Consider the following 57,671-nt stretch of genomic DNA (forward strand, 5'->3'; position numbering starts at 1 on the left):
TGAGGAAAAGTTTAACCAAATAGCGAAAAAAAGTTACTTTTTTACTCTTGATTTTTAATAAGTTTATAATTTAGTTATTTAAAACAATATGTTATCTATTTAAAAAAAATCAAAAATAGATTATAGAGAATAAATAAACTACTGAAAGAAAGTTAAGTTTATCAGACAAAAATGAGATTAATGTCTGATAAACAATAAATAAGTGAAATTTTCACACCTTGAGAATATTAAACTTTGTTTAATATTTGTTCGATGTTACTTTTTTATACCCGTAATACGACACCACTCTTCTTTCTCTGCAACAGGATCTAAGTGAAATAATTCCTCATATGCAGCCGCTACACCTTCAGCTTGTGTTGCTAGAACACCAGAAAGACCTAAGTGACCGCCTTGTTGAGGAAGTGTACTAATCACCGGTGCAAGCTCGCGTAGTGGGCCTGCAAGGATGTTGGCGACGACGACATCAGCCGTTAAGTTTTCAGGCTGATCTTTTGCAAGATAAAGTGTGAGAGAGTCAGATACGCCATTACGCTGTGCATTATCACGACTTGCTTGAATTGCTTGTGGGTCAATATCAATGCCTATCGCTTTTGCAGCACCCAATTTTAAAGCTGCAATCGCTAAAATACCTGAACCACAGCCGAAATCGATAACTGTTTTTCCCGCTAAATCCAATCCATCTAACCATTGAAGGCAAAGAGAGGTTGTAGGATGCGTACCTGTACCAAAAGCAAGACCAGGATCAAGCATAACGTTAACAGCATTAGGATCAGGAACGTCACGCCAGCTAGGGCAAATCCATAAACGTTCACCAAAGCGCATAGGATGAAAATTATCCATCCATTCACGTTCCCAATCTTTGTCTTCAATTTGCTCAACTTTATGTAAGAAGTTTTTACTCAGCAATGGGCTATTTTCAAGCATTGCGACAATAATGTTCATATCGGTTTCTGCATCATATAACCCAATGACGTCAGTATCACCCCATAGACGAGTTTCACCTGGTAGTGGCTCAAAAATAGGTGTGTCATGGCTATCTTGAAATGTGACAGATACTGCACCACTTTCGATAAGCTCATCGCCAATGGCTTCTGCATTGGTCGCCGTTGCATTCAGTCTTAATTGTATCCAAGGCATAATTCTTAATCTCTTTTAAAAATAATTCATTGTAATGGCGCTGATTCTGGCAATGTGTGCTCACCAAATCGATTTGCAATAATAAATGCCAATAAGCTTAATAGTAGTGATGGGATAATCTGATGAAAACCGGCTATCTTGATATCAAAGCTTGCAAGTATAGCATAGAGCGTAGCTCCAGTTACCATGCCCGCAATCGCACCGTAACGATTTGCTTTACTCCAGTAAAGCCCAAGTACTAGTGGCCATAAGAAAACCGCCTGTAAGCCACCAAAGGCCAGTAAATTAAGCCAGATAATCATTGGCGGTGGGTTCCATGCTGCAAATAGAAGTAATACACCTAAAATTAAGGTAGAAAGGCTTGATAAACGTGAGATACGTTTTTCATTCGTTATCGCATGTGGCGCAATATTAAGATAAAGATCTTTAACTAGCGTAGCTGATGATTGTAGTAATTGCGCATTGATTGTAGACATAATGGCAGCCATAGGTGCAGCAAGAAAAATACCTGCTGCGAAAGGCGGTAATACATTAACCATAAGTGTAGGAATAACCTGATCAGGGACGGTGAGGTCAGGAATAATTGCTCGACCTAAAGCACCCGCAAAATGCATTCCAAACATTAATAAGGTCATAACAATAGTGCCTATGATAATGCCTTTGTGCATTGCTTTGCTGTCTTTGTACGAGATACAACGCACTGCTGTATGAGGTAAGCCAATAACACCAAAGCAGACAAGCACCCAAAATGATGCCATAAATGGACCGCTCAAAATGCCATCAGCACCTTGTGGTGAAGTTAAAGCAGGATCAATAGCATTGAGCTTTTGTATAGCAACATCTAAACCGCCAGCCTTATAGATAATGGCAAATAGCAAAATAAAGGTACCCAGTAGCATAACAAGCCCTTGCAAGGCATCATTTAATACACTAGCCCTAAATCCACCTATCGCCGTGTATAGCGCAATTGAGATGCCAAATATCAGCAAGCCAAATTCATAAGGGATACCCGCTGCCGTTTCTAATAGGCGAGCGCCACCAATAAATTGAACCGTCATTGCACCAACGAAAGCAACAAGTAAGCTAAAACTTGCAAACCAGACAAGAAAACGGCTTTGGTAACGCGCGTAGAGCATGTCATTTAACGTTACGGCATTATAACGTCGCGCTAAGATGGCAAATTTTTTACCTAATACACCCAATGAAAGCCAAATAGCAGGAACTTGTATTACTGAGAGTAATACCCAACCAATCCCATATTGATAAGCAGCACCAGGACCACCGATAAAAGAGCTTGCACTGACATAGGTAGCTGTAACCGTCATGGCAAGAACAAAGCCACCCATTGAGCGGTTACCGAGAAAATACTCGTTAAGGAATTCGCCTTTTTCGCGTTTGCGATAAGCATAGGCCGACAGTAAAAAGACTAAAAGTAGATAGCCAATGAGTGGCAAAATAACTTCAGTTTGCATCATCATGGTCATCCCCTAATGGCATATCTTTGAAAAAATAACGCACCATCAGATAGCACAATAAAAAAAATAGAATAGGTGAATATATGCATGAGAGTTCAAACCAAAGTGGTAAACCGGTAATGCTAAGTGTGTTATCAGGTAAATAGGCGGTAATTAACCACGCTAATAAATACATAAAGGTTAAAATGAGCGACCAAAGAGCTTCTTTGTGGGCTTGAACAAAACGTTTGTCCATTTGCTCTCCCAATCTAATAGGGTTAAAACGAATGTGAGAATTGTACGGGAAAGTGAGTATCGATTCAGTGAAAATTAATCACAAAGTAGCTAGTTGAATAAGGATATTTATTATCTGGCTGTTTTTAAAAGATTATATTTTATAGGGATATAAAAAAGGCATAGCTAAATCAATTAACTATGCCTCATGACATTGATGAAAAAGATTATTTTTCAGCCAAACCTAAACGTTTTTCAAGGTAGTGGATGTTAGTACCACCTTTTTGGAATTGCTCATCATTCATGATGAATTGGTGCAATTCAATGTTAGTTTTGATGCCGTCAATGATAAGCTCAGTCAAGGCATTTTTCATACGAGATATCGCAATTTCACGAGTTTCACCATAAGTTATCAATTTACCAATCATTGAATCATAGTGAGGTGGAACTGTATAACCTGCATAAATATGCGATTCCCAACGTACACCAAAACCACCTGGTGAGTGGAAACGTGTGATAGTACCTGGGCTTGGTAAGAAGGTTTTTGGATCTTCTGCATTGATACGACATTCAACAGCATGACCATGAACATTGATTTGATCTTGAGTTACCGATAATGGTAAACCAGAGGCAACACGCAATTGTTCTTTGATTAAGTCAATGCCGGTGATCATCTCAGTCACTGGGTGTTCAACCTGAATACGTGTATTCATTTCAATGAAGTAGAATTCGCCATTTTCATAGAGGAATTCAAACGTACCTGCACCACGATAACCAATTTCAATACATGCATTAGCACAGCGTTCACCGATATTTTTACGGATTTCAGGTGTAATACCTGGTGCTGGTGCTTCTTCAACGACTTTTTGGTGACGACGTTGCATTGAACAGTCACGTTCAGCAAGATAGATAGCATTACCTTGGCCGTCAGCCATCACTTGAATTTCAATGTGACGCGGGTTTTCAAGGTATTTTTCCATGTAAACCATATCGTTGCTAAATGCAGCTTTTGCTTCAGCACGCGTCATGGCAATGGATTGTTCTAAATCTTTTTCTGAACGAACTACACGCATTCCACGTCCACCACCACCACCAGATGCTTTGATGATGACGGGATAGCCGATACGTTTCGCAATTTCAATATTTTTAGCAGTATCGTTACCTAAAGGACCATCAGATCCTGGTACACAAGGAACACCTGCTTTTTTCATTGCCTCGATAGCAGAAACTTTGTCACCCATTAGGCGAATAGTCTCAGCTTTAGGGCCGATAAAAATAAAGCCAGAACGTTCGACTTGCTCTGCAAAATCAGCATTTTCAGATAGGAAGCCATATCCTGGGTGGATAGCTTGCGCGCCACTGATTTCTGCTGCCGCAATAATTGCAGGAATATTCAGGTAACTTTTTGCTGAAGCAGCGGGACCTATACAGATAGTCTCGTCTGCCAGCAGAACGTGTTTTAAATCACGGTCTGCAGTGGAGTGCACAGCAACAGCTTTTATCCCAAGTTCTTTACAGGCTCTTAGGATACGCAGTGCTATCTCACCACGGTTGGCAATGAGGATTTTTTCTAGCATGGACCTGCCTCGTTATTCGATGACAATGAGTGGATCGTCAAACTCAATAGTGTCGCCATCTTGGCAAAGAATAGATTTAACAACACCCGCTTTATCAGATTCAATCTGGTTCATCATTTTCATAGCTTCGACGATGCACAGAGTGTCGCCAACATTCACTTGCTGACCAACTTCAACAAAGACTTTGGCTTCAGGGCTAGGCGAACGATAGAATGTACCTACCATTGGTGAACGGACGATATGACCGCTGATCTCTGGCGCTGTAGCAGCAGGAGTTTCTGGCGCTACAGGTGCAACAGCAGCTGCTAATGCAGGTTGAGGTGCTGCTGGTGCCGCAAAATATTGCTGAGGAGCCATTTGGCCCTGATTACCAGAGTTACGACTAATGCGTACTGACTCTTCACCTTCAGAAATTTCCAGTTCAGAAATGCCAGACTCTTCGACCAGCTCGATCAGTTTCTTGATTTTACGAATATCCATGAGTTGATTCCGTACTCTTTTTGATGTTTTTTATTAAGACAAGCGGCTAACCGCTGCCTGTAAAGCAAATCGATAACCCTCTGCACCTAATCCACAGATGACGCCTGTTGCGATATCAGAAAGATAAGAATGGTGACGGAATGGTTCCCGACTGTAGACATTGGATAGGTGAATTTCAATAAATGGAATATTCACCCCTAAAAGTGCATCACGCAGTGCAACACTGGTATGCGTAAAAGCAGCGGGATTAATTAATATATAATCAACATTTTCCCGAGCTGCGTGAATTTTATTTATTAGCTCAAATTCAGCATTAGACTGAAAGTGGCTGAGTTTCACATTTAATGCCTTAGCATCCGCTGACAAACTTTGAACGATATCATCCAGAGTTAGGTGTCCATAAGTTTCTGGCTCTCGGGTACCAAGCAGATTTAAATTTGGACCATTGATTAGCAAAATATGAAAATTTTCCGACATTATGCTTCTATCTCCGTCAATTCGTCAACGAAATGACAAAATAACCTGTGATTTTGATTTTGTCATCTTTTATTCTGTCCAATGTGACGATTCATATCACAAAGCCGGACATTATAGACATTTCACAGAAGATAACAGCAAAATACTGGTCTAATCAGGAAGAAAAGGAAATATTTTGATAAAAAGTTAAAGGATTTTACAAGAATGTAACCATGAGAAAACAAAACTATCTGCCGTTTAAAAAATAATCATAACATCACGTTATTTATTGATGTGACAGGAAATATAATTTTCTAAGAGATGGATCGTTAATATATCTTTAAAATGTGATCTAGATCACACCTTTCGTTGTGTGTAATAAAATAAAACCGCGAATTTGGCATTAAATTAACGTATTTAATGCCGAAAATATACGGATAGATGATAATCGATTAAAGCTTAACGAGTGTTCTACCTGTTACTTGGTTGTCTATCATCATTTGAGCATAATGGGGCGACTCTTCTAAGGCAATCTCCGTCATGGCTTGTTGATAGAAGCTTTCTGGTAATGTTTCTAGCAAACGTTGCCAAACTTGAGGACGCTTATCAGCAGGAAAATAGACAGAATCGACACCTTGTAGACGAACATTTCGCAGAATAAAAGGCATCACTGTGGTTGGTAATGAAATTCCACTGGCTAATCCACACGCTGCAACTGTTCCGTTATAATGTGTTTGTGATAAAACATTTGCTAAAATTTGACCACCTACAGTATCAATTGCACCAGCCCAACGCTGTTTATCTAGCACTTTTCCTTGTTGCTCTAATTCTTCACGCGTTAAAATATCTTGTGCGCCTAATCGACGTAAATAGTCATGATTTGCTGAACGACCACTTAGCGCAGTCACTTGATAGCCTAATTGGGTTAGCAAGCTAATTGCAGTACTACCTACACCACCACTAGCCCCTGTGACTAGAATATTACCACTTTGAGGTGTAATACCGCCTTGCTCTAAGGCCATGACACAAAGCATAGCGGTAAAACCTGCGGTACCAATTATCATCGCATTCTTTAATGATAAACCATTAGGAATAGGTGTTAACCAATCACCTTTAACGCCCGCTTTTTGCGCTAATCCACCCCAATGACTTTCACCAACACCCCAACCGGTTAATAAAACATGTTGCCCAATATGGAAACGAGAGTCTTCGCTATGATGAACAACACCAGCAAAGTCGATACCAGGCACCATGGGTAATTGACGAAGTATTTTGCCTTTTCCTGTAATTGCGAGCCCATCTTTATAGTTTAAGGTGGAGTAATGAATATCGACGATAATATCGTGTATAGGCAATCTTGCTTCATCAATATTTTGCACATTAGCAAGAAGTTTATCGCCATGCTGTTCAACGAGTAGTGCTTTCATGATGTTCTCCTCTCTATTTCTAATTTTGTCATGATAGGTGATTTTCATCAATTCGTTGTGATTATGCACAATATCTCTTGGAATAATGAGACAAATTAATACTATTTAGTGTATAAACGAGGGGTTCTACGTTTATTACAGCAAAGATTATTCTGAGATTTGTCTCTTGATTATGAAATAACGCCTTTAATGTTTTACGATTGGATTTAAAAATAGCCTTTCATCTTGTTCCGAAAGTGTTGGCAATGTGTTGTCTTAAAATGATCCAAGGTAAATAATCGAATGATTAAATTTTATTTGAACTTGCGGTAATATTTTTGGGTCACAGTGTGTCAACACAGTAATATTTTTGTTGATATTTACGTTGTTTTTATTGTGATTAAATTAAATATGTACAGCATAGAGTCAACTTTATACGTTAATCGATTTAATTAGCCCATTTTTATGCAGTTTTTTTCTGCTCCAATTGGGAAAAGTAACGTAGAATATTGTGCCTTTAAGATTATTCACGTGTCCACTTTTAGCTAAGTAGTGAATCGCGCCTTGTCGCTACTTATTGTGGTTGGTAGAGTAGACGGATTTTTCCGTCCCGGCTTGCAGGATTATCCTTTCGTATGTTTAAAAAATTTCGTGGCATGTTTTCCAACGATTTGTCTATTGACTTGGGTACCGCCAATACCCTTATTTATGTCAAAGGGCAGGGCATTGTTCTCGATGAACCCTCTGTTGTTGCTATTCGTCAAGATCGCGCTGGAACATCAAAAAGTGTTGCAGCGGTAGGGCATGAAGCCAAACAAATGTTAGGGCGTACCCCTGGGAATATTGCAGCTATCCGTCCTATGAAAGATGGTGTAATTGCTGATTTTTATGTAACCGAAAAAATGCTCCAACACTTCATAAAACAGGTTCATAACAACAGCTTTATGCGTCCAAGTCCTCGTGTATTGGTTTGTGTGCCGGTAGGTGCAACGCAAGTTGAACGTAGAGCGATTCGCGAATCTGCATTAAGCGCTGGTGCTCGAGAAGTCTTCTTAATTGAAGAACCTATGTCAGCGGCGATTGGTGCTGGTTTACCGGTTTCTGAAGCGACAGGTTCAATGGTTGTTGATATTGGTGGTGGTACAACGGAAGTTGCTGTAATTTCGCTTAACGGTGTTGTTTACTCTTCTTCTGTTCGTATTGGTGGTGACCGTTTTGATGAAGCTATCATTAATTATGTTCGTCGTAATTATGGCTCATTAATCGGCGAAGCGACCGCAGAACGTATCAAACATGAAATTGGTTCTGCTTACCCTTCTGATGAAGTCAATGAAATTGAAGTTCGTGGTCGTAACTTAGCAGAAGGTGTGCCACGTAGCTTTACATTGAACTCTAATGAAATTCTGGAAGCATTACAGGAACCATTGACGGGGATTGTCAGTGCTGTAATGGTTGCTTTAGAGCAATGTCCTCCTGAACTTGCTTCTGATATTTCAGAGCGTGGCATGGTCTTAACTGGTGGTGGCGCATTATTGCGTAATCTGGATCGTTTATTAATGGAAGAAACCGGTATTCCTGTTATCGTTGCTGAAGATCCGCTGACTTGTGTTGCTCGTGGTGGTGGTAAAGCGCTAGAAATGATCGATATGCACGGTGGCGATCTCTTTAGCGAAGATTGAAATTAATTCTCACAAGGGAGAACGGATTCCCCCTTGATAAGAAGATTTATACCTATTTTTTTATTTTCCGTGTGAGTTATCTTAGATTTTATGAAGCCTATTTTTAGTCGGGGTCCTTCCCTGCAACTAAGATTAATCATCGCTGTTATTATTGCTATCGTATTATTGGTTGCAGATAATCGTATCGGTGCATTTTCTAAAGTCCGCCAGTATTTAGATACTGCTGTTAGCCCCTTCTATTTTCTTGCAAATGGGCCTCGTCGTTTTCTGGACCAAATTTCTGACACATTTGCGACACGCGAAAGATTACAATTTGAGAATCAAGCTTTGAGAAAAGAGTTGCTAGTGCGCAGTGGCGAAAGCCAATTGCTTGAGCAATTTAAGCAAGAAAATGCTCGCTTACGAGAATTACTTGGTTCACCTTTACGCCAAAATGAACAAATGACTGTGACACAAGTTCTTTCTGGCAATAGTACACCTTATCGAGATCAAGTCGTTATTGATAAGGGCGCTAATGATGGTGTTTATGAAGGACAGCCCGTTATTAGTGATAAAGGTGTTGTCGGACAAGTTATTGCCGTAAGTGAATTAACTAGCCGTGTACTTTTAATTTGTGATACATCTCATTCTTTACCAGTACAAGTATTGCGTAATGATATTCGTGTTATTGCATCAGGTGCGGGTTGTTCTGATGATTTAGTATTAGAAGCATTGCCTGCTAATATCGATATCCGTGTTGGTGATGTCTTGGTGACATCAGGACTAGGTGGACGCTTTCCTGAAGGTTATCCGGTCGGGGTTGTCTCTTCAGTTAATGTTGATAACCAACGCGCTTATTCTGTTATTAATGTAAGACCTTCTGCTGAGTTACAACGCTTACGCTATTTATTGTTATTATGGAACGCTACTGATAAGAAGGGCGAGCCACCATTACCTTCTGAAGTTTATCATGCCGCGAATGAGCGTTTAATGCAGTTGATGCCTCAAGTTTTACCTAACTATGAGCAAGCAGGGCCTCCATTGCCGCTTTCTTTATCGCAAGATCCTGTTGTCGAAGATACATCAAAACCAGAGTCACAAAAGCCAAATACGCAAAAGCCGAATAATAGAGCTACAGTGCCAGATAAAACGAATTCGTCTGTGCAACCTAATCCGCCTGTTGAAAATAGAGGTAGATAGTTAAGATGAACCCTTATCGAAGCCGTGGACGCTGGGTTATCTGGCTCTCTTTTCTCATTGCATTAGTCTTACAGATAATGCCATGGCCTGAGCAATTAGAGATATATCGTCCTATTTGGCCTATGTTATTTCTTATTTATTGGATAACAGCAATTCCTCATCGTGTGAGTGTAGGAACCGCTTTTGTACTTGGCTTAATTATAGATCTTGTTCAAGGAACAACACTAGGTGTTAATGCATTAGCCTATACTTTAGTAAGTTATATTATCGCTTTTAAATATCAGCTATTTTGTAATCTTGCATTATGGCAACAAGCTTTAGTAGTCATGTTAGCGATTGTTGTTGTTGATCTTGCTGTATTTTGGGCAGAATTTTTGTTATCACCCGTGACTTTTTACCCACAAGTGTTCTGGAATAGCCCAGTCAGTGGTATTCTTTGGCCATGGCTCTTTTTTTTGCTTCGCAAAGTCCGTCATCAATTTTCAGTCCACTAAGTTTACTGGATCATGGCGGTGCTTTAGACAACCGTCATGAGGATTCTATCAGTGGTTACACTTTACCTTGCTTCCAGCTCACCAAGACGACGAGAACTTCTCGCGCTATTAGATGTTGAATTTAGTATTGTCACTCCCGCAATTGATGAAATCTGGCAACAAGGTGAATCCCCTGAGCATTATGTTACACGTTTAGCAATAGAGAAATCACAAGAAGGTGTACGACAAACTTCCAGTGATTATCCTGTTTTAGGCTCAGATACCATTGTTGTTTATAAAGGCAATATCTTAGAAAAACCTCGTGATATGCAACATGCTAAGCAAATGCTACATCTACTTTCTGGCTCAACACATCAAGTGATGACCGCTGTCGCTATTTCTGATAAACATCAAACATTGAGCCAATTCGTTGTAACAGATGTTTCTTTTAGGAAAATGACAGATAACGAAATAGAGGCTTATATCGAAACAGGAGAGCCTATGGATAAAGCGGGAGCTTACGGCATTCAAGGAAAAGGAGGTCGCTTTGTACAACGGATTGAGGGAAGTTATCACGCAGTTGTCGGATTACCTCTTGTTGAGACCGAAGCGTTGATAACGCAATTTTTGTCTCTAATAAACGAGAGAGAAATGTCATGACAGCAGAATTATTAGTTAATGTGACGCCCTCTGAAACGCGTGTTGCCTATATTCGAGGTGGCATACTTCAAGAGATTCACATTGAAAGGGAGGCTAAACGCGGGATTGTCGGAAACATCTACAAAGGTCGGGTGAGCCGTGTATTACCCGGGATGCAAGCAGCATTTATTGACATCGGGCTTGATAAAGCCGCTTTTTTACATGCTTCTGATATTATGCCTCACACAGAATGTATTGCGGGTGAAGAACAGCAAAAATTCAATGTGCGCGATATTGCTCAGCTAGTTCATCAAGGGCAAGACCTAATCGTCCAAGTCGTTAAAGATCCGATAGGTACAAAAGGGGCTCGTTTAACGACTGATATTACATTGCCATCACGCTATCTGGTCTTTATGCCTGGTGCTTCTCATGTGGGAGTTTCTCAACGTATTGAGAGTGAAGAAGAACGAGAACGTTTAAAACATCTTGTTGAAGAATACTGTGACGAAAATGGTGGTTTTATTATTCGTACAGCTGCGGAAGGTATCGGCGAAAATGAAATTAAGCAAGATGCAGCCTTTCTTAAGCGTTTATGGAATAAAATCATTGAGCGCAAAAAAAGAAATAAAACGCGTATTCAAATTTATGGTGAATTAGCGCTCGCGCAACGAATTTTACGTGACTTTGCTGTTGCTGAATTAGATAGTATTCGTGTTGATTCAAATTTAACCTACAATCAATTACAAGAATTTATAGGTGAATATATTCCTGAATTAACGGCTAAACTTGAATTACACCAAGGTAATCAGCCTATTTTCGATCTTTATGGTGTCGAAAGTGAAATTCAACGAGCATTAGAGCGTAAAGTTGAATTAAAATCAGGAGGGTATTTAATAATCGATCAAACTGAAGCAATGACAACGATTGATATTAATACCGGTGCATTTGTTGGACATCGCAATTTAGAAGAGACTATTTTTAATACGAATATAGAAGCGAGCCAAGCCATTGCTCGACAACTTCGATTACGTAACTTAGGTGGCATTATCATTATCGATTTTATTGACATGAATAATGATGAGCATAAACGCAGAGTTCTTGCTTCACTTGAACAAGCTTTAAGCAAAGATAGAGTAAAAACAACGATTAATGGTTTTTCTCAATTAGGGCTTGTTGAAATGACACGTAAAAGAACGCGTGAGAGTCTTGAGCACGTATTGTGTGATGATTGCCCAACGTGCCAAGGTCGTGGCACAGTAAAATCGGTTGAAACAGTTTGCTATGAAATTTTACGAGAAATTGTGCGAGTTCATAAAACCATTGATGCTGATCGTTTTCTTGTTTATGCCTCAATAACAGTTTCAGAAGCGTTGCGTGGCGATGAATCTCATGCATTAGCAGAGGTAGAAATTTTTGTTGGTAAACAAGTAAAAGTACAAACTGAATTGCTTTATAGCCAAGAACAATTTGATGTGGTGATGATGTAATGGATAAATACTTATAATGACTATGGTGGTAGAAAGGAGACAAAAGTAATGAAGAAACTGCCAAAATACCTGTTTTTATTAGCAGTTTTTTTTCTAATCATTTTTGCCTTAATATTAAGTGGATTTCGCTACTTTCTGCCTCGCTTAGATCATTATCGGCCAGAAATTGAAGCTTATTTATCTAAAAAGCTCAATAGCCCAGTGACACTGACAAAAATAAAAGGCGAATGGCAAACTTTTGGTCCTGATATCCAAATTGAAGGATTTCATGTTGATCATCAAGATGTTGATGTGAGTGCATCACAAATTACATTATCGCTTGATGTGTGGCATTCTCTATTGGCTTTTCGTCTCTATTTTCCAGAAATAACCTTTGAAAAACTGTATGTTGATTATCGCAAGCCTCTTTTTACAGGAGAAAGTGGCGATATTGAATTAACAAAACCGGATGATATTTCCTCTCTCTTTCTTCAGCAGTTTGACCACTTTAAACTGGTAAATAGTCGGTTTACCTTTTTAACGCCTTCTGGTGATACCAGTACATTGCATGTGCCTGAATTAATGTGGTTGAACCAAAAAAACCGACATCGTGCGCAAGGTAATGTCACGCTTGATACTTCGCTAAACCATTATGGTGGTTTGACTCTTCGTCTTGATCTTTTTACCTCAAAAGAAGGGATTATCGATCATGGACAAATTTTTCTTAATGCTGATGATGTCGATATTTCCCCTTGGCTAAGTCAATGGGTAAAAAGTAACAGCGGGTTTAAAAAGGCTAAAGCAAGCTTATCGAATTGGGTTGAAATAGCAAAAGGGCGTGTTGTCGGTAGTCAACTACAAATTCATCAAGGTGAAATGAATTGGTTGAGTGGCAATACACCCCATGAGCTAAAAGTTGAAGATTTGATTTTACGCATGCGACGCCAAGAAAATGGCTGGCTTGCTGATGTTCCTTATACACGTAAAATCACAATGGATGGTGGTGAGTGGCCTGATGGATATTTGGCTGTGCTTTATCAACCACAAGATAACGGAAATAATGAAGCATGGCGAATTCGTGCTAAAAATATTGAGCTAGACCGACTATATGCATTATTACCGTTATTTTCATTTTTAACCCCTGATTTCGTTCAACAATGGCAATATCGACAATTTTCAGGCATGGTCAGCGATTTCGCACTTGATCTCACTCCGAATAATTTTTCGCATAGTGCTATTGATATTAAATGGAAAGATGTTGCGTGGAAACGTTGGCAAGAAATCCCTTCTGTTGAGCATTTTAATGGTCACCTAAAAGGGAGTATGCAAAATGGTCAATTGAATTTTGCATTAAAAGATAGCGAGGTTGATACAGGCGAATTATTTCAAGCACCTTTAAATATCAAAAGCGGGAGCGGCACACTTTATTGGCAACATCAAAAAGATGATATTTCACTGTGGAGCCAAGGGCTCGATATTCAAGCTACATCAGCATGGGTAAATGGTGATTTCCGCTATGAAAAACAAGGTGACAAACAACTTCTTTCTATTTTAACAGGCGTAAGAGTTTCTAATGCAGGTGATGCTTGGCGTTATTTACCTGAGCGCTATGTAGGTAAAAACTTAACTGAATATCTCTCTAATGCCATTATTGCTGGCGATATTGAGAATGGAACATTTCTCTTTCATGGCGCACCTGCTGATTTCCCTTTTGAAAATCAAAGTGGACGATTCCAAGTTTATGCGCCTGTGAAACATGCGACTTTTAAATATGATAGTGAATGGCCTGCCTTATTTGATCTTGATATTAATTTAGATTTTAAAAATGACGGTTTGTGGATGTTTGCACCTAGTGTCAATGTTGGTACTGCTAAAGCCACAGATGTGAGTGCGGTGATTGAAAGTTACCAAAAAGACAAAATCGTCATTGATGCTGATATTGAAGCGACAGGAACAGAGCTTAAAGATTACTTTTTACAGTCTCAAATGGTCAGTATTGGTCATACACTTGAAGAGTTACAAATCGCTGAAAAAGTGATTGGCACATTGCACCTTGATATTCCTTTCGATGGTGAAGATGTCGTTGCATCAGGAAAGGTTAATTTAAAAAATAATAGCGTTAACCTCGACTTTATGGGCACCACTTTAGACGATGTTACAGGTGAGTTTCGTTATTATAACGACAAACTTGAGAGCGATATCTTAACCGCTAATTGGCTAGGCCAACCCATTGATTTTTCATTTACGAGTCAAAATAATAACGAAAATTATCAAGTCGATATTGGATTAAAAGGGCGTTGGGATATTCAAAAGATTGCTGGAATACCCGCTGATATTAAACAAAAAGTATCAGGGGTTATACCTTGGCAAAGTGATGTGAACGTTAAAATCCCTGAAAAAGAAGATGTTAATTATCAAGTTAATTTAACGGGTGATATCAGCGCATTAAAAAGCCAGCTTACCGCGCCAGATAATCAAGATTTGGCTAATTCATCGTTAATTAAAGTATTGGCAACAGGTAATAGCGAGCGGTTAGATATTAGCGCAAATGCGCAAGATCAATGGGCTTTAAATAGCCAATGGGCTCTTGGTAAACCACTTCGTTTAGTGCAAGGTAATTTAGTTTCATCCTCAATAGAATTACCTAAGTTGGGTTCTCAAGAGCGGCTAACCATCGCACTAAAAGGAATAAATGGTGATAAATGGTTACCTACAATTATGGCATTTGGTGCATTACCATCATCTGAGAACGAAATCGCTATTCCTAATAATGTGCATATTAGCTTACCTGATTTAAATTTAGCTGGACAACAATGGAATAACCCACAAACAGAAATTATGCGTGTTAATAATGGCATGAAATTGTCATTTGCGGGCAGTGAATTACGTGGTGATTTATTTATTCCAAATAATGAAGCAATATGGCAAGCGAATATTCATTACCTCTATTTTAATGGGGCAACACCGCTAAAAGAAAAAACAACATTAAAAATGGCGAATACGAATAAACCTGTCATTTTAATGAAGAATATTCCCGATATTAATTTTCAATGCCAAGAGTGCTGGATAAATGGCTTATTGCTAGGAAAAATGAAAGGTGATTTATCTCATAAAGATGGTTCACTGCTATTAACAAACGGCATACTGGAAAATAGTAGCGGTAAATTAACGCTAACTGGGACTTGGTCTGAAAGTTCAACAGGTAAAAATAGCACCACATTAACAGGCAAGTTAAATGCAGAAGAAGTTGACGAGTTAGCTGCTTACTTTGGTTATATCATTCCAATTGTGCAATCGCCTTTAACCGCTAATTTTAATTTACAGTGGCAAGATACGCCTTGGAATTTCTCTCTTGGTACGCTTAATGGCAAGATTGATTCATATTTAGGCAAAGGACGTATTGAAAAAGTTGATGTCGGTGAAGCAGGTAAATTATTACGATTGGTGAGCTTTGATGCGTTATTGCGTAAGTTACAATTAGATTTCAGAGATACCTTCAGTGATAATTTCGAATATGACTCTATTAAGAGTGACATTACTATCAAACAAGGCATTATGAATGCAGATAAGGTTTTTGTTGATGGTGTGATTGCTGATATTAGTATCAATGGTACCGTAGATTTATTGAAACAAAAAATGGACCTACATGTTGTTGTAACGCCAGAAATTTCAGCTACGGTGGGTGTTGCGACTGCCTTTGCTATTAACCCTATTGCAGGCGCCGCGGTATTTGCTGCATCGAAAGTTCTGGGACCGCTTTGGGGTAAAATTTCAGTTATACGTTATCATGTCACCGGAACGATGGAACAACCCAAAATTGACGAAGTATTGCGTCAGCTTAAAGAGGATCAGGCATTATGAAAAAAGTTAATGTCGCACTTTTGCAACTTTGTAGTGGAAAAAATACAAAACATAATCTGGCACAAATAGAGCAACAGATTAAGCAATTACCCGATTCAGTTAAGCTAGTACTAACACCTGAAAATGCGTTACTTTTTTCCAGTTCCAAAGATTATCATAAATATGCTGAAATTCAGGGAAAAGGTCCTTTGCAGGAAGCTATTTCTAAAATGGCACAGCACTATAAAGTATGGATCTTAGTCGGTTCTATGCCACTTATTAGTCGCGATTCACCTGAATTAATAACCAGTAGTAGTTTGGTTTTTGATGATGAAGGGACAATCCGCGCTCGTTATGACAAAATTCATATGTTTGATGTGAATATTGATGACGAGCAAGGTGAATATAATGAATCTGCGATTTATCAGCGCGGTGAACGTATCACCGTAGTAGATACACCCGTGGGTAAATTAGGATTAACTATCTGTTATGATTTACGTTTCCCTGGACTTTTTCAAGCATTACGAGAAAAAGGCGCAGAAATAATTTCCGTGCCTGCTGCTTTTACGCGTTTAACCGGCAAAGCGCACTGGGAGCCATTATTACGTGCTCGTGCAATTGAAAATCAATGTATTATTTTAGCACCAGCACAAGTGGGGGCTCATGATACCCGCCGTACTTGGGGTCATACAATGGCTGTTGATGGCTGGGGTAAAGTGCTGAAAAAAAATCCTGATGCGGTTAGCGCGTTAGCACTTAATATTAGCGTAGATAGCCTAGAAGGTATGCGTGAGCAAATACGGGTTGTAAAACATAATCGTTTTCGCCCTAAACTCACCCACTTAATCAAAAAAGTTAAGGATAAAAAAGAATTATGAGTTTAGCTGTTGTCAGCGAAAGTCTGTTGGAAGCAAATAACCTTAGTTTAGATGATTTAGCATCAACACTAGAGCAGCTTGCACAGCGTCAAATTGATTATGGTGATCTTTATTTTCAATCAAGCTATCACGAAGCGTGGGTACTTGATGATCAAATTATTAAAGATGGCTCTTACAATATTGACCAAGGGGTAGGTGTTAGAGCGATTTACGGTGAAAAAACCGGCTTCGCTTACGCAGATCAGTTAACACTTAACGCACTCAATAAAAGCGCAGATGCAGCACGAAGTATTGTTCAAGCTAAAGGTAATGGACATATCCATGCATTAGGCGCTATCCAACATTCCCCACTGTACAGTTTAAACGATCCGCTACAAAGTTTATCTCGCGAAGAAAAAATCGCGCTATTGCATGAAGTAGATAAAGTCGCACGAGCAGAAGATAAACGCGTTAAACAAGTTAATGCCTCATTAACGGGTGTATATGAACATGTATTAGTTGCAGCGACTGATGGCACTTTAGCGGCAGATGTTCGTCCTCTTGTTCGTCTTTCTGTTAGTGTTTTAGTTGAAGAGGATGGCAAACGTGAACGTGGTGCCAGCGGTGGCGGTGGTCGTTTCGGTTATGAGTTCTTTTTAACTAATGCTGAGGGCGAAAGCCATGCGACTACTTATGCGCGTGAAGCTGTTCGTATGGCATTAGTCAATTTATCCGCTATTGCAGCGCCAGCAGGTACTATGCCTGTGGTATTGGGCGCAGGTTGGCCAGGTGTGTTATTACATGAAGCTGTGGGACACGGGCTAGAAGGTGATTTTAATCGCCGTGAAACATCTGTATTCTCTGGTCGCATTGGCGATAAAGTGACATCTGATTTATGTACTATCGTTGATGATGGCACAATAGAAGGTCGTCGAGGCTCAGTAGCAATTGATGATGAAGGTGTCCCTGGTCAATATAATGTGTTGATTGAAAACGGCATCTTAAAAGGCTATATGCAAGATAAGATGAATGCGCGTTTGATGGGCGTTGAGCCAACAGGTAATGGGCGTCGTGAATCATATGCTCACTTACCTATGCCACGAATGACGAATACTTATATGCTAGCAGGCAAATCATCACCAGAAGAAATTATTGCGAGTGTAGAACACGGTATCTATGCGCCAAACTTTGGTGGTGGGCAAGTAGATATCACTTCAGGTAAGTTTGTGTTTTCAACATCAGAAGCGTATTTGATTGAAAATGGCAAGATAACCAAACCGATTAAAGGTGCGACATTGATTGGCTCTGGTATTGAAGCTATGCAACAAGTGTCTATGGTGGGTAATGATCTTGCGTTAGATAAAGGTGTTGGCGTTTGTGGTAAAGAAGGTCAAAGTTTACCTGTAGGGGTAGGGCAACCCACATTGAAGCTAGATAAAATTACGGTAGGCGGTACTGCATAATCACTGCTATAGTTGTTGTAATATACTTTTTAGGCTCCATCGTAAGATGGAGTTTTCGTTTCAATATAAGGTGAAGGGAGTTAGCTCATGGGGAAACGTTTATTACCTGTTCTTATTATCGTTATTATTTTATTTGGTGTGCTTTATAAAGGATTGCTTTCTGATAAAGCGTCGCCAACACCACCAGTATCAGAGCCAACTTCAACGGCTTCAAATCATGACTCATTACCTCAAAAACCACTGCCTATTGATGAAAAAACGCAAATAGACAGTGTTGTAAACTATCTACAACGTCATGATAAGTTACCCGATTTTTATATAACCAAAAAAGAGGCCAGAGAAGCTGGTTGGAATGCGAAAGCAGGCAATTTATGTGACGTATTACCAGGGAGGGCTATAGGTGGCGATCGCTTTATGAATCGAGAAAAGCAGTTACCAGAACAACCTGGGCGTCAATGGTTTGAAGCCGATGTTAACTATCAATGTGGTCATAGAGGCAGTGATAGACTGTTATTTTCTAATGATAAATTGATCTATGTAACAACAGATCATTATCGTACGATGGAAAAAGTATCACCTTAATGAAACAAATAACGTTTGATTTTAAAACACTTACAGATAGAGACGCATTTTATCGTCAATTCGCGTTAAAATTTCATCTGTTTGATGATTTTGGCGCAAATTTAGATGCGTTATGGGATGTGTTAACTGGTGAGATTGAGTTACCTGTAACAATTATCTTCAAGCATTTTCCTCACCACTCTGATGCATTTCAACCCTTGATGGATATTATGCGCGAAGCACAGCGGCAACTTGGTGATGATATGCTGATTTTTTACTGTGATCATAAGTGCTAGATAATTATTGCTGAAAACCGCAGTGGTGAGTTTTTTACACTGCGTTTTCAGTATAAAGCATAAATATAAAATTTATGCTGATTCAGAAAGATCTTTTAGATATTGAAATAGTAAACGGAATGATTTTGGTGGCTTATTACCTTCTTTCTCTTTTTTCGCATTACGGATAAGCGTACGCAATTGCTGACGATCAGCCATTGGATATAGAGCAACCACTTCTTCAATCACTTCATTACCGCCTTCAACAAGACGAATACGTAAGTCTTCAAGTTTATGCAACACAAGAATTTGCTGATTATGACGATTTTTCAGTTTATCTAGTGCTTGACGAATAGGCTCTTCATCCACATTACGCAGTAATTTGCCAATATATTGAATTTGGCGACGACGGGCTTCTCGTTGTACTTTTTGGGCTAATTTAATGGATGCCAATAATTTTTCATCTAAAGGCACTCGCTCTAACTCTTGGGCACTTAATTCAACTAATTCAGTACCTAATTTTTTCAGTGCTTCGGCATCACGCTTGATTTCGCTTTTGCTAACCCAAATAATTTCATCGTCTTCTTCCTCTTCTAAAGGCGTGTTGTCGAATTCAGGGTTGAGGTAATGCCACTCTTCTGGCTGCTTTGCCATAATCATAATTCCTGTTGCAGAGTAAGCCGGGAGTGTGATTTGGTGAATGACCAAAAGCCCGACGGGTGTTAACATTCATATATCTTCTATTGTAACTGGGAAAATCGCTTGTTGACCACCTGTCAATTGATTTACTTTGCTAAAAATAAGTAAAAAGTGATGTTCTCCATAGGAAAATGGTTCTCAATGAATAATACAGATCAGGTAAAACAGCTCGAAGACGCAGTTTCTCTCGCATTAGAGCTTGCCGCAACGCAAAGTGATGGCGCTGAGGTAGCAATCAATAAATCAACAGGAATTAGTGTAAGCACACGTTATGGCGAAGTTGAAAATGTTGAATTTAACAGTGATGGCGCTTTAGGTATCACCGTTTATCAACAACAGCGTAAAGGCAGTGCCTCTTCTACTGATTTAAGCCCAGAAGCGATACAACGCGCTGTACAAGCCGCAGTTGATATTGCTCGCTATACCTCTGTCGATCCATATGCGGGACCCGCTGATAAAGAACTGCTAGCTTTTGATGCGCCTTTTCTTGATCTCTACCATCCAACTCATATTACGGCAGATAAAGCGATTGAGTTAGCATCACGGGCTGAAAAAGCAGCATTAGACAGTGACAGTCGTATCGTAAATACAGAAGGCGGAAGCTTCAATAGCCATAGTGGAACACGTGTTTTCGGTAATAGTCTTGGGTTATTAAAAAGTTATTCTTCATCACGCTATTCTATGTCTAGCTGTGTGATAGCTCGCCAAGATGATGATATGGAACGTGATTATGCGTATACCATTAGCCGTCGTTTTGATGAATTACAATCACCAGAATGGGTCGGTAAAGAGTGTGCTCGTCGCACATTATCTCGCCTTTCACCACGTAAGTTACCGACAATGAAAGCGCCGGTGATTTTTTCAGCAGACGTTGCCACAGGCATTTTTGGTCACTTAGTTGCCGCGATTAGTGGGAGTATGATTTATCGCGAGTCGTCTTGCTTACTTGATAGCCTAGGAAAACAAATTTTTCCACAATGGCTCAATATTCAAGAGCAGCCACACTTATTAGGTGGACTGGCATCAACACCTTTTGATAGCGAAGGTGTACGCACTGCCGATGCTGAGATTATCAAAGACGGTATATTACAAGAGTGGTTATTAACTACATACTCAGCAAGAAAATTAGGTTTAAAAAGTAATGGTCATGCTGGTGGTATTCACAATTGGCGTATTCCAGGGCAGGGGCTTTCATTTGATGCATTACTTAAAGAAATGGGTACAGGGCTTGTAGTTACCGAATTAATGGGACAAGGGGTTAGTACGGTTACGGGTGATTATTCACGTGGCGCGGGTGGTTTTTGGGTTGAAAATGGTGAAATCCAATATCCTGTTAGCGAAGTGACTATAGCCGGAAATCTGAAAGATATGTGGGCAAATATTGCCACTATTGGTGATGATATTGAAACTCGAAGTAATATTCAGTGCGGTTCTTTATTAATTCCTGAGATGAGTATTGCAGGAGAATAATATTCTCGCTGTTTTATCGATAAGCTACCGTCATCTCAGCCCGTTAGGGCTGAGATTTCGCGCTTATAAAATCAAATCAAACAAGACACGAACCTTCAGCTTAGCGATGCAATTCACCAGCAGCTTCTGGTTGGTAAAGAATTTCTAATACTTTAACCTTAGTTTCAAGGCCATTAGGAAGCTTCCAGCTGATTTCATCATTGATAGCCAGCCCTAATAATGCAGCACCCATTGGTGCCATAACAGAAAGCTCTGTAGCGCTATCTTTCAATGAAGCAGGGTAAACTAAAGTACGTGTACGCTCTTCATTATTTTTTAAATCCATAAAGCGGACTTTGCTATTCATTGTGACAATGTTTGCTGGAATTTCAGCAGGTGTAACAATGTCAGCACGATCTAACTCTTCATTCAATGCTTCTGCAATAGGACTATCTGCAAAAGCGGGTTGTTCTAGTAATGAATCTAAACGTTCTGCATCAAGTTCGTTGATGATAATTGTTGGCTTTGTCATACCATACTCCAATTTATTCCAATGCAAAACAACACCCCCACGGATTAGGTGGGGGTGTTGTTAAACTCATATATTGATAATAGGCGGTTCTGCATAAAAAAGAAAGGGGCCGTGATCACACTCTCTTTCAACTTCTTTAGTTAAGAATCGCTAATCTATTGTTTTCTAATATGATTAGTCTTCATCAAAGCCAGACTCAAAGAGCGAAATAATTGCATTAATGGCGTCTATTTCGTCAGAGCCAGTTGCTTCTATGTCAATATAACTGCCTTGCTCTGAATCTAGCATTAACATTGCTATCACACTATCTGCCTGCGCTTGAACACCTTCATGGTTACGTAAAATAACGGTTGATTGAAATGTTTTTACTAAATCAAACAATTTCATTGCCGGTCTCGCATGCATTCCAAGACGATTTTTAATCGCGACTTGTCGATATTGTGTCATTTGCGTTTTTCGAGAGTTCTATGCCGTGATTGTACGTTTTTTCCTCTAGAGCGGAAATAATCTGCGAGTTGCTCTGCTACATAAACAGAACGATGTTTCCCCCCTGTACAACCAATAGCGACAGTAAGGTAACTACGGTTATTCGTTTCTAACATCGGTAACCAGAGTTCGAGATAGCTTCTGGTTTGATAAATAAAATTGTGTACTTCTGTATGTCTATCTAAAAACGCAGCAACAGGGCGATCAAGGCCTGTCATTGGCCGTAATTTAGGATCCCAATGCGGGTTAGGCAAGAAGCGTACATCAAAGACATAATCTGCATCAATGGGGATACCATGCTTAAATCCAAAGGATTCAAAAACCATAGTAAGTTCACGCTCACGCTTTCCTAATAAGCGTGTACGTAACATCTCAGCAAGTTCATGTACTGACATTTCTGATGTGTCAATAATCAGATCGGCACGTGATCGCAATGGCTCTAAGAGATCGCTTTCCGTATCTATTGCCATCTCAAGTGAAAGATTTTTAGTTGAGAGAGGGTGTAGACGACGCGTATCGCTATAGCGACGGATCAGCGTATTTCTGTCAGCATCTAAAAATAAGAGTTGTGGAGAATATTCTGCGGGTAAGCTTTCTAGCGCTTTTTCAAAGATCTCCGGTGACTCTGGCATATTTCGTACATCAATGCTGACTGCGGCAGCAGAAGCATCACGCTCAGCCAGTGTTTTAGCAAGCTCAGGTAAAAGAATAACAGGTAAGTTATCAACACAATAAAAACCCATGTCTTCAAGTGCACGCAGCGCGACTGACTTACCTGAACCAGAGCGTCCACTGACTATCATCAGCACCATGAGGTAGCTCCTCTTAATTTCTATTTCCCAGTGATGAATAACATTCCACTGTATGCTTTCGCTTCCTAATAAACGGGTTAGGTTTATTCTGTGACAATCTGATAAAGTTCTTCATCACTTTGTGCGGAGCGTAGTCGGCGACATAAATTTTTATCAGCCAACTGTTTTGCAATCAAAGACAGTGTGTGTAAATGTTCCTTACATTGTGTTGCAGGAACGAGTAAAGCGAACAATAAATCGACAGGTTGATTATCAATAGCGTCGAAGGGAATCGGTTCGCTTAGGTGAAGAAATACGCCAACAACTTTGTCTGTTTCATCACTTTCAATACGCCCATGGGGAATCGCAAGTCCGCCCCCAATTCCTGTTGTACCCACTTTTTCACGCGTTAATAGCGCTTCAAATATCAATGTTTCCGGCAAATTGAGTTCTTTAGCCGCAAACTCACTGATAATCTCTAACGCGCGCTTTTTACTCGTACAATGTACATCATTATGCGTACATGACAGAGAAAGTACGTCGCTAATTTTCATCGTTAAATCGTTGTTCATTATCTTATTCACTTAGACCAGCAAACCAGATGCCACGGTTGTGACATCTGGTTTCTTTGTTACTGCGTTAATTAGGCTAATGGCAAACGTAGCGTAGATAACGCAGTAACATCGCCGATTATATTCCCATTTTTCAATGAGAAATGAATTAATGTTGTCTCAGTTTATCTTTATGTTTGGTTAATTGACGAGCCAGTTTATCCATTAAGCCATCAATGGCTGCGTACATATCTTCAGCTTCCGCTGAAGCATGAAGTTCACCGCCATTAACTTGAATTGTCGCTTCTGCGATTTTTGTCACTTTTTCGACTTTCAGGATAACTTGAACGTTATTAATCTTGTCAAAGAACTGAGGTAATTTTGCGCTTTTTGCTTTGACGGTATCACGCAGTGCATCAGTTAATTCGATATTATGACCAGTGATTTGAAGTTCCATAGTGTCTTCCTTCTCAATTATGCTCAAACCAACTCTTTACGTTGGTTTGAAGGCGGGATGGATAATGACTCTCTATATTTCGCAACAGTGCGTCGAGCAACTTGTATACCAAGCTCTGCGAGCATATTTGCCAGTTTACTATCACTGAGTGGTTTCGCTGGGTTTTCTGCTGCGATAAGTTTTTTCACTAAAGCACGAATTGCTGTTGAAGAGGCTTCGCCTCCGCTATCAGTATTCACATGGCTAGAGAAAAAATACTTCAATTCGAAAATTCCTCTTGGGCAATGCAAAAATTTTTGCGTTGTCACTCGAGAGATGGTGGATTCATGCATTTCTACTTGTTCTGCAATATCAGCGAGAACAAGTGGTTTCATGTGCTCTTCACCTAATTCGAAAAATGTCTGCTGTGTATCAACAATGCAATGAGCGACTTTTAATAATGTCTCATTACGGCTTTCTAAACTTTTTATCAGCCATTTAGCTTCTTGTAAATTATCACGAATAAATTTTCCGTCACTTTCATTTTTTGTTGATTGACCTAATGCTGCATAAGTCTCATTTATTCGCAAGCGAGGAATGCTATCTGTATTTAACTCAACTTGCCAGTGATCGCCTGATTTTTTTACCAGTACATCAGGAATAACATATTCTGACTCGCCTGTATCGATATTTAAGCCAGGCTTTGGATCTAGAGATTGGATTATCTCAATCACTGATTTTAGCGTCTCTTCTCGTAACTTTGTTTGACGCATTAATTGGCGAAAATCACGATTACCTAATAAGGCTAAATGGTGCTCAATAACAAGCTGAGTTTCTTTAATAAACGGCGTTTCTTTTGAAAAAGTAGAAAGCTGAATCAATAGACACTCTTTTAAGTCGCGAGCTGCGACACCAACAGGATCAAATCGTTGAATTCGCTTTAAAACGGCTTCAACTTCATCAAGCTCTAACTCATCATCGCCCATTCCAGCAAGAATGTCATCTGTTGATATCGTTAAATAACCCGTTTCATCAACAGCATCAATAATACTGATAGCGATTGCTCTATCGATATCTGAAAATGGCGTTAGTTCTGCTTGCCAAGTAAGATAATCTTGTAATGATGCAGTCGTTTCACCTTGATAAAGAGGGAGCTCATCATCACCATAATCACTACTTGTACCCGAGGGTGTACCTGCGGTGTAAAGTTCTTCCCATTGAGTATCTAATGGGAGATCGTCAGAAATCTCTTTTTGCTCTAAGGCATCAAGAGTATCAATTTCTTCGTGCTCACTTTCACTTTGATTTTCAGTGACCGAATCAAGAGAGTTATCTGCATGAACATCATCGGCTTGAGTATTTTCTAATTCGTCTTCTTGTTCTAAAAGAGGGTTAGATTCAAGAGCTTGTTGAATTTCTTGTTGTAGTTCAAGCGTAGAAAGTTGCAACAAACGAATAGCCTGTTGTAGCTGTGGCGTCATCGCCAGTTGCTGACTAAGACGAAGTTGCAGACTTTGTTTCATAGTAATGCGATAAACCCTTTTAAACAGTCATCCATGAGATATAAAACATGTTGATACTGACAGTGACTACAAACGGAAATCTTCACCTAAATAAACACGTTTAACTTGTTCATTCTCTAAAATTTCTTCAGGAGAACCATGAGCAATAAGATGGCCTTGGCTGACAATATAGGCTCGTTCACACACATCTAAAGTTTCACGAACGTTATGATCTGTAATAAGAACACCTAAGCCATAATCTCGTAAATGTTGGATAATTTTTTTAATATCTAATACTGATATTGGGTCAACCCCAGCAAAAGGCTCATCTAATAGAATAAATTTAGGATTAGCTGCAAGTGCACGCGCAATTTCAACACGACGACGTTCACCACCTGATAATGATTGACCTAAGCTATTACGTAAGTGGCTAACGTTAAACTCTTCAAGAAGTTCTTCAGCGCGATCTTTACGTTGTTCTGCGGTCAAATCATGGCGAATTTCTAAGATACCCATGATGTTGTCATACACACTCAAACGCCTAAAAATCGAGGCTTCTTGAGGAAGATAGCCAATACCTTTGCGTGCACGCTCATGTAACGGTAACAGGGTAATATCTTCATTATCAATAGTAATACTACCCGCATCACGAGCAACGATACCTACCACCATATAGAATGTCGTAGTTTTACCAGCACCATTAGGCCCAAGTAAGCCGACTATTTCGCCTGAATTAACTTCAAGGCTAACATCACCGACAACGGTACGGCCTTTGTATGCTTTTGCTAAATGTTCAGCTTTTAACAGTGCCATAAAGTGTTACTTACCTTTGTTGTTAGCACCAGGACCTTTCTCTTGCAACTGAGAAGGTAGTAAAACAGTGGTAACTTGATTACCTTTGCTACTAAATGCTTCCATTTGCTGAGTGGGTACTTGGTAGATGATTTTATCACCAGAGATATTGCTATCTAATTGTTCAAGATAGGCTTTACCTGTGAGAGTCACTAGCTCTTTATCCATTTCATAAGTCATTTTATCGCCATGACCTTTGATTGGTTTGCCATCATCTTGTAACTGGTAGAAAGTCACTGGATTACCAAATGCCTCTACCACCATTTTTTTTGAATCACCACCAGGGCGAGTCACAACAACTTTATCTGCGCGAATATCAATAGAACCTTGTTTTACCACAACATTTTTAGTAAATGTTGTAATGTTCTTTTCAAGGTTAAGTGACTGAGTCTCAGAGTTGACAACAATAGGTTGCTTTGTGTCATCTTTAAGCGCCATAACGGGTACACTTATAGTAAATAATGCACCGACAATCAGTGTATTACGGATTTTTTGATTCATAAGGGATCTCATAATAGGTGTTCACCTGCTCAATCAGCTCTGCTTGTTTTTCTCGCAGATTGCCTCGCATTTTTAAGCCGACTGATTTCAGTCCGACGCCGATAATAGTCACTTCATCATCAGAGGAAACATCCTGTGTATCCAGATTAGCGATGGCATTTTCGGTACTGATCCGTTGTAACTGTGAATCAGCCGTTAAACTATCAATTTGCACATCACCATAAAGATAAAGCATTTTACTGTTTGTTAGCTTGGCTTTATTTGCGCGAACAGTCCATGTTGCTTCTCCTGTTGTCGAATATGTCGTTAAAACAGGGTTAGTAAACCAAGTAAACTTTTGTTGAGCGTAGTTTTTTACATCATCAGCAACAAGTTTATATCCTAGTATACCAGTTGGCTCATAAACAAAGGACACCGAAGATTTTGATTGATAAGTTGGCTGACCATCGTCAACAATTTTACCGTCATCAAATTCAGTGTTATTAGTGTAGTTCCAACCAATGAGTCCAAGGACAATAATGGCAAGAAACAGGGTGAACCAAGCTTTTAATTTATTCATTCTGTATCGTTACACGTTAAATCGACAGACCTTTAGCTTCTTCAAGTAAACCTTGTGCTAAAAGTATTAAATCGCATAATTCTCGTACTGCGCCACGACCACCCGCAATGCGAGTGACATAATCAGCACGAGGAGTGAGTAATGGATGCGCATCAGCGACTGCAACCGAAAGCCCGACTTTTTCCATTACAGGTAAATCGATAAGGTCATCCCCAATATAAGCAGTTTGTTCCGGTTTAAGGGTTAGTGTATCTAACAGTTGTTGATACGCCAAAAGCTTATTATGCTGTCCTTGGTAAAGATATGTAATTCCCAGAGTTTTTGCACGATCTTCTAACAGTTTAGATTGGCGACCTGTAATAATAGCGACCTCAATACCTGATGTCAGTAAACAACGAATACCATAGCCATCACGAACATTAAAGGCTTTTAGCTCTTCGCCATTATTACCCATATAAATTAATCCGTCAGACATCACACCATCAACATCACAAATCAGCAATTGGATTTTTTCTGCTTTTTTAATCATATTTTCGCTGACAGGGCCGTAGTACGTCTCTATGACTGTATTCATTTTTATCCTTAAATAGGTGATAATAAGCTTACACAACGCCTGCTTGTAATAAATCATGCATATGTAAAACGCCTAATAGAGTATCACTATCTTGCTCTGTCACTAAGAGTGATGTGATATGTTTGGCTTGCATTAGATTTAGTGCTTCAACCGCTAAACAATCAGGACGAATACGAATAGCGCCTTTTGTCATGACATCTGAGATTTTGGCGTTATTTAAATCAATGCCCAAATCAAATATACGGCGCAAATCACCGTCAGTAAAAATGCCGTTAATCAACATATTATCATCACAAATAACAGTCATACCTAATTTTTTACGTGTTATTTCAACAAGTGCTTCGCGTAATGTGGCATCTTTTGTAACTCTAGGGATATCATTATTCGTATTCATTAAGTCGCTGACATGCAAAAGTAATTTTTTACCTAAAGCGCCTCCAGGGTGGGAAAGGGCAAAATCTTCAGCAGTAAAACCTCTTGCTCGTAATAATGCGATAGCTAATGCATCTCCCATGACTAATGTAGCTGTTGTGCTTGTTGTTGGCGCAAGCCCTAAAGGACACGCTTCTTTTGGTACTTTTATACAAAGATGAATATCTGCGGCTTTTCCCATCGTGCTTTGTTCACTGCGAGTCATGCAAATTAACACAATTTGTTTGCGTTTAAGCACAGGAATAAGGGTTAAGATTTCGCTAGCTTCACCGGAGTTTGATATTGCTAAAACAATATCTTTTTCTGTGACCATACCTAAATCACCATGGCTTGCTTCACCAGGATGTACAAAAAAAGAAGGTGTTCCTGTGCTGGCAAATGTTGCTGCAATTTTATGGCCAATATGTCCTGACTTTCCCATTCCCATCACGATGACTCTGCCTTGGCAGTGAAATATTTTTTGACAGGCTTGAGAAAAATCTTCATTGATATATTGCTCTAATTCGGCTAACCCTTCACGTTCAATATGGAGAACCTTTTTACCTGCTTGCTGGAAATCAAACTCGGTCATTTTTTTGTACCATTTATTTTAGGTTAAGAGAGAATGTGCGATGCACAACACCGTAATATAAACAATAAAGCAAACTAATAAGAATATCCCTTTTCCTCGATTAAGACGTTGTTTTTGTCCTAATGAAAAGAGTGAGAAAAGTAAACTAGCGATACCCAATATCGCGAAACTAAAATAGAACGCCTTTAAGTTTAAGGTGCTTGGTGAGAATAATGCGGGCATGCCTAGCACAAATGTCAGGTTGAAAATATTAGCACCAATAATATTACCTAATGCTAACTCATTTTCTCTCCTGAGTGCTGCAACAATTGTGGTTGCAAGCTCCGGTAAGCTAGTCCCGATTGATAGCAATGTTAAGCCGACAAAAAGCCCGCTAATATGATACTGTTGCATTAAAACAAAAACGTTATCAATCACCATTCTTGTGGCAACAGGGATGATAAGTAGAGCAATAACGACCCAAAAAAGGGCAACAGAGTTACGAGGATTAGTTTGTAACTCAACGCGAGTTAACGTTTGTAAAGGAAGAACATGACGCTCTTGGTTTAGCGTTTTATGCATTGTTTTTATCATTAAGAAGATAGAGGCAAACCCAATGAAAAAGAGCAAAATACCCTCTCTTAATCCTAAATTCCCACTTGAGAGTAAAACAGCCACCAGCATGATGACTATAATCATTAAAGGTAGCTCTTTTTTAAGTACAGCGGATTGGATATTCATGGGATAAATCATCGAACCAATTCCTGCGATCAGCAGTAGATTAGTCAATGTTGAACCAATTGCTGTACCAATAGCGATATCAGGCAAATTATGCACTGATGCATCCGCTGAGACAAAAAGTTCAGGTAATGATGTGCCTGTACCTACAATTAAAATACCAATGACAGCGGGTGGTATTTTTAATGATTGCGCAAAAATACTAGCACCATAGACTAATCTGTCTGACGCATAGACTAGTAACATCAACCCAAAAATTAACAGAGACAAAGTTAGCAACATGCCATTAGTTTTCCAAAAATAAGCGAAAGATAAAGCAAACCAGTAAGACAAGGGCTGATAACAAACATAATTGTCAAAAGGTTTTTACTCATCCGCCATATTTTGACGAGCTGCGCACGAAAAGTAAAATTAACAGCGCAATAAATTGCTAAATAATGGTGATTTCTTTGTAACATAGATAACGAACTGCCAAAATAGTATAAAAATTCATTTATACAGACAGGCTTGAGGATGTTTTATTCATGAACGCACAATCTGATAATGTAATTGAAGTGCGCAATATGAACTTTACTCGAGGTAACCGAAGTATCTTCTCAGAGATAAATCTGGTTGTACCAAGAGGGAAAGTGACCGCAATTATGGGGCCATCAGGGATAGGTAAAACAACCTTGTTACGCCTAATTGGAGGCCAAATTCTGCCTGATAGTGGTGAAATTTGGTTTGATGGCGATAATATTCCTGCGTTATCTCGTTCTGCGCTGTACCACGCAAGAAAGAAAATGAGTATGCTTTTTCAATCAGGCGCGCTTTTTACTGATATGAATGTGTTTGAAAATGTGGCATTTCCATTAAGAGAGCATACAAATTTACCGGAATCATTAATCCATACAACAGTGATGATGAAATTAGAGGCGGTAGGTTTACGGGGGGCTGCAAAATTGATGCCTTCTGAATTATCAGGTGGTATGGCACGCAGAGCCGCATTAGCAAGAGCGATAGCACTTGATCCTGAATTGATTTTGTTTGATGAGCCATTTGTTGGGCAAGACCCAATTACGATGGGAGTCCTCGTTAAGCTCATTGATGAGTTAAATCATGCACTAGGTGTGACCTGTGTAGTTGTTTCTCATGATGTACCCGAAGTGCTTAGTATTGCAGATTATGCATATATTATTGCAGAGCAAAAAGTGATTGCTCAAGGAAGTGCAAAAGCGTTAGAGGAAAACACAGATAAACAGGTAAGACAGTTTTTAGATGGTATTGCTGATGGGCCTGTGCCTTTCCGTTTTCCTGCTGGCGATTATCAGGATGATCTACTAGGACGAGGAAATGAGTAAGTGAGTAAATTATTAGCTCGTATTGGCGCTCGATCATTAGGGATTTTTGCCACTTTTGGTCGAGCTGGAATTATGCTTTTCCGCGCACTATTTGGTAAGCCTGAATTTCGTAAACAATGGCCTCTACTGATAAAACAATTATATAACGTCGGCGTGCAATCATTGCTGATTATTATGGTCTCTGGTTTGTTTATTGGTATGGTGTTGGGATTACAAGGTTACCTTGTCTTGACGACATTTAGTGCAGAAGCAAGCCTTGGTATGATGGTAGCGCTCTCTTTACTAAGAGAATTAGGACCAGTCGTGACAGCATTGTTATTTGCAGGTCGAGCTGGCTCTGCGTTAACCGCAGAAATAGGATTAATGAAAGCGACAGAACAAATTTCCAGCTTGGAAATGATGGCAATTGACCCTTTACGACGAGTTGTTGCACCTCGTTTCTGGGCTGGTTTTATTAGCATGCCATTATTATCACTTATCTTTGTTGCTGTCGGTATTTTTGGTGGTGCAATTGTGGGTGTGGACTGGAAAGGGATTGATGAAGGCTTTTTCTGGACATCCATGCAAAGCTCTATCGAATGGCAAAAAGATTTAGTGAACTGTTTTATTAAAAGTGTCGTTTTTGCCATTACGGTCACTTGGATAGCGCTCTTTAACGGATATGACGCAATCCCGACATCAGAAGGGATTAGCAGAGCAACGACACGTACTGTTGTTCATTCATCGTTAGCCGTATTGGGTTTAGATTTTGTACTAACAGCACTGATGTTTGGGAACTAAGTCATGCAAAGTAAAAAAATTGAAGTTTGGGTTGGCCTATTTGTTGTTATCGCAATTATTGCTGTTATTTTTCTTAGCTTAAAAGTTGCTGATATAAAAGAGATAGGTAACCAACCGACTTATCGTGTTTATGCAAGTTTTGGTAATATTGGCGGATTGAAAGAGCGTTCTCCTGTAAAAATTGGTGGTGTTGTCATTGGTCGTGTATCGTCAATTACTTTGAAAGAAGAATCTGAAGGTAATTATCGCCCTGAAGTTGCAATTGATATTCTTCAGAATTATGACCACATTCCAGAAAGCAGTTCGCTGTCTATTCGTACTTCAGGTTTATTAGGTGAACAATTTTTAGCGCTTAATTTAGGTTTTTATGATGTAGACCTAGGCTCTGATTTTCTAAAAGATGGCGGTACAATCACCAATACTAATTCAGCAATGGTACTTGAAGATTTAATTGGTCAATTCCTTTATAAAACGGGTGATGGCGATGATTCAAAAAAATCTGAAACAGCACCTGCACCAGAGCACCATGCATTACCTTAATCGTTAATTTACGGTGTATTTAAACCTTATGTATAAATATGCCGTATTCTTTATTGAGATATTACTTTAAGAGGAAGCGAAAAATATGTTTAAACGCTTACTGATGGTCGCATTATTAGTGATTACGCCTTTTGCGATGGCGGTAGATAAAACCAACCCTTACACATTAATGGATGATGCGGCGCAAAAAACATTTAGCCGTTTAAAAAATGAACAGCCTGAGATTCGCAAAAATCCTGAATACTTACGTGAAATCGTACAACAAGAATTACTGCCTTATGTCCAAATTAAATATGCGGGTGCATTAGTATTAGGTCCTTATTATCGCAATGCTACTCCTGCGCAACGCGATGCGTATTTCACCGCATTTGAATCTTATCTTGCGCAAGTTTATGGCCAAGCTTTAGCTATGTATGAAGGTCAAGAATATCGCATTGAGCCAGCAAAACCTTTTGGTGATAAAACAAACTTAACGATTCGTGTAACTATTATTGATAAAAACGGTCGTCCACCAGTACGTCTTGATTTCCAATGGCGTAAAAATACTAAAACAGGTGAATGGCAAGCTTACGATATGATTGCAGAAGGCGTTAGCATGATTACCACTAAACAAAATGAGTGGTCAGATATTTTAAGTTCTAAAGGTGTTGATGGTTTAACTAAGCAGTTAGAAATCAGTGCGAAAACTCCAATAACCCTTGATGAGAAAAAATAAGATGTCAGCCTCGTTACGCTTTGAAAAGAAAGGCGATACGCTTTTTTTTCAAGGCTCGTTAGATAGAGAAACGTTGCTGCCAGCATGGCAACAACGTAAAACACTACTAGCCGATATTAACAGCATTGATATTTCTGCATTAGATCATATTGATTCAACGGGCTTAGCGCTTTTTGTTCACTATAAAGCACAAGTCGAAGCAGAAAATAGACCGCTAAAGATAATAGGGGTAAGTGAGCGTTTTCAAACCTTAATTACACTCTATGACCTTGATAATATAATGAATATTGCTTAATTCTATTTATTAATTTAAGCAATCAAAAACCCCCTTAATGATATTTTTATTATTAAGGGGGTTTTTCATGGTTTAAGAGTAGGTCGGATTCTATTAGGATAGATGACTGATTATTATTTTAACGTTGAGATTGAGCAATTATGGATACAAATGAAATCAAGCAAGTATTAATGGATGCCTTGTCTTTAGATGAAGTCATCGTAAACGGTGATGGTAGTCATTTTCAGGTTGTCGTTGTTGGTGCAATGTTTGAAGGAATGAGCAGAGTAAAACAGCAACAATCCATTTATGCGCCTTTGATGGAATATATTTCAGATAATCGTATTCACGCTTTATCTATTAAGGCCTACACACCTGAAGAGTGGAAAAGGGACCGTAAACTTAGCGGGCTTTGATTGTAGGTATTATACAGCGTACAGCAAAATAAAAAGAGAGTTCTACAGATGGATAAATTTAGAGTACAAGGACCAACCTGTTTATCAGGTGAGGTCACGATATCAGGCGCTAAAAATGCTGCACTACCAATTCTGTTCGCTGCTATCCTTGCCGAAGAGCCAGTAGAGTTAACCAATGTTCCTAAGCTAAAAGACATTGATACCACTATCAAATTACTTAATCGTTTAGGAACAAAAGTAGAGCGTAATGGTTCTGTTTTTGTTGATGCTCGTAATATCAATGAATTTTGTGCCCCTTATGATTTAGTTAAAACGATGCGTGCGTCTATTTGGGCATTAGGCCCATTAGTTGCTCGTTTTGGCCAAGGGCAAGTCTCTTTACCTGGTGGGTGCGCTATTGGTGCTCGACCAGTTGATTTGCATATTACGGGATTAGAGCAACTAGGGGCTGAAATAACGCTTGATGAAGGTTATGTTAAAGCGCGTGTCGATGGGCGTTTAAAAGGCGCACATATCGTTATGGATAAAGTGAGTGTGGGTGCCACTATTACTATAATGACGGCAGCGGTTTTAGCTGAGGGTAAAACCATTATCGAAAATGCGGCGAGAGAACCTGAAATTGAGGATACTGCGAATTTCCTCAATACATTAGGCGCAAAAATCAGTGGTGCTGGTACTGATAGAATTGTCATTGAGGGCGTTGAGCGTCTTGGTGGTGGAACTTATCAAATCTTACCCGATCGCATTGAAACAGGGACTTTTTTAGTTGCTGCTGCGATTTCACGTGGGCACGTTATTTGCCGTAATGCAAAACCAGATACACTTGATGCAGTATTAGCGAAATTACGTGAAGCAGGTGCTGATATTCAAACCGGTGAAGATTGGATTAGCCTTGATATGCATGGTAAACGCGCTAAAGCGGTTACTTTGCGTACTGCTCCACATCCAGGATTTCCAACCGATATGCAAGCACAATTTAGCCTACTGAATTTAGTAGCAGAAGGTGCTGGTATGATAACTGAAACGATTTTTGAAAATCGCTTTATGCATATTCCTGAGCTAATTCGTATGGGGGCTCATGCAGAAATAGAAAGTAATACTGTGTTATGCCACGGTGTTGAGAAACTTTCTGGTGCACAAGTAATGGCAACTGATTTAAGAGCCTCAGCAAGTTTAGTACTTGCAGGATGTATTGCAGAAGGAACAACCATTGTTGATCGCATCTACCATATCGACCGTGGTTATGAAAATATCGAAGATAAATTACAAGGTTTAGGCGCTAAAATTGAGCGTTTACATTCTAATGATTAATTGAATATTTATTTTTTGATATTAATAATAAAGGCCATAGTGCATTTTATGCACTATGGTCTTTTATTAACCACCGCATATTAGATAATAAGAATCATTTTTTGTGAAAAATTTTGGCTTTATAAATTTTCGACCAAACTCACGGCATCTTGATTAGCGATATTGTTACTAACATAATTTTTAAGCATCACTCTATTCGAAACAATAATAGAAGGCCATTTGCTTTTCCATGCCCCATAGGCATGCCATGAATATCCCCTAGAATAATCTTTGCTCATGCGATTCATCGAGTGTGATACTGCTTCAAGGTATATTTTTTCTAGTGAGGTATCTTTGATTTCAATAATCGTTGCAATATAAATTAGCCAATTTGCTAAATGAACATACTGATCCCAAGCGCTATCTCCACGTGTTAACTTAATTTTTTCTTGGATTATTTTCTCAATCATTATCATTGCATTTTTGTCTGTTACTCGAGCACCAAATGCGGCTAATGACACAATAATTTCATAAAAGCTATTTTCAACTTGAAGAAATTTTTTGGAAAAAGAATGTGTTCCGCGAATGACTTTTTTAATATTATCAATAGAACTTTCAGCTCTTTTTTTAACATCTTTTACTTTTAAATTAAGTTTTTCAAAAAATTCATGTGTTTCTAAATTATCTACGACTCTAATACCATAGCAATGGAAATAATATTCTTTTAAATAAGGCTCCACTTCTCGCCTAGAGACCAAAAACATAGATGAACCAATCACATTTTCTCTTGAGAATGCCGTATATTCATTAATAATAGCCTTAAGGTTAGTATCTCCTAATGAATAACCTAATATGACTATAGTGTTTTCATAAATCATGGAGCTTATTTTTTTAGAAAAATAAGAATCATGATTAATAAATTTAAAATAGTTATCTGATGTCAAAATCATATTACTGGATGAATCGACAGAGCCATGAACATGATAGATTTTTATATTAGATGAGCATTTTGGAATAGGAAGTCCAGGCGCCAATGATTGGCAATTATCGATAGATAGCATTTCTTCTATTAATTTATCGTAATTTGTTGTAATAATCCTAATAGAGTTGTTTTTCAAAAATGTTTCTATTGGTGTATTATCGCCTGATAACGTAATTTCTTTTATTATATCTGCAATTTGTTCATGCAAGTCCTTATTCTTTTTTTGATACTCAATATAAATAACTTGAGCCGCTTCTTCTAAACTTAATGGATTTGAGCCTGTCTTTGGAAATAATGAATGTTTTATTTTATCTAAGCCATCTAATCTATCACAAGCTATTTCAAGTAATTCTTGCCAACCGGGGACTTTATTTTCAGTTATTGCCTTTGAAAAACCTGTTCCTGTGAATAAGCATAATCTCTTTGTCACCGCTGAATAGGCTATTTCATAAAGTTCAAGTTCATGCATTATGTTTACCCCAAGGCTTGTAATATAAGTAAGCTAAGTTATCTAGTTTAAAATTGATATAATCACCACTATTTATTTTTACTGGTGGTAACTCACTAAAAATAAATAAGTAAAGTGGTTTAATTGGTTTCGCTAACGCTATTTTATCTAACTCTTCTCTTGACGTTCTTTTATACTCTGATTGTTCAACCATACGATTTGAAATAAAAAAGGTTGGCTTGCATTTTAATTTACCTGAACGCATTTCTTTATCAAAACGGACAATATAGTAATCATCTTTGCGCCTAAGCCACGCTTTTCCAAAATAAATACGTGGTTCATCTAGATATTCATTGATATCTTTTTGATCATTTACATGAATAAAAAAATCTCTTATATGAAGTTTTCCTTCTGGTAGATTAAGGAAGAAATTTTCTTTATTTATAAATGAGTTAACTAATCCAGATAAGCGTTTTTTTGAATGACGTTGTTTATTTATATTATTTTCATCATTATTTTTTGAGGCAATACGTTTAGTCGTATTATTATTTTCATCTGATGAAAGATCTTCTTTAATTTTTGTTTTTGTAGGAGAAGACACATCAAAGTCCACCAAGTCATTAGAGATAAAAGGTAAGGCTTCAGGATCTTCATTGTCTTTTCTTATACCACGTGATTCGTTCTCCTCATTTAAACCTATTTTGCATTCCTTAGAATGTTCTGTGACAAATTTAAAATGAGGTATCCTTTTTCGTAGGCTTTTAGGTCTATCAAGATTTGCGCATGTGACTTGTGCGTGACAATTGGATTCTGGACATTCAAATAAATGTTTAGATGTGATTTTTCCTTCTGAATATAATTTATCGGCATCATCAGCAGAAATATCTTTTTTAAGTTCTAAGCTTGTCGCGAGTTCTATCTTCATTAGCATCCCCTGTGATATAACAAAATCTTAAATTTTTTTGAAACACCTTATTGTTGTTTTTTTATTTATATATAAAAAGTAAATATCATATATTTTATTAAAGTCATCTTAGAGAGCATAAGAAATGTGCGCTATATTATAGTAAATAACTCTTTAGTATTAGTTGTATATATTCACATAAATAAAAGAAATATTGATTATTCACATCAATTATATGTTGATGATAAGAAGTTATTTTAAATAGCAATGGTAAGAGATAGAAGAAAATAAGATAATTCATAAGGTATTTTACGATATTTCAATTAGATTAGGATAATCACTCTCTGTTTAAAATAAACCTGTCGATGATATTTAATTGATTGATTTTTAAATTAAAAAAGTTGATTGGTTAGTAAAAGGAAGACGTTTAAATGAAAGTCACAAGGAAACAAGAACATCTTATTCGTCAAGTACTTGATGAATGGCAAAAATCAGAGGTTATTTCAGCACAAGAATACTTGAGATTACGCCAAACATTGCAACCAATTCCTTTCGATTGGAAAAGCTTAAGTCGTTATGCGTTTTGGATTGCGATAGTCTGTTTGATTATGGCAGTAGGCGCATTATTTAGTGATAGTGAATTAATTAATTATCTTATTCAAATATTCAGTTTTTCACAAATGATGAGGGTGATAACTCCTGCACTTATCGCAATTGTATTTTATTTTTGGGGGTTTAAGAGACAAAGAAAAGAGCAACAGTGGCATTATAGTTCAGAGTGTATTCTTTTTTTAGGTGTCATGTTTACTGCTGTTTCTTTGTGGCAATTAGCGATGTTACTCGATAATGGTAGTGGTCATATTGCACCTATTTTCTTAATAGGGTGTGTTATTTATGCCATTGTGGGGTATATAAGCTGTTCATCGCTAGTATGGTTATTTTTCTTATTAGTGTTAGGCAATTGGTTTGGTACTGAAACTGGCTATATGTCTGGATGGGGCTCTTATTGGTTAGGAATGAATTATCCTATTCGTTTTGTTTTTTTCGGTGCTGCCTTATTAGCGATATGCTATCTGTTACAGAATATATTGGTTCATCGGCGTCTCTTTACGATGACCAAAATAATGGGATTAACTTATCTTTTTATCGCTTTATGGATAATGTCTATTTTCGGTAATTACGATACGAATGCTTGGTACTCTATTTCTAGCATAAACCTATTACCTTGGGCGCTCTTATTTGGTGTTGTCGCTGTTATCTGTATTTATATTAGCTTAAAAACAGAGGATGGTATGTTAAGAGGATTTGGGCTGACCTTTTTAGGAATTAATTTATATACTCGTTTCTTTGAGTATTTCTGGAATAGTTTGCATAGCGCTATTTTCTTCTTTATTTTAGCTATCTCACTTATTGTAATTGGACGTAAAGCTGAAAAAATTTGGCATACAGTGAGTGATAACACATTAAATCAGGCTAATAAAAAGTAACTTACTGAGTATTGTTAATTTTAATAAAGGAGATAAATTTTGATTGAAAAACGAAGTTGTCTTCTTCCATTAGAGGTAGGCTGTGCAGCCTGCCACTATTTGGTGTTTAAAGACAAAAAAGAATCTTTTTTTGAAATTTGCCCTGTTTGTGGATGGCAAAATGATGGAACTAAAGGTAATGAATACAGTGGGTGTAATCACAGTTCGATGAATGATTATCGTCAAACAGAAGATTTTGAGAAAAATTGCTTAGCTAATTCTACATTTTATATAAAATCTCCCTAGCATATAGGGAGATGCGCCATATTATGATTCAGGTTGATATTCTGAAATAGTGACGTCAATGTTGTGTTCATTTCCATCTCGTAGCAATGTAACGGGTAATACTGTGCCGGGACTGGTTTCAGCAATATAATCCATCATACCCATTGCCGAAGTGGCTGGTTCATGATTGATACTGAGAATAATATCGCCTGTTTTCATTCCTGCTTTTTCTGCTGGGCTATTAGGTGCAATGCGAAAAATACGCAATCCTTGGATTTGTTGAATATCACTATTTGATGAGCGAATTCTTGGTAATTCTTTGGCGGTAATACCAATAAAGCCACGAACAACACGGCCATCGCGGATAAGTTTATTCATGATTTTAACGGCAAGTTCAGTCGGAATAGCAAAGCTTAATCCTTCAGCGCTCGCACGATAGCCATTATTGTGATTACCTGAATCAAACGTCATGGTATTGATGCCGACCAATTCGCCTTCTGTATTAATTAAAGCCCCACCAGAGTTTCCTTCATTGATAGAGGCATCTGTTTGAAGAAAGTTTTGATAACGTGTTGGGCTTAAGCCAACACGTCCTGTTGCGCTAATAATGCCTTGGGTGATTGTTTGCCCTATATTATAAGGATTACCGATAGCAAGTACGACATCACCAATATGAGAAACTCTTTTGCTATTAATTGGAATAGTGGGCAGTTTATCAGCATCAATTTTTAATACAGCAAGGTCTGTTAAGGGATCAGAACCCACGAGCAATCCTTCATAAAGATCGCCATTTTGTAGTGCAACAATAATTTGATCTGCATTATTAACAACATGTTGGTTAGTTAGTATATAACCGCGCTTGTCCATAATGACACCTGCGCCTAATGACGTTAATTCTCTACCTTCTTGAGAAAAACTGCCCATACTACTGCTATACACATTCACAACAGCAGGTGCTGCGCGACGTACAGCTTTGTTATAACTAAAAGGGGCATTGAGAAAATCACCATTAAGTAGGTGTTCAATAAAAATAGGCCGAATAGAAGGCACCGCAACCAAAAGAATGGCAGCTGTCAAAATACCAATCAATCCAGATCGCAGTAACTTATTTAACATAAAGATCCTATATTTATGTTTTAACAGGGAGCGGGCTCGTACACAGGCAAGAGAATATCACAGTTTATCTTATGAAAGGATAAACGCTTTAATAATATTGCGTATTAACAACACAAAGTGAATAAAAAATGCCCTATAATTGAAATTATAGGGCATAAGAAAGTTTGTTATCTGTAATGTAGATGATTAACGAGCGGTATTACGAAGCATAAGATAGATTTCCTCATTACCTCGCTTGATATTTAATGCAATAATAGGCTCTTTTTTCTCAATTTCTTTACGCACATCGCCAATTGATTTAATGGCCTCACGATTAATACCAATAATAATATCGCCTTTTTGCAATCCCGCCCCCGCGGCTAAAGATCCTTTTTCAACAGAATCAACCATGACGCCTTTCATCTGTTTATCACTATAATTGCTGAGAACTGCACCTTGTAATGCAGGGGTAATATTGTCAGCACGAGTCGCGTCACCAGATTGTTTTTCAAGAGTCACTTTGACATCCATTGGTTTACCTTGACGGATTAATCCAATGGTAATTTCTTTACCTGGCGGTGTAGTACCCACTTTTGCTCTTAATTCTGCGAAGCTATTAATACGTTTACCATCAACTGAAATGAGAACATCACCTGGTTTAATACCCGCTTTTGCTGCAGATGAATCAGGTAATACTTCACTGACGAAAGCACCACGTTGAGCATCTATTTTAAAGGATTTAGCAATATCAGCATTCATTTCTGTGCCACGAATGCCTAAAATACCGCGTTTTACCTCACCGTGGGTGATCAATTGTTGGCTGAGATCACGAGCCATATTACTAGGAATTGCAAAACCGATACCAATATTACCGCCACCAGGCGCTAAAATAGCGGTGTTAATTCCAATTAGTTCGCCATTTAAGTTAACTAATGCACCACCCGAGTTACCACGGTTAATTGAGGCATCAGTTTGAATGAAATTCTCAAGACCTTCAAGGTTTAGCCCACTACGACCTAATGCAGAGATAATCCCTGATGTTGCAGTTTGACCTAACCCGAAAGGATTACCAACGGCAACCGCAAAATCACCGACACGTAAATGATCTGAATCTGCCATTTTGATAGCAGTTAGGTTGCTAGGTTTCTCTATTTGTAAAAGAGCAATATCAGTTTGTGGATCGCTACCAATTAATTTAGCCGTAAATTCACGGCCATCATTGATTTGCAATTGAATCTTGTCAGCACCATCTACAACATGGTTATTGGTGAGGACATAGCCTTTTTCGGCATCAATAATGACACCAGAGCCTAATCCTTCAAAAGGGCGAGTACTTTGTTGCTGTGAAGGAAAGTTGGGGCCAAAGAAAAATTTGAATTCATCAGGAACTTGCTGATTTTGTACACGAGTACCAGATACATGTACGCTGACTACTGCTGGTAATACTTTTTCTAGCATGGGAGCAAGACTAGGAAGCGCTTCTCCTGATGATATTACCGCTGGCAATGCAGCCATACTGGTGCTAGGAATTGTGGAGAGTGATAAACCGACACTCATGGCTAACGCACTTAGTAACAATTTTCTTTTTTTAGTTAACATGAATTAGAGTCTCTTGATACAGTTATCAAAAATAGGTTTGAAGCCGAAACTTGGCTGGATGATTCTAAGACCTATTTTGGTAAGGGAAAGTTCAGTGATGAAAAGTGTGTTTCGCTTACTTTTACATGGATTTACAAGACAATAGCTATCTTTAAAACCAAAATAAATTATTACCAAATTACTCATTTTAACGCTATAAAAAATAACGCCACATTAACTGTGGCGTTGTAAATTAATTATCTTTTTTATCAGTAGGTCTAAATAATCCAGAAGCCCCGTCAGAATAATCTCGAGGTGGCATCTTGACTGGAGACTGGTCATTCGCAGCTTCAGATTCATTTAATCTATAGTTAAATGGATTTTCTTGAAGAGGCATGTCTGGCAGCAACTCGTTAGAGCTTTTAGCCATATGTTGATAAAGTTGGCGATAATCTTTTGCCATATTATCTAACAGCTCAGCACTTCTAGCGAAATGGCTGACAAGCTCATTACGATAAGTGTCTAACTCTTCTTTTTTAGTATCTAGCTCTGCTTTAATAGCATCTTGATGGCGAATGGTTTTATTACCATAGCGCATAGCAAGTGCGCCGATGATAAGACCGACAACTAATCCAATCAGTGCATAAACCCAAACCATGGCAACTCCTTTTTATCTAATAATGAGGATGATGGATTCTTATAACATCATAACCGCTAAAAGGCATGGGTGGAATAATATCCTTAAGCTTAATATGAAATTCCTGTGTTACCTCGATGTTAAAATAGTTTTGAATGCTTATAATGGAAACAATATAGGCTACTCATCAACTTGTCTTAAAATTAAGAACAGAGGGCATTCATGACTGTTACTTCGCCGTTATCTCTTTATGAAGCCGCATTAAAGCAAGGCGAATATCAACCTGATGATATTCAAAGACAAACGGTTAACTCTCTTCAACAGATATATCATGCGTTACTGAAAGAGAAAATACCGAATAAACCATCGTTATCGCAACGATTGTTTTCTCGGTTTCAGTCTAAAAAAGAAAAAATATCACCTGTACGCGGTTTATATATGTGGGGAGGGGTAGGACGAGGTAAAACATGGTTGATGGATATGTTTTATCATAGTTTACCTACAGAGCGTAAATTGCGCCTTCATTTTCATCGCTTTATGTTACGAGTACAAGATGAATTAAAAGAATTACAAGGAAAAGAAAATCCTCTTGAGATTATTGCTGATGGATTTAAGGCACAAACTGATGTGTTGTGTTTTGATGAGTTTTTTGTATCAGATATTACAGATGCGATGATTTTAGGTACGTTACTGGAAGCGCTTTTTGCGAGAGGTATCACGTTAATAGCAACGTCTAACATCCCTCCTGATGAACTTTATCGCAATGGTTTGCAACGAGCTCGGTTTTTACCTGCGATAGAGCAGATAAAACTTTATTGTGACATTCTGAATGTAGATGCCGGTATTGATTATCGGTTACGTACCTTAACTCAAGCCCATCTTTTCTTATCGCCATTAACAGATAAGAACCGACATGAAATGGATAGAATTTTCATTAATTTGGCAAATAACAATGCCTCGCCAGAAAAAGTATTGACGATTAACCATCGACCAATGGAAATCAGAAATTCGTCAAATGGAGTATTGGCGGTAAATTTTGATACGTTATGCGTTGATGCGCGTAGCCAATTAGACTATATCGAGCTTTCAAAACACTATCATACGGTTTTATTGTATGAAATGAAGCAAATGGGTACAGCAAAAGAAGATGTCGCTCGCCGGTTTCTTGCTTTAGTGGATGAGTTTTATGAGCGCAAAGTAAAACTGATTATTAATGCTGATGTTGAAATGAATGAAATTTATCAAGGGCATTTCTTAGCATTTGAATATCAACGCTGTTTATCTCGCTTGCAAGAAATGCAAAGTGAGGAATATCTTATTCAGCCTCATCTTGCGTAATTCTTAAAGAAAGTCGTCTTTTGTTATGGTACGATGGCGGTCGTTTCGTCACTTATGTGTTTTTTCGTATTAAAATCATAAGACATTAAGCGACTGATGAACGCTTTGGAAATGGACAATTCTTCTCTTCTGGTTGCAATCATTGGCTGAAAAAGTGCAGAAAATACGGTGATATCAGTTTTTTCACTAAAAAATGAAAAAGAATTTAATTGTTTTTCAATTATAACTCGATTTTTTTTTCTGACTTCTCTATAATCTTGCGACCCCACGTTGCAGCAAGTTTTTTATTTCCCAAAAAACTCGCATTTTAGAGTCAGCAGTGCTACTCGAAGGGGTAGGTTTGCTGGACACAAGAGTCGTGTGAACCTCAATAGTATTTGAACCGAGTGTTCACCAACGTGTAACTAAACATTGGGTAATTTTCAATAATGAAAACTTTTACAGCGAAACCAGAAACCGTAAAACGCGACTGGTATGTTGTTGATGCAGACGGCAAAACTTTAGGCCGTTTAGCAACTGAAATTGCTAGCCGTTTACGCGGTAAGCACAAAGCGGAATATACTCCGCACGTTGATACTGGTGACTACATCATCGTTTTAAACGCTGAGAAAGTAGCGGTAACTGGTCATAAACGTACTGACAAAGTTTACTACCGTCATACTGGTCACATTGGTGGTATCAAACAAGCGACTTTCGAAGAGATGATCGCCCGTAGTCCTGAGCGTGTAATCGAAATCGCGGTAAAAGGCATGCTGCCAAAAGGGCCACTGGGTCGTGCGATGTATCGTAAACTGAAAGTTTACGCTGGATCTGAGCACAACCACGCGGCACAACAACCGCAAGTTCTGGACATTTAATCGGGATAATAGGCAATGGCTGATAATCAATACTACGGCACAGGTCGCCGCAAAAGTTCTTCCGCACGTGTCTTCATTAAGCCAGGTAGCGGTAATATCGTAATCAACAAACGTAGCCTAGAAGTTTACTTCGGCCGCGAAACAGCACGTATGGTTGTTCGTCAACCGCTGGAATTAGTTGATATGCTGGGTAAATTAGATTTATACATCACTGTTAAAGGTGGTGGTATTTCTGGTCAAGCTGGTGCGATCCGTCATGGTATCACACGTGCACTGATGGAATACGATGAGACTCTACGTTCTGATCTGCGTAAAGCTGGGTTCGTTACCCGTGATGCGCGTTCTGTTGAACGTAAAAAAGTGGGTCTGCGCAAAGCACGTCGTCGTCCACAGTTCTCAAAACGTTAATTTGTTATCTTCTTTTAGATATCAATTTGATGTTGAAAACCCGTCTTTACAGGCGGGTTTTTTATTTTGATGTTGTTGGTAACTTGTGATGAGATAATTGATAAATAAATGACTCTCTTTATCTTGATTTAGGTTTGATCTTATGAGTGCGAAAAGGATAAGTATTTAGATGTAGATACTGTTTTTTGTTATATTTCAGAATTTAAAACTTACTTTAAAGGTATTTGTGTATATTGTATCGAATTATTCGCATAAGCCCCCCTAAGTAACCAGAAATCTGATATGATAGCGTTCTTTCGTATCTTTCTGTCAAATAATAATGTTGCAATGAGTTTCTTATTGCACGATATAAGGCGCGTAATTTTTAGAAGTCATACCAAAACTATTACTATACTATTTAACCTGTGATTGTTTTGGTATTGCTTGATAATGATATGTACCGTGAAGACAGGTAGAAGTTCACCTCTGTAGAATAAGGCTATCTGACGATAATGCTTTTATACAGGTTGTTACCCAATAAGATTATATCACTTAACTCTTATTTTAGTTAACCGCGTTGGTGTGCTTGTCTTTTAGGAATGGGGGAATAATAGCATTGAGCTTATTATTCCTTTAATTGATTAACTTGGAGGTTTTCATGGCTGTCGCTGCCAACAAACGTTCGGTAATGACTTTGTTTTCCGGTCCGACTGATATTTTCAGCCATCAGGTCAGAATTGTCCTTGCGGAGAAAGGTGTCAGTGTTGAAATTGAACAGGTTGAAGCTGGTAATCTTCCACAGGATCTTATCGATCTTAACCCATACCAAAGTGTGCCGACTTTGGTTGATCGTGAGCTGACCCTGTATGATTCACGCATCATCATGGAATATCTTGATGAACGCTTCCCTCATCCTCCTTTAATGCCAGTATATCCAGTTGCACGTGGTAGCAGCCGTTTGATGATGCACCGTATTGAGCAAGACTGGTATACTTTAATGAACGCTATTGAGAAAGGCTCAGAGCAACAAGCAAATGCTGCACGTAAACAGCTTGCTGAAGAGTTATTAGCGATATCTCCAGTATTTAAAGAATATCCATACTTTATGAGCGAAGAGTTCAGCCTGGTTGATTGCTATCTTGCTCCATTGTTATGGCGTCTTCCTGTGCTGGGCGTTGATTTAAGTGGTGCTGGCGCTAAAGATGTACAAATTTATATGCAACGTGTTTTTGAGCGCGATTCTTTCCTCGCATCATTAACTGAAGCAGAGCGCGAAATGCGCTTACCATCAAGAGGATAATAGAGCATGGAGATTATTGATATGTCTCCGCGCCGTCCGCATTTATTGCGTGCGCATTATGACTGGATACTTGAAAACGGTTTAACGCCACATCTTGTCGTTGATGTGAATATCGTTGGTGTTCAAGCCCCTATGGAATATGCGCACGATGGTCAGATTGTTCTAAATATTTCACCTCGTGCTGTGAGTAATCTTGAATTAACACTTCAACAGGTACTATTTAGCGCAAGCTTTGGTGGAATACCTCGTAAAGTACGAGTGCCAATGGTTGCTGTTATGGCTATTTATGCGCGAGAAAATGGTGCGGGAATGATGTTTGAACCTGAACCTGCATATGAAAATGGTCAACCATCTATCGTTGAAGAAGATGAAGACGTCTTTGATACATCAGCAACAGAAGGTTTAACATTGGTGACTGATGAACATTCGACTGAGGATGACGCTTCTCCTGATGATGACCCTGAGCCACCTCGTCCAACAGGTCGCCCATCACTGCGTGTTGTTAAATAATTTTTCTTATTTTCTTATAAAGAAAAATCAGTATATATAATAAACCCAGCATCAAGCTGGGTTTATTTTTATCTTTGTTTTATCGGTTTTACTTTAACAATTCAGTTAAACACCCAGTATAAAGTGTGACTGCGGTCATCAATTGTTTCTCATCAAAATCAAAGCCAGCTTGATGATGTCCTGCTGTTCTATCTGCACCTACGACGAAATAAAGTGATTTACCACCACAACGTTGTACGCGCTTTGCTAACACTGTTGCATCTTCACTGCCACCAAATGGGCGAGTTGCAATTGCGGTTAATTCAGGGTGTTGATTAACCACTTTTGTCATTACATCAATAAGAGCTTGATCATTCGTGAGATCAACCGCTTCTCCCATAATTTCACTTTCCATTTCTAGCTGAAAACTATGCGCAGCACCTTCTGCCATACGTACTGCATTTTCTGCCATAAATCGGTTTATTTCTTCATTTTCGCCACGAACTTCAATTTGCATTTCAGCATTGGCTGGCGTGACATTTCTGCCTTCACCCGCTTTTAATACACCAATATTAATACGAGACATGCCTTTACCATGACGTGAAATTCCTAGCATTTGCGTTGCTGCATGGCATGCTCCAGCTAATGCATTACGCCCAAGCTCTGGCTCAGCACCAGCATGAGAAGGGGCGCCTTTAAAACGAAAATCATATTTAGTGGTGCATAAAAAGTGCGTCGGATTAATAACGATTTCACCACTATTTGCAATAAAGCCTAAATGAGCACCTAAAAAATAATCTGCATCATCAGCAATACCGCTTTCCGCCATGGCTCTTGCGCCACGAACGCCTTCTTCAGCAGGTTGGAATAATAGTTTTACTTTACCAACTAGTTTATCTTTATTTTCAACTAGCCAATGCGCAACACCTAAACCAATTGAAATATGTCCATCATGACCACAAGCGTGCATTTCACCTGCATGGCACGAGGCAAAATTTTCCGCATAAGGACGATGTGTTTGCTCTGTCGTTTCTGTTACACCAACACAGTCAATATCAAAACGTAATGCGACAGTAGGACCTGCTTTGCCGCTATCAAAAATCGCAACACATCCTGTAAGCTCTTGCATTTCAGCGAGTAAGTCTTCATCAACATGATGTTCCCTTGCAACAGCTAAGCCTTTTTCAACAATTTGACGGCGACGACCAAAAGCAAATTCTTGGTTAATCACCTCAGGGCCTACGCTAACTTTTAAGCCAAGCTGGCGTAATTCTTTGACTATTTTTGCGGTTGTTAAAAATTCAGACCAGCCAATTTCAGGATATTGGTGAAACTCACGACGCCAATTGATTAATTTTTCGAGTGTAATTGCTGACATTTTGATTTCTCCACTTATAGCATAAACAATGCAACCGCAATAACGGCGATTATCATGCCGGGTGCAGTACGTTTTGCGATTTCCATAGGGTTAATATTTGCAAGTCCTGCACATACAATAGCAGCACCAGCAAGAGGAGACATAGTACGGCCTAATGCACCTGATAATGCAGCTGCCATACCCATATCTGGAATTTCATAGCCAAACTGAGAAGCGAAAGGTGTTACTGTTTCATTAAAAGCAAATGCGGCTGCGTCACCAGAGCCTGTGATGATCCCCATTAAGAATGGCCCTAATGTACCTCCCCAGCGAGCAAACTCAGGAGAATGAGTTAAGAAGCTAATAAATGCATCGATTAAGCCAGAAGCCTTTAAACCTGCTGCAAATACAGCGGCTGCAATAATAATACCCAACACATCGCCATAGGCATTACCCATTCCTTTAAAGAACTCTTTGGTAATTGCTGATGGGCTAGTTAGCGTAATAATTAAAGCATAAATAGTCCCAATTAACATGGCTGCTGGTACTGAGAGTTTGAAACTACTAAAGGTATCGAAGAAGGGTAATATTAATAAAAGAAGTGGAATAAACGGTGCTGTTGCATATAAATAATTAGGTCTAACAGCTTCAGTGGAGGAGGATGAACTTGTATCTCCTGTGGAAGTAACCGTCATTTTGTACTCTTTTTTTACCAGAGCAACTGCGGCTAAAGCAACGGCAGCAATCCCACCTGCCATTAAGCTATAAGGGCTATGACGTGCTATTAAATCAACAACTTCCATATTTGCCATATTAGCAACAAATGCATTATGCGACATACCAGGGCTCAACATCGAGCCAATAGTACCACATAATACTGCACCACCAGCAATAGCAGGATGAATACGGGCTGCAATTAATAATGGAATTAATGTAGCACCAACAGCCGCAGCACATCCTGCTGCTGAAGGTATCGCTATATTAATGAAATAAGTCACAATTACTGTGGCTGGAATTAAAAAGAAGCCTAAACGCGTTAATACTTTTGATAATACATGTACTAAATGCATATCACATTTAGTGTATTTCATTACGTAAGCAAACCCCATGCTGGAACAAATAGCTTGAATTAATGAAGATGAAACCATTCTTTCACTAAATGCCGTAAAAGCATCAAGTGGTGTTAGGCTTAAAATACATAATAATAAACCAGAACCAATTAATACCATTCGAGTTTCATATTTTTTTATTAGCAGATAAATAGTTATAAGAATAACTACAACTGCAATGAGTTGCATCACCATGGTGATCCCCTAGTTAATTATCATAAATCGAGTAATTAAAATAAAACAACCTAAAATCAGTAAATTATATTTTTATACAATATTATTAGGTAGTCCCATTATGATGCTAAGGATTAAGTAATATTTGATTGTTATCAATTTTAAGGATTGAAAAGAATCTATTTTTTTAGACTGTGATGCTATTAACAAATATAAACAGATATTTATTATTAAACATGACAAAAAAGTTAAATAAAAAGAGGAAAAGTAAAATGGCAGAATTAAATGAAATTAAATATAATAAAATAAAATTATTTTAGTAAGTAAAATAAATATTATTTTTTATAAAAAATAAAACTAAAAATTATATAAATAATGAAAATTATAATTCTAATACAACGATGAGAATTAAATATTATTTATTAATGATAGTATAGATTGATAAGGTTATCCCATTTTTATTAAATGAGATAACACATAAGTAGGATAAATTATTTTCTTTATAGTGAGGCTATTAAATGATGATTAACATGATAAATAACGTAAAATGCCCTCAGCAGCTTCTCTACCTTGTGCAATTGCAGTGACCACTAAATCGGAACCTTGCACAATATCACCACCCGCAAATACTTTAGGATTTGTTGTTTGTTGTGGAATATCTTGATTTTCTGAAATCACAATACGTCCTGATAATTCATACGCGATATTATTTTCATCTAGCCAAGGATAGTGTGCAGGTTTAAATCCAAAAGCGAGAATCACCGCATCAGCATCTAGTCGGTGTTCACTTCCTTCAATCAAGCTCATGGTTTTGCTGCTAGCTGTTTTAACAACGTGAACGCCAGTGACGTTCTGTTCGCTATTAACTTCGATATCAAGTGGCTGTAGGTTAAATAAGAATTCGCCACCTTCTTCTTTGGCATTTTTCACTTCACGCTTAGAGCCAGGCATATTACTTTCATCACGACGGTACACACACGTTACTTTTTTAGCGCCTTGCCGGATTGCGGTACGTACACAGTCCATTGCCGTATCACCACCACCTAACACAACGACATTTTTGTCACTGAGATCTCGGTAAGGCGTTTTTTTATCTTCAGGATACCCCATTAAATAACGAGTATTACCAATCAAGTAAGGAAGTGCGCTATAAACGCCTGTCGCGCTCTCATTGGCGAAATTACCACTTAGGCTTTGGTATGTTCCCATACCGATAAAAACAGCGTCATATTGCTCTGTGAGCGTTTTTAGCGTGATGTCTTTACCTATCTCTGTGTTAAGGCGAAATTCAATGCCCATTTCACTAAATAATTCACGGCGTCTGATCATCAGTGATTTTTCGAGTTTAAAAGAAGGAATACCAAACGTAAGCAGACCACCAATTTCAGGGTGTTTATCATAAACAACAGGTTTTACCCCTTGACGAATTAGTACATCAGCACAGGCAAGCCCAGCAGGGCCAGCACCTATTATCGCGACTTTTTTGTCTGTCATCGTGACGTAAGAAAGATCAGGACGCCAGCCTTGTGCTAATGCGGTATCATTAATGTAACGCTCAATATTACCAATAGTGACGGCACCAAACTCATCGTTTAGTGTACAAGCCCCTTCACATAATCTGTCTTGAGGACAAACACGGCCACAAATCTCAGGCAAACAGTTTGTTTGATGAGAAAGCTCAGCCGCTTCAATGATACGACCTTCGTTGGCTAATTTAAGCCAATTAGGAATATAGTTATGAACAGGGCATTTCCATTCACAGTAAGGATTTCCGCAACCTAAACAGCGATCTGCCTGAGATGCTGCTTGTTGAGGTGAAAAGGCATCGTAAATTTCGACGAATTCAATTTTACGTAAGGCAATAGGTTTTTTAGTCGGCTCAATACGATTAAGGTCGATAAACTGATACACATTCTGACTCATAATATTCTCCTATTGTGCCTGAACGCGTAATTCAGCAGATGAACGACGAGGATGACCTAATAACGCATTTACATCACTTGATTTTGGTTTGATTAATTTAAAGTGCTGTGACCAATACTCCCACTGCGATAACAGAACTTCCCCTTGCTCTGAGCCTGTTAAGCGGACATGTTCTGCTATCATGCCTCGTAAATATTCTGCATGAATAGCGTGTGATGCCACAGACACAAGCTCGACAGATGCACTATTAATGCGTTGTGATAGAGAATTATTTTCATCTAAAATATACGCAAATCCACCTGTCATACCCGCGCCAAAATTGATACCTGTTTTACCTAGAATACACACGATACCGCCAGTCATATATTCACAGCCGTTATCACCAACACCTTCAACAACCGCAATTGCGCCTGAGTTTCTGACAGCAAAACGCTCACCGGCTAAGCCTGAAGCATATAATTTCCCACCGGTTGCACCATAAAGGCACGTATTTCCCATAATCGTGGCATGATGATTTTTAAAGGCAGAACCCACTGGCGGTGAAATAACAATTCGTCCACCTGACATGCCTTTACCAACATAGTCATTGGCATCACCAGTAAGTGTTAGCTCTATACCTTGTGCATTCCAAACACCAAAACTTTGCCCAGCAGTACCCGTAAAATATAATTTTAATGGTGAGGTTGATAAACCACTTTCACCGTATTGTTTAGCCACAATACCTGATAATGTAGCCCCGACTGATCTATCTGTATTTTGAATATCCAAATAGAACGCTTGGCTTTTACGTTGTACAACGGCTTGCGCTGTTTGAGAAACGATTTGCTGATTTAATGTCCCTTTATCATAGGTATCATTATTTTCTTGGCAGAAAAGCGCATGATTATTAGGCGAATTTATAGTTTCTAATAATGTTTCAAGCGATAGTTTTTGTTGTTTACTCGTTTTACCTTCTAAACAGGAGAGTAAATCAGTTCGCCCAATCAAATCGGTCAGTTTTTTTACACCTAACAGTGCCATTAATTCACGTGTTTCTTGCGCAATAAAACGAAAATAATTAATCACACGCTCAGGTAAACCATGGTAGTGATTACGGCGTAATGTTTCATCTTGAGTTGCAACACCGGTTGCGCAATTATTAAGGTGACAAATTCGTAGATATTTACACCCTAATGCCACCATAGGACCAGTACCAAAACCAAAACTTTCAGCACCTAAAATGGCCGCTTTAATAATATCGAGACCTGTTTTTAGCCCACCATCAATTTGTAAGCGTATTTTATGGCGTAAATTATTCGCGACTAAGGCTTGTTGAGTTTCAACTAATCCTAATTCCCAAGGACTGCCTGCATATTTCACGGATGTTAGAGGGCTTGCACCAGTACCGCCATCATACCCCGCAATAGTAATTAAATCGGCATAGGCTTTGGCAACACCTGTAGCTATGGTTCCAACACCGGGTTCAGAGACTAATTTGACAGAAATTAATGCGGTTGGATTAATCTGTTTTAAATCGAAAATAAGCTGTGCTAAGTCTTCAATGGAATAGATATCGTGATGTGGTGGCGGTGAAATCAGTGTAACACCAGGTACAGCATAACGAAGTTGCGCAATATAAGGCGTGACTTTATCACCAGGAAGTTGTCCTCCTTCACCGGGTTTTGCACCTTGAGCCACTTTGATTTGTAGAACATCAGCGCTCATCAAATAAGATGGCGTGACACCAAAGCGACCTGATGCAATCTGCTTAATGCGAGAGACTTTATTGGTATTGTAGCGAGCAGGGTCTTCACCACCTTCACCCGAATTTGAAAAGCCGCCTAACGTATTCATCGCTTGCGCAAGCGCTTCATGTGCTTCTCTACTCAACGCACCAATAGACATAGCGGCAGTATCAAAACGTTTAAATAATTCCGTTTCAGGCTCAACGTCTTCAATTGAAATGGGTGTAGTATCACTATTAAGTGCCAACATATCACGCAATGTGGTGACAGGACGTTGCTGTACTAAAGAGGAATATGCTTGATAATCTTCATAATCACCACTATTGACCGCTTTCTGTAACGCTTGCACAACATCGGGATTATAGGCGTGATATTCACTTTTATGAGCATATTTTAATAATCCACCCGCTTCTAAAGGATAACGAGGTAACCAAGCACGTTTAGATAGATTAAATAAATCTTGCTCAAAATCGTTAAAATCCGCGCCATTAATGCGGTTGTCAACACCCGCAAAACACAAGTCAACCACAGTATCATTTAAGCCTACTGCTTCAAAAAGTTGAGAGCAACGATAGGATGCCACTGTCGATATGCCCATTTTGGACATGATTTTATAAAGCCCTTTATTAATCCCATTGCGATAGTTCAACATCACCTGTGTGTAATTTCCTGATAAAATCTGCTTATCAACACGTTGAGCGAGTGACTCGTAGGCAAGATAAGGATAAATGGCGGTAGCGCCAAAACCTAATAAGACAGCGAAATGATGGGGATCTCGTGCACTTGCTGTTTCTACAATAATATTGGCATCACAGCGTAATTGATTATCAACTAACGCTTTTTGTATTGCACCCACAGCCATTGGTGCAGGAATTGGCAAGCGCGCTTTAGTCATATTTCTGTCAGAAAGAACGAGTAAAACAGCACCACGACGTACTTCATCTTGTGCTTTTTTACATAATTTGCGCAAAGCAGTTTCTAAATGACATTCTGTTGGTTCGTAAGTAATATCTAACGTTATTGACTGATAATAATCACTTTCTTGATTTATCAATTGTTGGAAATCACTATATAGCAAAATGGGTGATTTAAAACTCAAACGATGTGCTTGACCTTCGGCTTCGCAAAAGACATTCATCTCACGGCCTATACATGTTGCCAATGACATAACATGGGCTTCTCTTAAGGGATCAATAGGAGGATTGGTGACTTGTGCAAATTTTTGTCGAAAATAATCGTAAATAAGACGAGGACGCTGAGATAATACGGCAAAAGGCGTATCATCACCCATAGAGCCAGTGGCTTCTTGTCCATTTTCGCCTAAAACATGTAAAATATTTTCGAGTTCTTCTTGGCTATAAGCGAATTGTTTATGATAAATCGCTAAGGTTTTATCATCAAAAGCCCGTTGCCCTGTTGCCTGCTCTTCTGGTAGTTCTTCAAAGGGAGTTAAGCGCTTTACGTTACGAGATAACCACAGTTTATAAGGATGGCGTCTTTTTAAATCTTTATCTGTTTCTGCTGAATGTAAAATACGTCCTTGGCGAGTATCAATCACCATTAATTCACCAGGGCCTACACGGCCTTTTTCACGCACTTCATCAGGCTGATAATCCCATATGCCGATTTCAGAAGCACAAGTAATAATATTGTCTATTGTAATAACATAACGCGCTGGACGTAATCCATTTCTATCGAGTGTACAGGCTGCATAGCGACCATCAGAAAGGACAATACCCGCAGGACCATCCCAAGGCTCCATATGCATAGAGTTAAAATCGAAAAAGGCGCGTAGATCATCGTCCATTTGTGGGTTATTTTGCCATGCGGGTGGTACTAATAAACGCATGGCACGAACAATATCCATTCCGCCATTAAGAAACAGTTCTAGCATATTATCAAGCGAGCTTGAATCTGAGCCACTTTCATTCACGAAAGGGGCCGCTGTTTGTAAATCAGGAATAAGTGGTGTTTGAAACTTATAAGCGCGTGCTCTAGCCCATTGACGGTTACCTGTGATGGTATTAATTTCACCATTATGGGCAAGATAACGAAATGGCTGAGCAAGTGGCCAGCGAGGTGTCGTATTTGTTGAAAACCGCTGATGAAATAAACAGATTGATGATTCCATACGCAAATCTGCTAAATCAGTGAAGAAACGCGGTAAATCGACCGCCATACAAAGGCCTTTATACACAGTGATTAAATTAGAAAGGCTGCAAATATAAAAATCACTGTCTGTAATTCTTTTTTCAATACGTCGACGTGCGATAAATAGACGACGCTCAATATCATTGATACGCCAACCTGCGGGCGCATTAATAAAAACTTGCTCGATAGAAGGGAGTGACGAAAGTGCAATGCTGCCTAAAATTTCGGTATTAACAGGAACATCACGCCAGCCAACGATAGAAAGTGTTTCTCGTTGTAGCTCTTCTTCAACAATTTGTCGGCATAACGTAGCAACTTGAGAGTCTTGGCTCAAAAATAGCATGCCAACTGCATAATTTTTCGCTAAATTCCAACCTTTATCTTGAGCAACAAGTTGAAAAAAACGATCGGGTTTTTGCAATAATAATCCACAGCCATCACCTGTTTTGCCATCAGAAAGAATAGCGCCACGGTGTTGCATTCTTGCTAAGCCATGAATGGCATTTCTCACAATTTTATGGCTGGCTTGACCCTCAATATGCGCAATCAAACCAAAGCCACAATTGTCTCTTTCTTTTGTTTGTTGATAGAGCATCATTTGCTTCCTACTTAGTATGATGGGCACCTTAAATATGAGCACAAAAGGAACATTTGTCTCAAAGGGGGAGGTTAATTATGGGTGCTCATTTGTGTGATATTGTTTTTTTGCTTAGCTTGGTTTGTTGTTATGTTGCCATGCAATGTCTTTTCAACTTATCGATAAATAAAAAAGAGGTCAATCTCTCAGAATTTCTAACTAGGAAATAATATTTTGTTATTTTTTTACGTTAATTTTTTGATTTTTAAATAAATTATTCTATTTGTTAATTACCTGTAAGGTGTTTCTTAATGTGAGCTATATCACTTTATTTCGCGCATCAGGCTTTATCACATCCTTTAATAAACAAATATGGTAGTTTAAATCTCTTCAATTGATGATTATTTTGGTGTTTTATTGTTTTTTATACTTTTTGTATAAAAAAAGACAAAATGAGTTTTTTATAGAATGGCTTTGCATATCAGGATTTCTTTTTTTTATTTTAGATATAAAAAGACTATTTTTATGAATAAGTAATAATCACAATAGTTATTAGTTTCCAGAGACAATAGAAACAAGAGAAAAATAAAAATCACGTCCATTATTAACATTTCTGAATGTTCATCATAGTGCTAATACATTTTTAGGTTATCATTCCATCGATTCAATATATTGGAGTTTTCAATGAAATTGCTTAAAGGGCTTGCCCAATACTACGTTGACTTAATGATGAAGCTAGGGTTAATCCGCTTTTCATTATTGTTAGCGTCAGCATTAGTTGTATTAGCGATGGTTGTGCAAATGGCGGTGACATTCTTATTAGCCGGCGATGTCACAAGTATCGATCTTGTTCGTTCTATTTTCTTCGGGTTAATTATTACGCCATGGGCTGTTTATTTTCTCTCTGTGGTTGTTGAACAACTAGAGGAATCTCGTCGCCGTTTATCTCGTATGGTGGATAAATTAGGTGTCATGCGACAACGTGACTTAGAGCTAAACTCACAACTCAAGGAAAATATTGAGCAACTTAATTTAGAAATTCAAGAACGTGAAAAAGTTGAAAAAGCGCACCTTGAGCTATTAGAAAAATTAAAAAGTGAAATGAAGCGTCGTGAGTTGACTCAGATAGAGCTAGAACAACAATCATCACTTTTACGTTCATTTTTAGATGCGTCACCTGATTTAGTTTATTACCGAAATGAAAATAACGAATTCTCGGGCTGTAATCGAGCCACTGAGCTACTGACAGGAAAAAGTGAAAAACAACTTATTGGATTAACACCAGTTGATGTTTATGACGAAGATATTGCCAATAAGGTCATGGAAACGGATGAAAAAGTATTCCGTCATAATGTTTCACTGACTTATGAACAATGGCTTGTTTATCCTGATGGGCGTAAAGCATGCTTTGAGTTACGTAAAGTTCCTTTTTATGATCGCATTGGTAAACGTCACGGTTTAATGGGATTTGGGCGCGATATTACAGAGCGTAAACGGTATCAAGATGCGCTGGAAAATGCGAGTCGAGATAAAACAACCTTTATTTCGACTATCAGCCATGAATTACGTACACCACTTAACGGGATTGTGGGCTTAAGCCGTATTTTACTTGATACTGATTTATCACCAGAGCAGCTTAATTATCTGAAAACAATCCATGTTAGCGCCATCACATTAGGGAATATTTTTAATGATGTGATTGAGATG

55 protein-coding genes (1 of these 55 running past the window's edge) are annotated in these 57,671 nt (G+C 38.6%); 26 read left to right on the top strand and 29 right to left on the bottom strand.

Annotated features, from left to right (window positions below; all coding sequences use genetic code 11):
• Positions 1–255: 255 nt before the first annotated feature.
• From prmA to acuI, 7 genes are all read right to left on the bottom strand, one after another.
• Positions 256–1,137 (bottom strand): 50S ribosomal protein L11 methyltransferase, encoded by an 882-nt coding sequence (gene prmA / locus M983_RS10810; RefSeq protein ID WP_066750244.1) that lies wholly within the window; start codon positions 1,135–1,137, stop codon positions 256–258.
• A 26-nt stretch (positions 1,138–1,163) separates the two neighbouring features.
• Positions 1,164–2,609, bottom strand: coding sequence for a sodium/pantothenate symporter (panF, locus tag M983_RS10815; protein ID WP_066750551.1), 1,446 nt, complete (start codon positions 2,607–2,609; stop codon positions 1,164–1,166).
• Positions 2,599–2,847, bottom strand: a complete 249-nt coding sequence (locus tag M983_RS10820) for a YhdT family protein (RefSeq protein ID WP_066750246.1) — start codon at positions 2,845–2,847, stop codon at positions 2,599–2,601. The genes panF and M983_RS10820 overlap by 11 nt, the downstream gene beginning before the upstream one ends.
• Before the next feature lie 205 nt (positions 2,848–3,052).
• On the bottom strand, positions 3,053–4,402 hold the full coding sequence (gene accC, locus M983_RS10825; protein ID WP_066750248.1) for an acetyl-CoA carboxylase biotin carboxylase subunit: 1,350 nt from the start codon (positions 4,400–4,402) through the stop codon (positions 3,053–3,055).
• Between the two features lie 12 nt (positions 4,403–4,414).
• The gene (gene accB / locus M983_RS10830; protein ID WP_066750250.1) at positions 4,415–4,882 is read right to left on the bottom strand and encodes an acetyl-CoA carboxylase biotin carboxyl carrier protein; all 468 of its coding nucleotides are present in this window, start codon (positions 4,880–4,882) and stop codon (positions 4,415–4,417) included.
• A 33-nt stretch (positions 4,883–4,915) separates the two neighbouring features.
• Positions 4,916–5,359 carry a type II 3-dehydroquinate dehydratase gene (gene aroQ, locus M983_RS10835; RefSeq protein ID WP_066750252.1) on the bottom strand — a complete coding sequence of 148 codons (444 nt, stop codon included), beginning with the start codon at positions 5,357–5,359 and terminating at the stop codon, positions 4,916–4,918.
• A gap of 431 nt (positions 5,360–5,790) precedes the next feature.
• On the bottom strand, positions 5,791–6,765 hold the full coding sequence (acuI, locus tag M983_RS10840) for an acrylyl-CoA reductase (NADPH) (protein ID WP_066750255.1): 975 nt from the start codon (positions 6,763–6,765) through the stop codon (positions 5,791–5,793).
• A 614-nt stretch (positions 6,766–7,379) separates the two neighbouring features.
• Between acuI and mreB the strand changes: the two genes are divergently transcribed.
• From mreB to M983_RS10890, 10 genes are all read left to right on the top strand, one after another.
• Entirely contained in the window at positions 7,380–8,423 is a 1,044-nt protein-coding gene (gene mreB / locus M983_RS10845; RefSeq protein ID WP_066750258.1) for a rod shape-determining protein MreB, read from the top strand.
• 90 nt (positions 8,424–8,513) lie between these two features.
• On the top strand, positions 8,514–9,602 hold the full coding sequence (gene mreC, locus M983_RS10850; RefSeq protein ID WP_074388167.1) for a rod shape-determining protein MreC: 1,089 nt from the start codon (positions 8,514–8,516) through the stop codon (positions 9,600–9,602).
• 5 nt (positions 9,603–9,607) lie between these two features.
• Positions 9,608–10,096, top strand: a complete 489-nt coding sequence (gene mreD / locus M983_RS10855; RefSeq protein ID WP_066750260.1) for a rod shape-determining protein MreD — start codon at positions 9,608–9,610, stop codon at positions 10,094–10,096.
• 51 nt (positions 10,097–10,147) lie between these two features.
• The gene (locus M983_RS10860; RefSeq protein ID WP_066750261.1) at positions 10,148–10,735 is read left to right on the top strand and encodes a Maf family protein; all 588 of its coding nucleotides are present in this window, start codon (positions 10,148–10,150) and stop codon (positions 10,733–10,735) included.
• Complete coding sequence (gene rng / locus M983_RS10865; RefSeq protein ID WP_066750263.1) at positions 10,732–12,201, top strand: ribonuclease G; 1,470 nt, start codon at positions 10,732–10,734, stop codon at positions 12,199–12,201. The genes M983_RS10860 and rng overlap by 4 nt, the downstream gene beginning before the upstream one ends.
• A gap of 48 nt (positions 12,202–12,249) precedes the next feature.
• A complete protein-coding gene (yhdP, locus tag M983_RS10870) occupies positions 12,250–16,041 on the top strand; it encodes an AsmA2 domain-containing protein YhdP (RefSeq protein WP_066750265.1) in 3,792 nt (1,263 codons plus the stop codon).
• Entirely contained in the window at positions 16,038–16,898 is an 861-nt protein-coding gene (gene nit1 / locus M983_RS10875; protein WP_066750267.1) for a deaminated glutathione amidase, read from the top strand. Before yhdP ends, nit1 begins: the two co-directional genes overlap by 4 nt.
• Positions 16,895–18,340, top strand: coding sequence for a metalloprotease TldD (gene tldD, locus M983_RS10880; RefSeq protein WP_066750269.1), 1,446 nt, complete (start codon positions 16,895–16,897; stop codon positions 18,338–18,340). Before nit1 ends, tldD begins: the two co-directional genes overlap by 4 nt.
• An 87-nt stretch (positions 18,341–18,427) precedes the next feature.
• Positions 18,428–18,922 (top strand): ribonuclease domain-containing protein, encoded by a 495-nt coding sequence (locus tag M983_RS10885; protein WP_066750271.1) that lies wholly within the window; start codon positions 18,428–18,430, stop codon positions 18,920–18,922.
• Positions 18,922–19,197 (top strand): barstar family protein, encoded by a 276-nt coding sequence (locus tag M983_RS10890; RefSeq protein ID WP_066750273.1) that lies wholly within the window; start codon positions 18,922–18,924, stop codon positions 19,195–19,197. The genes M983_RS10885 and M983_RS10890 overlap by 1 nt, the downstream gene beginning before the upstream one ends.
• 72 nt (positions 19,198–19,269) lie before the next feature.
• Here M983_RS10890 and yjgA read toward each other — a convergent pair whose 3' ends face one another.
• A complete protein-coding gene (gene yjgA / locus M983_RS10895) occupies positions 19,270–19,830 on the bottom strand; it encodes a ribosome biogenesis factor YjgA (RefSeq protein WP_066750554.1) in 561 nt (186 codons plus the stop codon).
• Between the two features lie 186 nt (positions 19,831–20,016).
• Here yjgA and pmbA point away from each other — a divergent pair, with 186 nt between their 5' ends.
• A complete protein-coding gene (pmbA, locus tag M983_RS10900; RefSeq protein WP_066750275.1) occupies positions 20,017–21,345 on the top strand; it encodes a metalloprotease PmbA in 1,329 nt (442 codons plus the stop codon).
• A gap of 100 nt (positions 21,346–21,445) precedes the next feature.
• On the opposite strand, the gene rnk is transcribed toward pmbA, so the two are convergent.
• From rnk to M983_RS10960, 12 genes are all read right to left on the bottom strand, one after another.
• The gene (rnk, locus tag M983_RS10905; protein WP_066750277.1) at positions 21,446–21,856 is read right to left on the bottom strand and encodes a nucleoside diphosphate kinase regulator; all 411 of its coding nucleotides are present in this window, start codon (positions 21,854–21,856) and stop codon (positions 21,446–21,448) included.
• Between the two features lie 174 nt (positions 21,857–22,030).
• A complete protein-coding gene (gene npr, locus M983_RS10910; protein WP_066750279.1) occupies positions 22,031–22,303 on the bottom strand; it encodes a PTS phosphocarrier protein NPr in 273 nt (90 codons plus the stop codon).
• Positions 22,300–23,154 (bottom strand): RNase adapter RapZ, encoded by an 855-nt coding sequence (gene rapZ / locus M983_RS10915; protein WP_066750281.1) that lies wholly within the window; start codon positions 23,152–23,154, stop codon positions 22,300–22,302. The genes npr and rapZ overlap by 4 nt, the downstream gene beginning before the upstream one ends.
• Positions 23,155–23,237: 83 nt before the next feature.
• On the bottom strand, positions 23,238–23,705 hold the full coding sequence (gene ptsN / locus M983_RS10920; protein ID WP_066750284.1) for a PTS IIA-like nitrogen regulatory protein PtsN: 468 nt from the start codon (positions 23,703–23,705) through the stop codon (positions 23,238–23,240).
• Positions 23,706–23,853: 148 nt separating this feature from the next.
• Positions 23,854–24,141, bottom strand: a complete 288-nt coding sequence (hpf, locus tag M983_RS10925; protein ID WP_004248916.1) for a ribosome hibernation promoting factor — start codon at positions 24,139–24,141, stop codon at positions 23,854–23,856.
• A gap of 23 nt (positions 24,142–24,164) precedes the next feature.
• Positions 24,165–25,643 carry an RNA polymerase factor sigma-54 gene (rpoN, locus tag M983_RS10930; protein ID WP_066750294.1) on the bottom strand — a complete coding sequence of 493 codons (1,479 nt, stop codon included), beginning with the start codon at positions 25,641–25,643 and terminating at the stop codon, positions 24,165–24,167.
• 66 nt (positions 25,644–25,709) lie between these two features.
• Complete coding sequence (gene lptB, locus M983_RS10935) at positions 25,710–26,435, bottom strand: LPS export ABC transporter ATP-binding protein (protein WP_066750297.1); 726 nt, start codon at positions 26,433–26,435, stop codon at positions 25,710–25,712.
• Between the two features lie 6 nt (positions 26,436–26,441).
• Positions 26,442–26,975, bottom strand: coding sequence for a lipopolysaccharide ABC transporter substrate-binding protein LptA (gene lptA, locus M983_RS10940; protein ID WP_066750300.1), 534 nt, complete (start codon positions 26,973–26,975; stop codon positions 26,442–26,444).
• Positions 26,956–27,534 carry an LPS export ABC transporter periplasmic protein LptC gene (gene lptC / locus M983_RS10945; protein WP_066750303.1) on the bottom strand — a complete coding sequence of 193 codons (579 nt, stop codon included), beginning with the start codon at positions 27,532–27,534 and terminating at the stop codon, positions 26,956–26,958. Before lptC ends, lptA begins: the two co-directional genes overlap by 20 nt.
• Before the next feature lie 16 nt (positions 27,535–27,550).
• Positions 27,551–28,108, bottom strand: a complete 558-nt coding sequence (gene kdsC / locus M983_RS10950; protein WP_066750306.1) for a 3-deoxy-manno-octulosonate-8-phosphatase KdsC — start codon at positions 28,106–28,108, stop codon at positions 27,551–27,553.
• A gap of 28 nt (positions 28,109–28,136) precedes the next feature.
• Entirely contained in the window at positions 28,137–29,111 is a 975-nt protein-coding gene (kdsD, locus tag M983_RS10955) for an arabinose-5-phosphate isomerase KdsD (RefSeq protein WP_066750310.1), read from the bottom strand.
• Positions 29,112–29,129: 18 nt separating this feature from the next.
• Positions 29,130–30,110 (bottom strand): calcium/sodium antiporter, encoded by a 981-nt coding sequence (locus M983_RS10960; protein ID WP_066750313.1) that lies wholly within the window; start codon positions 30,108–30,110, stop codon positions 29,130–29,132.
• 242 nt (positions 30,111–30,352) lie between these two features.
• Here M983_RS10960 and mlaF point away from each other — a divergent pair, with 242 nt between their 5' ends.
• From mlaF to murA, 7 genes are all read left to right on the top strand, one after another.
• Positions 30,353–31,168, top strand: a complete 816-nt coding sequence (mlaF, locus tag M983_RS10965) for a phospholipid ABC transporter ATP-binding protein MlaF (protein ID WP_066750316.1) — start codon at positions 30,353–30,355, stop codon at positions 31,166–31,168.
• On the top strand, positions 31,169–31,948 hold the full coding sequence (gene mlaE / locus M983_RS10970) for a lipid asymmetry maintenance ABC transporter permease subunit MlaE (protein WP_066750318.1): 780 nt from the start codon (positions 31,169–31,171) through the stop codon (positions 31,946–31,948). It begins immediately after the preceding gene.
• Between the two features lie 3 nt (positions 31,949–31,951).
• Positions 31,952–32,488: an outer membrane lipid asymmetry maintenance protein MlaD gene (gene mlaD, locus M983_RS10975; RefSeq protein ID WP_066750320.1), complete on the top strand. Its 537-nt coding sequence runs from the start codon at positions 31,952–31,954 to the stop codon at positions 32,486–32,488.
• 85 nt (positions 32,489–32,573) lie between these two features.
• Entirely contained in the window at positions 32,574–33,203 is a 630-nt protein-coding gene (gene mlaC / locus M983_RS10980) for a phospholipid-binding protein MlaC (RefSeq protein WP_066750322.1), read from the top strand.
• Between the two features lies 1 nt (position 33,204).
• Positions 33,205–33,498: a lipid asymmetry maintenance protein MlaB gene (gene mlaB, locus M983_RS10985; protein ID WP_066750325.1), complete on the top strand. Its 294-nt coding sequence runs from the start codon at positions 33,205–33,207 to the stop codon at positions 33,496–33,498.
• Between the two features lie 140 nt (positions 33,499–33,638).
• Positions 33,639–33,893 (top strand): BolA family iron metabolism protein IbaG, encoded by a 255-nt coding sequence (gene ibaG, locus M983_RS10990; RefSeq protein WP_066750329.1) that lies wholly within the window; start codon positions 33,639–33,641, stop codon positions 33,891–33,893.
• A gap of 48 nt (positions 33,894–33,941) precedes the next feature.
• Positions 33,942–35,204 carry a UDP-N-acetylglucosamine 1-carboxyvinyltransferase gene (gene murA, locus M983_RS10995; RefSeq protein WP_066750335.1) on the top strand — a complete coding sequence of 421 codons (1,263 nt, stop codon included), beginning with the start codon at positions 33,942–33,944 and terminating at the stop codon, positions 35,202–35,204.
• Between the two features lie 119 nt (positions 35,205–35,323).
• Here murA and M983_RS11000 read toward each other — a convergent pair whose 3' ends face one another.
• Positions 35,324–36,634 carry an SIR2 family NAD-dependent protein deacylase gene (locus M983_RS11000; protein ID WP_066750338.1) on the bottom strand — a complete coding sequence of 437 codons (1,311 nt, stop codon included), beginning with the start codon at positions 36,632–36,634 and terminating at the stop codon, positions 35,324–35,326.
• Positions 36,627–37,538 (bottom strand): hypothetical protein, encoded by a 912-nt coding sequence (locus M983_RS11005; protein ID WP_066750341.1) that lies wholly within the window; start codon positions 37,536–37,538, stop codon positions 36,627–36,629. The genes M983_RS11000 and M983_RS11005 overlap by 8 nt, the downstream gene beginning before the upstream one ends.
• Before the next feature lie 410 nt (positions 37,539–37,948).
• Between M983_RS11005 and M983_RS11010 the strand changes: the two genes are divergently transcribed.
• Together M983_RS11010 and M983_RS11015 are read left to right on the top strand one after the other, a co-directional pair.
• A complete protein-coding gene (locus M983_RS11010; protein WP_066750344.1) occupies positions 37,949–39,004 on the top strand; it encodes a DUF2157 domain-containing protein in 1,056 nt (351 codons plus the stop codon).
• A gap of 39 nt (positions 39,005–39,043) precedes the next feature.
• Positions 39,044–39,289, top strand: a complete 246-nt coding sequence (locus M983_RS11015) for a CPCC family cysteine-rich protein (protein WP_066750347.1) — start codon at positions 39,044–39,046, stop codon at positions 39,287–39,289.
• Between the two features lie 21 nt (positions 39,290–39,310).
• Here the strand turns inward: M983_RS11015 and degS are convergent, their stop codons facing one another.
• The 3 genes from degS to zapG all read right to left on the bottom strand — a co-directional run bounded on the left by degS (position 39,311) and on the right by zapG (position 42,599).
• Positions 39,311–40,384, bottom strand: coding sequence for an outer membrane-stress sensor serine endopeptidase DegS (gene degS, locus M983_RS11020; protein ID WP_066750350.1), 1,074 nt, complete (start codon positions 40,382–40,384; stop codon positions 39,311–39,313).
• 186 nt (positions 40,385–40,570) lie between these two features.
• On the bottom strand, positions 40,571–41,962 hold the full coding sequence (gene degQ, locus M983_RS11025; RefSeq protein ID WP_066750353.1) for a serine endoprotease DegQ: 1,392 nt from the start codon (positions 41,960–41,962) through the stop codon (positions 40,571–40,573).
• Positions 41,963–42,194: 232 nt separating this feature from the next.
• Positions 42,195–42,599, bottom strand: a complete 405-nt coding sequence (zapG, locus tag M983_RS11030; RefSeq protein WP_066750356.1) for a Z-ring associated protein ZapG — start codon at positions 42,597–42,599, stop codon at positions 42,195–42,197.
• Between the two features lie 201 nt (positions 42,600–42,800).
• Between zapG and zapE the strand changes: the two genes are divergently transcribed.
• The 5 genes from zapE to sspB all read left to right on the top strand — a co-directional run bounded on the left by zapE (position 42,801) and on the right by sspB (position 46,970).
• Positions 42,801–43,916 carry a cell division protein ZapE gene (gene zapE, locus M983_RS11035; protein WP_066750359.1) on the top strand — a complete coding sequence of 372 codons (1,116 nt, stop codon included), beginning with the start codon at positions 42,801–42,803 and terminating at the stop codon, positions 43,914–43,916.
• A gap of 428 nt (positions 43,917–44,344) precedes the next feature.
• Positions 44,345–44,773: a 50S ribosomal protein L13 gene (rplM, locus tag M983_RS11040; RefSeq protein WP_066750362.1), complete on the top strand. Its 429-nt coding sequence runs from the start codon at positions 44,345–44,347 to the stop codon at positions 44,771–44,773.
• A gap of 15 nt (positions 44,774–44,788) precedes the next feature.
• Entirely contained in the window at positions 44,789–45,181 is a 393-nt protein-coding gene (gene rpsI / locus M983_RS11045) for a 30S ribosomal protein S9 (RefSeq protein ID WP_004245284.1), read from the top strand.
• Positions 45,182–45,818: 637 nt separating this feature from the next.
• Positions 45,819–46,460, top strand: a complete 642-nt coding sequence (gene sspA / locus M983_RS11050; RefSeq protein ID WP_066750365.1) for a stringent starvation protein SspA — start codon at positions 45,819–45,821, stop codon at positions 46,458–46,460.
• 6 nt (positions 46,461–46,466) lie between these two features.
• Positions 46,467–46,970 (top strand): ClpXP protease specificity-enhancing factor, encoded by a 504-nt coding sequence (gene sspB / locus M983_RS11055; RefSeq protein ID WP_066750368.1) that lies wholly within the window; start codon positions 46,467–46,469, stop codon positions 46,968–46,970.
• Between the two features lie 88 nt (positions 46,971–47,058).
• On the opposite strand, the gene M983_RS11060 is transcribed toward sspB, so the two are convergent.
• From M983_RS11060 to gltB, 4 genes are all read right to left on the bottom strand, one after another.
• Entirely contained in the window at positions 47,059–48,327 is a 1,269-nt protein-coding gene (locus M983_RS11060) for an amidohydrolase (RefSeq protein ID WP_066750371.1), read from the bottom strand.
• Positions 48,328–48,341: 14 nt separating this feature from the next.
• Entirely contained in the window at positions 48,342–49,610 is a 1,269-nt protein-coding gene (gene dcuC / locus M983_RS11065) for a C4-dicarboxylate transporter DcuC (RefSeq protein WP_066750374.1), read from the bottom strand.
• Between the two features lie 504 nt (positions 49,611–50,114).
• Complete coding sequence (locus M983_RS11070; protein WP_066750377.1) at positions 50,115–51,512, bottom strand: FAD-dependent oxidoreductase; 1,398 nt, start codon at positions 51,510–51,512, stop codon at positions 50,115–50,117.
• Positions 51,513–51,521: 9 nt separating this feature from the next.
• Complete coding sequence (gene gltB / locus M983_RS11075; protein ID WP_066750380.1) at positions 51,522–55,982, bottom strand: glutamate synthase large subunit; 4,461 nt, start codon at positions 55,980–55,982, stop codon at positions 51,522–51,524.
• A 666-nt stretch (positions 55,983–56,648) separates the two neighbouring features.
• Between gltB and arcB the strand changes: the two genes are divergently transcribed.
• Positions 56,649–57,671, top strand: partial view of an aerobic respiration two-component sensor histidine kinase ArcB gene (gene arcB, locus M983_RS11080; RefSeq protein ID WP_066750383.1) — the start only. It continues 1,314 nt past the right edge of the window; 1,023 of the gene's 2,337 nt are visible here — the first part of the coding sequence; the start codon lies at positions 56,649–56,651; its stop codon lies off the right edge, out of view.

It is taken from the genome of Proteus myxofaciens ATCC 19692 (assembly GCF_001654855.1).
Taxonomy (GTDB): Bacteria; Pseudomonadota; Gammaproteobacteria; order Enterobacterales; family Enterobacteriaceae; genus Proteus; species Proteus myxofaciens.

Bases quoted from the DNA above. Each gene is read 5' to 3' on its own strand.
- prmA (WP_066750244.1), bottom strand. From the start codon at position 1,137: ATGCCTTGGATACAATTAAGACTGAATGCAACGGCGACCAATGCAGAA.
- panF (WP_066750551.1), bottom strand. From the start codon at position 2,609: ATGCAAACTGAAGTTATTTTGCCACTCATTGGCTATCTACTTTTAGTC.
- M983_RS10820 (WP_066750246.1), bottom strand. From the start codon at position 2,847: ATGGACAAACGTTTTGTTCAAGCCCACAAAGAAGCTCTTTGGTCGCTC.
- accC (WP_066750248.1), bottom strand. From the start codon at position 4,402: ATGCTAGAAAAAATCCTCATTGCCAACCGTGGTGAGATAGCACTGCGT.
- accB (WP_066750250.1), bottom strand. From the start codon at position 4,882: ATGGATATTCGTAAAATCAAGAAACTGATCGAGCTGGTCGAAGAGTCT.
- aroQ (WP_066750252.1), bottom strand. From the start codon at position 5,359: ATGTCGGAAAATTTTCATATTTTGCTAATCAATGGTCCAAATTTAAAT.
- acuI (WP_066750255.1), bottom strand. From the start codon at position 6,765: ATGAAAGCACTACTCGTTGAACAGCATGGCGATAAACTTCTTGCTAAT.
- mreB (WP_066750258.1), top strand. From the start codon at position 7,380: ATGTTTAAAAAATTTCGTGGCATGTTTTCCAACGATTTGTCTATTGAC.
- mreC (WP_074388167.1), top strand. From the start codon at position 8,514: ATGAAGCCTATTTTTAGTCGGGGTCCTTCCCTGCAACTAAGATTAATC.
- mreD (WP_066750260.1), top strand. From the start codon at position 9,608: ATGAACCCTTATCGAAGCCGTGGACGCTGGGTTATCTGGCTCTCTTTT.
- rng (WP_066750263.1), top strand. From the start codon at position 10,732: ATGACAGCAGAATTATTAGTTAATGTGACGCCCTCTGAAACGCGTGTT.
- yhdP (WP_066750265.1), top strand. From the start codon at position 12,250: ATGAAGAAACTGCCAAAATACCTGTTTTTATTAGCAGTTTTTTTTCTA.
- nit1 (WP_066750267.1), top strand. From the start codon at position 16,038: ATGAAAAAAGTTAATGTCGCACTTTTGCAACTTTGTAGTGGAAAAAAT.
- tldD (WP_066750269.1), top strand. From the start codon at position 16,895: ATGAGTTTAGCTGTTGTCAGCGAAAGTCTGTTGGAAGCAAATAACCTT.
- M983_RS10885 (WP_066750271.1), top strand. From the start codon at position 18,428: ATGGGGAAACGTTTATTACCTGTTCTTATTATCGTTATTATTTTATTT.
- M983_RS10890 (WP_066750273.1), top strand. From the start codon at position 18,922: ATGAAACAAATAACGTTTGATTTTAAAACACTTACAGATAGAGACGCA.
- yjgA (WP_066750554.1), bottom strand. From the start codon at position 19,830: ATGGCAAAGCAGCCAGAAGAGTGGCATTACCTCAACCCTGAATTCGAC.
- pmbA (WP_066750275.1), top strand. From the start codon at position 20,017: ATGAATAATACAGATCAGGTAAAACAGCTCGAAGACGCAGTTTCTCTC.
- rnk (WP_066750277.1), bottom strand. From the start codon at position 21,856: ATGACAAAGCCAACAATTATCATCAACGAACTTGATGCAGAACGTTTA.
- npr (WP_066750279.1), bottom strand. From the start codon at position 22,303: ATGACACAATATCGACAAGTCGCGATTAAAAATCGTCTTGGAATGCAT.
- rapZ (WP_066750281.1), bottom strand. From the start codon at position 23,154: ATGGTGCTGATGATAGTCAGTGGACGCTCTGGTTCAGGTAAGTCAGTC.
- ptsN (WP_066750284.1), bottom strand. From the start codon at position 23,705: ATGAACAACGATTTAACGATGAAAATTAGCGACGTACTTTCTCTGTCA.
- hpf (WP_004248916.1), bottom strand. From the start codon at position 24,141: ATGGAACTTCAAATCACTGGTCATAATATCGAATTAACTGATGCACTG.
- rpoN (WP_066750294.1), bottom strand. From the start codon at position 25,643: ATGAAACAAAGTCTGCAACTTCGTCTTAGTCAGCAACTGGCGATGACG.
- lptB (WP_066750297.1), bottom strand. From the start codon at position 26,435: ATGGCACTGTTAAAAGCTGAACATTTAGCAAAAGCATACAAAGGCCGT.
- lptA (WP_066750300.1), bottom strand. From the start codon at position 26,975: ATGAATCAAAAAATCCGTAATACACTGATTGTCGGTGCATTATTTACT.
- lptC (WP_066750303.1), bottom strand. From the start codon at position 27,534: ATGAATAAATTAAAAGCTTGGTTCACCCTGTTTCTTGCCATTATTGTC.
- kdsC (WP_066750306.1), bottom strand. From the start codon at position 28,108: ATGAATACAGTCATAGAGACGTACTACGGCCCTGTCAGCGAAAATATG.
- kdsD (WP_066750310.1), bottom strand. From the start codon at position 29,111: ATGACCGAGTTTGATTTCCAGCAAGCAGGTAAAAAGGTTCTCCATATT.
- M983_RS10960 (WP_066750313.1), bottom strand. From the start codon at position 30,110: ATGTTGCTAACTTTGTCTCTGTTAATTTTTGGGTTGATGTTACTAGTC.
- mlaF (WP_066750316.1), top strand. From the start codon at position 30,353: ATGAACGCACAATCTGATAATGTAATTGAAGTGCGCAATATGAACTTT.
- mlaD (WP_066750320.1), top strand. From the start codon at position 31,952: ATGCAAAGTAAAAAAATTGAAGTTTGGGTTGGCCTATTTGTTGTTATC.
- mlaC (WP_066750322.1), top strand. From the start codon at position 32,574: ATGTTTAAACGCTTACTGATGGTCGCATTATTAGTGATTACGCCTTTT.
- mlaB (WP_066750325.1), top strand. From the start codon at position 33,205: ATGTCAGCCTCGTTACGCTTTGAAAAGAAAGGCGATACGCTTTTTTTT.
- ibaG (WP_066750329.1), top strand. From the start codon at position 33,639: ATGGATACAAATGAAATCAAGCAAGTATTAATGGATGCCTTGTCTTTA.
- murA (WP_066750335.1), top strand. From the start codon at position 33,942: ATGGATAAATTTAGAGTACAAGGACCAACCTGTTTATCAGGTGAGGTC.
- M983_RS11000 (WP_066750338.1), bottom strand. From the start codon at position 36,634: ATGCATGAACTTGAACTTTATGAAATAGCCTATTCAGCGGTGACAAAG.
- M983_RS11005 (WP_066750341.1), bottom strand. From the start codon at position 37,538: ATGAAGATAGAACTCGCGACAAGCTTAGAACTTAAAAAAGATATTTCT.
- M983_RS11010 (WP_066750344.1), top strand. From the start codon at position 37,949: ATGAAAGTCACAAGGAAACAAGAACATCTTATTCGTCAAGTACTTGAT.
- degS (WP_066750350.1), bottom strand. From the start codon at position 40,384: ATGTTAAATAAGTTACTGCGATCTGGATTGATTGGTATTTTGACAGCT.
- degQ (WP_066750353.1), bottom strand. From the start codon at position 41,962: ATGTTAACTAAAAAAAGAAAATTGTTACTAAGTGCGTTAGCCATGAGT.
- zapG (WP_066750356.1), bottom strand. From the start codon at position 42,599: ATGGTTTGGGTTTATGCACTGATTGGATTAGTTGTCGGTCTTATCATC.
- zapE (WP_066750359.1), top strand. From the start codon at position 42,801: ATGACTGTTACTTCGCCGTTATCTCTTTATGAAGCCGCATTAAAGCAA.
- rplM (WP_066750362.1), top strand. From the start codon at position 44,345: ATGAAAACTTTTACAGCGAAACCAGAAACCGTAAAACGCGACTGGTAT.
- rpsI (WP_004245284.1), top strand. From the start codon at position 44,789: ATGGCTGATAATCAATACTACGGCACAGGTCGCCGCAAAAGTTCTTCC.
- sspA (WP_066750365.1), top strand. From the start codon at position 45,819: ATGGCTGTCGCTGCCAACAAACGTTCGGTAATGACTTTGTTTTCCGGT.
- sspB (WP_066750368.1), top strand. From the start codon at position 46,467: ATGGAGATTATTGATATGTCTCCGCGCCGTCCGCATTTATTGCGTGCG.
- M983_RS11060 (WP_066750371.1), bottom strand. From the start codon at position 48,327: ATGTCAGCAATTACACTCGAAAAATTAATCAATTGGCGTCGTGAGTTT.
- dcuC (WP_066750374.1), bottom strand. From the start codon at position 49,610: ATGGTGATGCAACTCATTGCAGTTGTAGTTATTCTTATAACTATTTAT.
- M983_RS11070 (WP_066750377.1), bottom strand. From the start codon at position 51,512: ATGAGTCAGAATGTGTATCAGTTTATCGACCTTAATCGTATTGAGCCG.
- gltB (WP_066750380.1), bottom strand. From the start codon at position 55,982: ATGCTCTATCAACAAACAAAAGAAAGAGACAATTGTGGCTTTGGTTTG.